Raw genomic sequence first — 57,671 nt, 5'->3', positions numbered from 1 at the left:
GAGCTTCTGCTGACGGTATCAACACAGGTTCTACCAGCAGTGCTTTTGGACCGAAATTTGACGGACAATATTACTTTCAGTATGATCCGGCTGTAGAAGGGCAAAGTCTGGAAAGAAAACTCTGGAGACCTTATAAAGATAATATTAAAAACTTCTGGCAGGTAGGCTCTACTTACTCAAACAGCTTGTCAGTAGAACATTCTAACGAATCTACATCCTTCAGAACTTCACTTTCTTATCTTAAAAATGAGTGGATGATGCCTAATACAGGCTTCGACAGGTTGAATGCTGCTATATCCGTAGATCATAAATTGAGCAACAGGCTGAAAATGGGAACTAAAATCAACTTCAGCCAGACTAAAAGTGATAACCTTCCAGCTACAGGATATAATAACCAGTCGATCTCTTATTTTATGATTTTCCAAAATCCCAATGTAGACCTCGAATGGTATAGACCCATCTGGAAAAAGGGACAGGAGCAGGTTGACCAGATTCACCCTTTTAGCTCATATATAGACAACCCTTATCTGATTGCCTATGAAAATCTAAACAGTACAAACAAAAAGATTATTACAGGAAACGTTAACCTAAACTATCAGCTGGCTAAAAACTTTGATATTGCTTATAAGACGGGATTGGAATGGAGTAATGAGCTCCGTACACAAAGAAGACCCTGGAGCTCTGCCAATTATCTGAAAGGATATTACAGGGAGCAATACATCAGGTATTTGGATCTTAATAATGATATTCTTTTTACCTATAAAAACAAATTCGGAGATTTTGGTGTGACAGCTTCTGCCGGAGGTAACATCAAATATCATGAATATACGATGAATGATTATCGGGCTAATGGACTTAATAAAGCAGGATTGTACCAGCTATCTAATGCAACATCTTTGGAAAACAGACTGCCAAAGCCAAACGATAACCAGGTAAACAGTTTATATGCATTGGCTAATTTCAGTTATAAGGATATGATTTTCCTGGATGTGACCGCTAGAAATGACTGGAGCAGTACCCTTCCTGATCAGAACAGGTCTTATTTTTACCCTTCGTTATCATCGTCTTTTATATTATCGGATATTTTTAAACTGAAATCGGATAATCTAAATTTCTGGAAACTTAGACTGTCATGGTCGAAGGTAGGTAATGATACCTACAATTATATGCTTGAAAAATACTACGAAAATAGTGTATTCACTGGATCTGTAGAGTCTCCCTTATTGTATCCTAACCCTAATCTGAGACCGGAAATGATTACCAATGTAGAAGGAGGGATGGACTTTACGATTTTGAAAAACAGACTGACCTTTAATTTTACAGCATATCAGAATAATTCTAAAGATCAGACCATTATTATTCCTGTACTCTATGAAACCGGATATAATAAAAGAATTATCAACTCCGGAGAGCTCAGAAACAGAGGAATTGAAATGTCATTAAGCACTACTCCCATTAAAAATAAAAACTTCTCCTGGAATGTAAATGCCAACTGGTCAATGAACCGGAATAAGATTCTTTCCCTTCCGGAAGAATTTAATGGAATACCTTACACGATGGCGAGTGTGGGAGGCGTGGTTTATTACAATGCTGTAGTGGGAGGTTCACTTGGAGATATGTATGGTTATGGCCTGATGTATTCTCCGGATGGACAGGTGATTTATGGTACAGATGGATTAACAGCAAAGCCAACCGAAATGAAAAAAATAGGAAATGCCTATCCAAAATGGAGAGCAGGGCTTCAGAATGAGTTTAAATATAAAAATATTACAGTTAGTTTCTCATTTGACGGACAGTACAAAGGGATTGCTTACTCACAGTCGCATCATAAAATGTCTGAACAGGGAAAACTTACCCATACTCTTGTAGGAAGAGATAACCCGGGTGGGCTGATTGTAGGGAACGGAGTAGTTCAAAATCCGGACGGAAGCTTTTCTCCGAATACAAAAGGAGTTCCTGTTTCTTCCTATTATGGAGATTATTACAGAAGAGCCAATGTAGAAACCAATTCATTTGACACTTCGTTCATTAAGCTAAGAGATGCCAGAATCTCGTATTCCTTCCCAAAATCTATTACAGAACCATTAAAAGTTACAGATATCAGCCTAGCTTTATTTGGAAGAAACCTTTGGATGTGGACAAAATTTCCATTATTTGATCCGGAAGCCGCTACCCTTGACGATTCTACCATTACACCGGGAGTTGAAATCGGACAGCTGCCTTCAGCCAGAACAGTTGGAATTCAGTTAAATGTTAAATTCTAAAAATTTTAAAATGAAAAAGATACTCTATATATGCTCATTTCTTAGCCTTGTAGGAAGTGCCGTTTCGTGTGACAGAAGCCTCGATGAAATTAATAAAGATACAAGTAGAATCAACGAACCTGTTGCAAGCGCTTTGCTGGCTCCAATACAATATAATATGGCTTCCATAGGCTATAACAGAGCCAATGATTTTAATTTTGATATCATGCAGGTTTCTCTGGATTTTCCGAATGAAGGAAACTCATTAAGCCGTTATTATATTACAGAAAACACAGGAACGGGATTCTGGAACAATTCATACAGGTGGCTGAAACAGGTTGATGACCTTAAAAAAGCGGCCATTTCTGAAGGAGATAAAAATTACCAGGCTATTTCCATGGTACTCAACGCATGGATTTATTCCAACCTTACCGATACCTATGGTGATATTCCTTTTTCCGAAGCTTCACAATTGGATAATGGGGTTTCTCAGCCTAAATTTGATAAACAGAAAGACATTTATGTCCACCTATTAGATGATCTGAAAGCGGCTAATGCTCTTTTCATTACCACCAAGCCTCTTACCGGAGCAGATCTTTTTTATAAAGCAGATACCGATAATACTGGAATTGCCAATTGGAAAAAATTATGCAACTCGCTTTCTTTAAGGCTCTTGCTAAGAATACTAAGCCGGGAGGGAGAAGTGAATGTTAAAGAAAGAATTCAGGAAATCGTTAACAATCCAACGGTATATCCTGTTTTTCAAAATAATGCAGATGCAACAAAGCTTGATATTTCCGGAATTTCTCCATTAATGCCACCTATTGCAAGACCTCAGGATTTTACAACAGGAAGAGCAGCTTCAGATTTCTTTGTACAGGCTTTACAGAAAAATAATGACCCGCGTATACCGATGTTCTTTACCCAGGCAAAAGATCTGAAAAATAATAATATAGGATATGTGGGTGCTCCTTCCGGATATCCTTTCGGAACAGTTTTTACCTTCCAGCCATCCAATCTTAATCAAAACCTGGCAAAAGCCCCGCTGAAAATTTTTGTTTATCCCTATGCAGAACTCCAGTTTACATTAGCGGAGCTTGCTCTAAAGGGAATCATTCAGGGAAGTGCTAAGACTTTTTACGAAAACGGAGTGAAAGCTTCTATTGAACAGTGGGGAGCTGTAGTACCGGCCAACTATTTTGATAACCAAAATGTAGCCTATGAAGCAGACCTGAAAAAAATTATGCTTCAGAAGTATATTGCTCTATTCTTTGTGGACCAGCAGCAATGGTTTGAAAAAAGAAGAACAGGATTTCCGGTACTTCCCAACAATGGAGGTCTGCTGAATAATGGAGATTTACCCCAAAGATTAATGTATCCGCCCAATCCGAAAATATTGAATCCCACCAACTATCTGGCAGCTGTTCAGCAGATGGGAGGAGATCATATTAATGTGAAAATGTGGTGGAATAAATAAGAAGATTAATAAAGAATAAAGAATAAAAAAGAAATGAGAGCTAAGATGAAATTTTTGATGCCATGTATGCTGATTTCGGCAATGGCGTTTTCCCAGACTTCTGTCTCCGGGTATATATATGAAGACAGCAATAAAAACCAAAAGAAAGAAAGTCGTGAAAAAGGAGTGGAAGGAGTAGCTGTATCCAATGGAGTACAGGTAGCCCTTACGGATAAAAACGGGAGATATAGCTTACCCGTTCAGGAAGGACAGACTATTTTTGTCATTAAGCCTTCAGGATACCAAACTGCTTTAAACAGCAATAATCTGCCTCAGTTTTATTACCATCATAAACCCAAAGGTTCACCGGCTGATTTTAAATACAAAGGAGTAGCTCCTACCGGAGAACTTCCTAAAGAGCTGAACTTTCCACTGTACAGGCAGAATGAAGATAAAAATTTTGATATTCTGGTTTTTGGAGATCCACAGCCTTATACAGAGAAAGAACTCGATTATTTTAAAAGAGGAATTGTAAATGAAGTTAAAAATACCAGAAAAAATGCAGTGCTCGGAATTAGCCTGGGAGATTTGGTTGGAGATAACTTAAGCCTTCAAAAACCTTATGCAGATGTGATGAAAGAAGTAGGATTGCCCTGGTACAATGTCATGGGAAATCATGATATGAATTATGATGCAAAAGAAGACCACTTATCGGATGAAACATTCGAATCCAATTTTGGTCCTGCCAACTATTCATTCAACTATGGTAATGTTCATTTCATTATTTTGGATGATATTCTTTATCCGGACCCAAGGGATGGAAAAGGATATTGGGGAGGCTTCTGTGAAGATCAGCTCCAGTTTATTGAAAATGATTTGAAATGGGTTGATAAGAATAAGCTTGTTGTGGTGTCTTTCCATATTCCGTTGGAGCATAAAAACGAAGATAGTTTTAGAAATGCTGACCGCCAGAAGTTATTTGATTTCTTAAACCCTTTCCAGAATGTATTGCTTTTATCGGCGCACACCCATATTCAGCAACAGATTTTCTATGGCAAAAAAGCAGGCTGGAACGGAATAAAAGAATTACACGAATATAATGTGGGAACCACTTGTGGTGACTGGTATTCGGGTACGGCTGACGAAGCAGGTCTTCCTACATCAACGATGAGAGACGGAACAGCAAAAGGATATTCTTTCATCAGTTTTACAGACAACCAATATAAAGTTAAGTATAAAACGGCTGGAAAACCTGAAGACTATCAGATAAAACTGTACGTTCCAAAGGTCATTCCTTATCCTTCAAAAACCTCTGCAAAAGTGCTGGCAAACTTCTTTATGGGAAGTAAAAAAGATAAAGTAGAGTATAGAATAGACAACGGATCCTGGGAGGCCATGGAGTATGATGAAACGATAGATCCGAATTTTGCTCTTTCAGTTTTTAAATGGGATGCTACAGAGAAAATTCTTCCCGGTAGAAGACCTTCCAACCCTGAAATGTCAAAACATATCTGGGAAGCAGATTTTCCTAAAAAATTAGCCTTGGGGAAACATAAAGTTGAGGTAAGAGCTGTTGATATGTACGGAAATCAATTCTCCGCTTCAGAAGAATTTGAAGTACAGAACTCAATTCAGATTCCTTAAGCTTATTATTTTACTTTTTTTAGATTTTGAAGCCGGTTCATGATAAACCGGCTTTTTTAGTAAGCTGGCACTAAAAAAATCAAATTTTACCATAATCTTTGTCATTCCGGAAGAATCCATCTCTTCATTTCAATATCATTTATTTAGATTCTCCTAATGATAAATCATGTGATTGTTTTGTGGTGAAGACAATAGAAAGCCGTTAAAAAAACATTAAATATATATTCTTCTCATCCCGTAAAAATGTTCTTTTGTAACTTTGTACAACGAAAAGTATTATTACAATGAACATAAACGGAAAAAATGCCATCGTAACCGGTGGTGGAAGAGGATTAGGAAGGGCAGTAGCGTTAGCTTTGGCTCATGAAGGAGTGAACGTTGCCATTACAGGAAGAAACGAAGAGAATTTAAAAAATACAGTTGATGAAATCCAGAAATTGGGAGTAAATGCAGCCTATGCTGTATTTAATATTGACGATGAAGCCTCTGTAAAAGCAGGAATCAGAACTTTAGCTGAAATGCTTGGTGGAGTAGATATCCTGATCAATAACGCAGGGATCGGGGATTTTGGAAGTATTGAAGATATGTCTTCTGAAACCTGGGAACAGGTGATCAAAACCAATCTATTCGGGGTATACTATGCGGCTAAGGCCGTTCACCCGTTTATGAAAGCTAAAGGAGAAGGTGATATTGTAAATGTAGCCTCTACAGCAGGTTTAAAAGGAGGACCTAATATGTCTGCCTATGCAGCTTCCAAAGCAGCGGTAGTTTCTCTATCCCAATCAATGATGGCAGAATGGAGAAAACAGAATATCCGTGTGATTACGTTGACGCCAAGTACCATTGCTTCTGATATGAGTATTCAGGGCGGACTTACAGACGGTAATCCCGAAACGGTATTACAGCCAGAAGATTTTGCAGAATGGGTAAGAGATATTTTAAAAATGAACAGACGCGCATTAATTGCAAATGGTTCTATTTTCTCTACAAATCCATAACAGATTTAAAATTTAAAGCCTCGCGAAACATACTTTACGTAGCTTTTAAATTGTTAAATTCAAAATAAATGCAGGTTTTACTTGTCAGAGTCGGAAGAGTTTTCTTCCGGCTTTTTTATTTTACTATCTTTTTTGCGACTTATTCTAAAGTCTTTAAAAACAGTGTAAAGCTGAAAATTATTCGCTCACAACAGAGGGATATGGGCTATTTTCTCTAACTTTGCATTTTAAATTTTTCCCCCAATATTATTGTGAAATTAATTAACTTATACACGAGTTCTTTCAAAGGACTCTCGCAAGAGAGTTGGATGCTGGCGTTGGTAATGCTAATCAACAGGGCGGGTTCTATGGTACTTCCTTTTTTAGGAGTTTATATGACAGACCATTTACATTTTAGCATTGAAAATTCCGGAATTGTCCTTAGCTTTTTTGGAATAGGTTCAGTGATAGGTTCATGGTTTGGTGGAATGATCACCGATAAAATTGGTGAATACAAGGTGCAGAGCCTAAGTTTACTTTTGAGCGTACCCTTATTTTGTTTAATTCCTCTTTTTACAACAGAAGCAGGACTGGCAGGAATTATTTTGCTGCAGAGTATTGTAAGTGAAACTTTCCGGCCCGCCAACTCGGTGGCTATTACAAAATATGCCAGGCCGGAGAATATCACCAGAGCCTTTTCATTAAACAGGATGGCTGTTAATTTAGGATTTTCTATAGGTCCTGCATTAGGAGGTATTCTATCTGCTATTTCTTATGAATTTTTATTTTTCAGTAATGCTTTGGCCGCTTTACTGGCCGGATTAATGTACATCTGGTTTTTCAGAAAACGTACAAGATTAGCTAAGAAGAAAGCAAGAAATGTAAAAGAAGCTATCGCCATTAAAAAGGAGAATTCTCCCTATAGAGACCGTAAATTTCTGGTATACTGTGTATTCTGTATGCTGTTTTCCATTTGTTTTTTCCAGTTATTCAGTACATTGACTATTTTCTATAAGGATACCGCTCATTTGAGTCAGCAGAATATAGGATTTATTCTGGGTTACAGTGGCTTCCTGATCGTATTGCTTGAAATGGGATTTGTACAGCTGGCTGAGAAATATTTCACCTTAGGCTTTACAATGCTGATAGGAACTTTCTTGTGTGGATTTTCCTATGCTATGCTGGCCTTCGACTACAGTATGGTGGTATTGTTGGTTTCCATGACCTTGCTTTGTGTGGGAGAAATATGGACCCTGCCTTTTATGTCAACCATTACTGCACTGCGCTCGGGAGAAAATAATAAAGGAGCTTATATGGGACTGAACGGAATGTCTTTTTCAATAGCTTTTATTATTACACCTTATATAGGAACATTGATTGCAGATAAACTAGGTTTCAACACCCTGTGGATAGGAACTGGTGTGTTGGCAATACTGATTGCCATAGGCTTTTATTATATAGTTCCATGGATGCTTAAAGATAAAGAAGCCATAAAGGCTGGATCATAATACCAATCAGGGCCGAAAATGTAAAGTTTTCAATAGAATAGGATCAAAAGAGCAGTTTGATAATTTTTACTAACTTTTGATCTTCAATATTCTTAATTTCTGATGCCTAAATACTGTTGCCTGTTTTTTATATTCTGGACTTCTATTTTCTTTTCACAAAAAGAAGATTCAGCAGCATTGATTTCAGAAATAAGAATTGATGCTTATAAAAAACCAGTTCCTTTTATTACTTCTACAAAGTCTGTGGGAGTAATTTCGGGAGATCTTCTCAAACAGAATACCCCGGAGCGGATGCTTGAATCTGTCAACCAGATTGCCGGAGCAAGAATGGAAGAACGCTCTCCGGCGAGCTATAGGATTTCTATTCGCGGAAGTGCCCTAAGGTCACCTTTTGGGGTACGAAACATTAAAGTATACCTCGATGATTTCATTTTATCTGATGCATCCGGAAATACTTATTTTAATCTTATTTCCCCTGAATTGATTCACAAAATGGAAATCTATAAAGGCCCTGAAAGTGGTGATTACGGATCGGTAACAGGCGGTACACTTCTTTTGCAGACAAGAAAGTCTGATCATCTATCTGCTCACTTAGCTATAGGAAGTTATGGATCTTTTAACCAGAGTTTTGATTTTTCTAAGCAGTCTGGTAAACATTTTTTTGAGATTTTTCAAAATTATTACACAACAGAATCTTACAGAGAACAGTCTGCGGTTGAAAGAAAGCAGGTGTATCTGAAAGACAATTTCACGTATTCGGAAAATGCCTCCTTACATACTATGCTTTTATATTCTGATTTAGAGTATCAGACACCGGGAGGGCTTACCTTGGAACAGATGCAGTCTGATAGAAAACAGGCGAGACCAGCTACAGGAGCGCTTCCGGGGGCAAAAGGACAAAATGCGGGGATACGTAACAAAATGATTATTGCAGGTGTCTCCCATGAGTTTAAGAGTCATCCGGATTTTTCACATTTTGTTTTGGTGCAAGGTTCCTATGTTGATTTTAAAAATCCTTTTATCTCTAATTTTGAAAAACGTTTTGAAAATAATTTTGCCTTAAGAACCCACCTGAACTATGAGAAAAAATGGAATCATATGTACCTCGCTTACAGAGTTGGCTTTGAAGGTGGAATTAATGATATCCAGATTAGAAATTATGATAACAACCAAGGAATAAATGGAAAGCCCCAGAATTTTGATCATATTAAAAACCGTTCCGGATTTTATTTTCTTTCTCAAAAGCTGAACATTGATGAAAAGCTTTTTACAGATATTTCCCTAAGCCTGCATTCAAATTCTTATCAGTGGGAGAAGTTATATCCAGGAGTTGAAAATGGAAGTATAAGGTTTAAAAATCAATGGCTTCCTAATGTTGGAATTGCTTATCTCCTGGGAAAAGGATTTGCTGTCAGAGGAAAAGTAGGAAAAGGAAATTCGGCCCCTACCAATGAAGAAATCCGTGCCTCAAACCAGGCATTTAATCTCGATCTTATTCCTGAATATGGCTGGAATAAAGAGATTGGAATAAGAAAGCAATTTGGAAATATGATTTTTGCTGAAGGAAGTTACTTTGATTTCAGGATGAATAATGCAATAGTAAGAAGACAGAATGAAGCAGGGCAGGAATATTTTGTAAATCAGGGAAAGACCATTCAGAAAGGTTTCGAAATCCTTTTAGAATCCAGAAAATTTAATCTGAAAAATAAATTCTTCAATGACTTTAAATTCCGGTTTTCCGGAAGCTTTTATCACTTTAAGTTTGATAATTACAGGCAGAATAATAATGATTTCTCAGGAAATGATTTAACAGGTGTTCCGGAAACGAGCATTAGCAGTCTGTTGAATTTTACTTTTTTCGAAAAATTATCCATCGGCTATTCCCATTTTTATATTTCAAAGACTCCCTTAAATGATGCTAATACAATATGGTCAGAATCCTCTTTTGTAGGCAATATCCTGCTTGGGTTTCCTATGCATATAGAAAAAACAAACCTCAACATATACCTGCAGATCCAAAATCTCTACAATACTGAATATGTTGCAGGATTTGATAGTAATGCTTTCGGAAACAGGTTTTATAATCCGGCAGCAAAAAGAAATTGTACTCTGGGTATAAAAATTGATTTTTGATGATCTGATGACTGCCATCAGCGTTTGGAGACTATATTTTTGACAATCATTTCAGCATGTACCCTTGAATTTTCAATAAACCATAAATGGGTGTCTTTTCCTCCGCAAACCACTCCCGCCAGATACAGATTGGAGATGTTGGTTTCCATGGTCTCCATATTGTATTGGGGATTCAGGCATTCTCCATTCAGCTCTATACCGGAATTCCTTAAAAATTCAAAGTCTGGAAGGTAACCGGTCATAGCCAGAACAAAATCATTTTCAATCTCATGAATCTGATGGTCATGGTCTTTGAAAATAACAGATTGTTCTTTAACTTCAATAATCTCAGCATTGAAATAGGCTTTTATATTGCCTTCTGAAATTCTATTTTCTATATCCGGTTTTACCCAATATTTTACACTTTTTGAAATTTCAGAATGCCGGATGATCATTGTTACTTCGGCTCCTTTTCTGTAGGTTTCAAGAGCTGCATCTACCGCAGAATTACTGCAGCCTATTACCACTACTTTCTGCCTGGCGTAAGGATAGGGCTCGGTATAATAATGTTGAACTTTCGGAAGATTTTCACCGGGAATGTTCATCACATTCGGAATATCATAGAACCCTGTGGCAATCACCACATTTTTAGCAAAGTACTTTCCTTTTGTAGTCTCAATTTCAAAGACATCATCAATTTTGAAAACTTTTAGTACTTTTTCATAAAGATGAATACTCAGATCTCTCTGCCTGGCAATTCCCTGATAATATTCCAACGCTTCCTGTCTGCCGGGTTTTGGAGCAGGGGAGATAAAAGGAGTCCCGTCAATTTCAAGCTTTTCAGCGGTTGAAAAAAAACGCATATACAAAGGATAATGATACAGTGAATTAACAATAGTTCCTTTTTCAATGATCAGGTAACTGAGGTTATTTTTTTGAGCTTCAATAGCACAGTTTAAACCGATAGGGCCCGCTCCGATGATAAGAATATCCAAAATTTCCATAGAACAAAGATACGGCGTAATTGGCAGATTGTATAGAGGTTTTTAGGACAAAAATTTCAGGTGGTGTGAGTTGAGAGTTAAGAGTTGAGAGTTGAGAGTTGAGAATTGAGAGTTGAGAGGTCAGAAGTTATACACTATACATTATACATCCGACATTATACATTGTACCCCTCCTCACGGTAATGGCATCAGTTTTGGTGTTTTTTATCATCACTTAAAATTAAAATATGAAAAAACTACTTATTTCTCTATTAGTACTCACTGTAGTAATCGCCTGTAAGAAAGAAGCGGGAAAACCGGTTCCGAATATTGTTGATTCTGTTGCACAGGCAAAAACAGACAGTATTGGAAAACTTCCTACAAAAGAAGAAAGAGAAGCTTCTTTGAAGAAAGTAAACGATGAGGTTCTGCAGGCCCTAAAAACTAAAGATTATAAAACATTTGCTTCATTAATTCATCCTGAAAAAGGAATTCGCTTTTCAATGTATGCACATGTTGATATGAAAGGGGACAAACATTTCTCCAAAGCTGATTTTGAACAGTTTCAGCCTACAAAAACATTGTTTACCTGGGGAGCACAGGATGGCTCCGGAGATCCATACAAGGCAACGATTAATGACTACCTGGGTAAATGGGTTTTTTCTAAGGATTTTACAGCTTCCCAGTATTCTGTAGATAAATTCATCGGTGGAGGGAACTCTCTGAATAATCTTAAAGAAAGTTATCCTACAGCTAATTTTACAGAAAACTATATCAAAGGAACAGAAAAGAATAGTGAAATGGACTGGAAAACCGTTCGTTTTGTATTTGAAGAGTTTCAGGGAAAATATTATCTGATAGCGGTGATCAATGATCAGTGGACGATATAAGAAAGAGAGAAGCTGGATGCCGGAAGGAAGAAGCTATGGTCTTCCCAATTCCTGCCTCCAGCTTTTTTTATAAAATGTCTGCCAACTGTTGAGTGAGATTTTTTCTTGAAAACTGTTCAATGTGTTGAGTGTTTTTACTAAGATTTCCACTTTTCCAAAGCTTAAATTTTTCCAGGATAAACTGCTTTACTTCTTCGGAACCATGATATCCGAAGTGCTTCCCGGCATGGGTATCTTCTAAAATTTTTTCTACATCGGCTTTATCAGGGCCAAATGACAGAATCTGTTTTCCTGAAGCCAGATATTCAAATATTTTCCCCGGAATAATCCCTTTTGAAGACTCGTTAGGAAAATTGGTGATAAGCAGAAGATCAGAACTCTGCATTTCTTCAACAGCTTTTCCATGGGAAAGATAACCCAGGTTTAAAATATGGTTTTTCAAACTGGAATTTTCAAGAGAAGCTAAGATCTTATCATCAATTCTTCCCACAAATTTCAGTGAAAAATCCTTTGAAAACTCTATGTTTTCTTTCACCAGTTCGTCCAATGCTTGCCAAAGGTTATCAGGATTCCGTAATTGCTCCAAAACGCCGATGTAACTTAGCGTAAATGTTTTGTTCTTTTGCAGTTTAGGATCTTCATGGGCATCAGTCTCGTCAAATCCATTAGTAATACAAACGGCATGAGCTCCTGCTTTCCGAAAGTTTTCAGCATCGGTATAGCTGGTGGCTAGGGTAATATCTGCATTTTTAAATACAGCACTTTCTAACTGACGGTGTTTCTTATCCGAACTTCTGGTTAATTTTAAATGCTTGTAGTAAGAAATCTCCGTCCACGGATCACGAAAATCGGCAATCCATTTTAAATGGGGAAGCTTATTTTTAAGACCTAGCCCAATGAGATGCAATGAATGGGGTGGGCCGGAAGTGACTACAATATCTATTTTATTTTCTTTTAAATACTTTTCTAAAAATTGAATAGAAGGTTTGACCCAAAAAACCCGGGCATCCGGAATAAAGAAATTTCCCCTAACCCAAATGGAAAGCCTGGATTTCCAGCTTTGGTTTTCGCCTACATCAAATTGCCCGGCTTTGAATTTTTTATTGCTTTTATTAAGCTTTTCTGCCAGCTGATAAGGTTCCCAGATCCTTGTTCTGACCATCTCAATATCGTTGGGAACATCCTTCATCAACGTTTCATCTACCAACGGATAATTGGGATTTTCCGGAGTGTAGATCACAGGTTTCCAGCCAAAATCGGGTAGATATTTTGCGAACTTAAGCCACCTTTGAACACCAGGACCTCCCGCAGGAGGCCAGTAATAGGTGATAATCAATATTTTCTTCTGTTCCATTTTGATGTTGAGATTCTTTATAACGGCTTGTTCCATTCAGAATGGTTTGCCACAATATTGAATTAAGCTTGTGGTTCAGTTACTGTTTCCTTTTTCTTATTTTTATTCATCCAGAAAATTCCAAAAGCTGTCAGGGCTATAAATAGTCCGAAACAAATAAGGGAAATCCATTTTCCTTTTTCAATGACTTCAGGTTCAAACACCATTCTGACATGATGGTTTCCTGCAGGAACATGTACGGCACGAAGTAAATAATCTGCTTTGATATAAGGGACTTCTTTTTCATCAACCAGCACTTTCCAGCCATGAGGATAGTAAACTTCAGAGAACACAGCCAATTGCGGTGTTCTGGATTGAGATTTAAACTCCAGTTCATTAGGCTGGTATTTTGTAAGATTGATAAATGCTGTAGAATCTGCCTGAACAGGTTTATTGTCGAAATAAGATTTGTCTGAAGTGGCAATAACAGCTGTTTTTTTATTGTCAATATCCCCAATAGATTTGATTTCTTCATTGGGTGTATCTGCAAATTTCAGGTCACTTACAAACCATGCATTTCCGTTGGCATTTGGATTAGGCACAGCCTGAGGTTCTGCGGGGCCTCCAAAAATCATATACTTAGCATTAAGCATATTCAGAATTTTAGGAGTCTTTACACTGTCTATATTTGACAGGTATTCATTAAGAATGTCATCATACCTTCTTAACTTTACTGCATGATAACCACCAATAGATGCTTTAAAATAAGAAGTATTTGTCTCACTTGTTACGCCTAAAGTCTGGTTATAAATTCTATAATGGCTCTTATCTTTTTCAGCAATTGTTTCCAGTGTTTTGTTGACATTCACATTATCAAGAATAGAGGATAAGCTCGGGTTTGCCTGAACTTTTTCAGCCAGTAAATCTGAAGTTTCTGTCTGGAAAGGATTTTCAGCAAAGACTTTGTCTACATAATTTTCATCATTCAGATAACGCTTATTCACAGTCCATAAGTCGAATAAACTTACTAAACCAATCACTACCAAAGCAATATTCTGATTCAGCTTTTTCTTTAAACTGAAAAATAAAACAGCTGCTGTAATGGCTACATAAATAAAGGCTTTAACAGCATCTGTTCTGAACAGTTTATATCTTTCATCCACAAGATAATCAAGTAGGAAAGGAGGGAAATAGGTTCTTTCACCTTCTGTAGCGAAACCTAACAATGATTTTCCGAAGACCAAAAGAATCAATACGAATCCTAATGTTCCCCCACTTACATAAAGAAGTGTTTTTTGTTTGTATTCTTCAGTAAGCTCTTCATCGGTAAAGAATCTGTACAGCCCAAGGATGGCTATCAGTGGGAATAACAATTCTACAACAACAAGGATTGAAGAAGGTGCTCTGAATTTATTGTAAAACGGAACATAGTCAATAAAGAAATCGGATAATGGCATAAAGTTACTTCCCCATGCCAGTAAAACAGTAAGTATCGAAGCTCCTAAAATCCAGTAACGGTATTTTTTTCGGGCAATGAAAAATCCTAAAAGAGCAAGAAAACATACAATAGCTCCCTGGTATGCCGGTCCTGAAGTTCCCGGTTGGTCACCCCAGTATGTCATTCCACTGAAACCTTTCGATATTCTGTCCATTTCAGCTTGTGAGCTTACATTTTCCTGAACAAGCTCCTGAACTTTGCTCATCATTTCCTTAGCTTCCGGCTCCTGGCTTCCGCCACCCATCAGCCTTGGAATGAAAAGATTTAACGTTTCCAGTTTACCGTAGCTCCACATCAGCATGCTTTCCTTATCCATTCCGGATTTTCCTGAAGTATGGCTGTCATTCGTTAAAATCTGCTTTCCACGAACCGTTTCTTTTACATATTCAGAATTGGCAAGGATTCTTTGAGAATTCATTCCAACTCCAATGATACATGATACCGCAATAATTCCCGAAGAAATAAGAAAATGCTTCATCTGTGTTTTCTTCAGGATCACTCTGATCAGTTCAGAAAGGAATAAAAATCCTAACGCAATGAACAGGTAGTATGTCATCTGTGGGTGGTTCGCTGCAATCTGAAGCCCCATAAAAAGGGTTGTAACAATGAATCCCCAGATGTATTGTTTCCGGATATAAACCAATAGAATTCCGGCTAAAAGTGGCGCGAAATATTCAATGGTATTTACTTTACCATTATGCCCCGCAGCAATGATAATATAAAAATAGGTAGAAAGGCCAAAGAAAGTAGCCCCTAGCAGAGCATATTTCCAGTTTCTGACCACTACCATTCCCAGAAGGAAAAAGCCTGCAAAAAGCAGAAACAGATAATTAACCGGCCTTGGCAGGAAATTCAGATTGCTGTCAATTTTCTTGATAATATCACCTTTAAACTGGCTGCCCATCTGATAAGTGGGCATTCCTCCAAACATGGAGTCACTCCAGTAGGTTTCATTTCCTGTATTGGCTCTATAGTCGAGCAGTTCTTTTGCTCCCCCTCTGTACTGTACAATGTCATGCTGGAAAAGCTGTTTTCCCGTAAAGACAGGGGTGGAATATAAAAATGCTAAAACTATAAATACAACTAATGAAATAGCAATATAAATTGAGCTTTTATTTTTCGCCATGCTGGTTATTATCTTTTTTTCTTGGAATTTTTATCTTTTATCATTATTCTGTTTCACCTCTTCATAGTCTACGGTTTCCGCATCCCACTTAAGGTTTTGCTTATTCTCTTTATTCGAGCCATGGATATCCTGCTGCCTGTTATTCTGATTACTGTTATTGTTGAACCTATAACCGTAAAACGTCTTAAAAAATATCCTTTTCAGAATATTCCAGACAAAGAAAATAATGATAGCAGAGAGTACCAGCTCAAGAATGTACTTCATAATACAATATATTTAAGATTCTAAAGTTCAAAGTTGTTTGTCGATACTTATTTTAATAATCAAAATAAAACTCTCAAATTCTCAGACTCTTCAACCTCAAACTCTTTTACTTTAATTATTTTGCTGAAGGATTTACCATGACAGAAGATTTTGAAACACTTTTCATAGACTGAGACTGTTTTCCGTCTGTAATAGATTCTATCTGTGTAGTTTCCACATTGATATTCTGGTTGGTAATCCACCCTGTATTTTCATCAAATTTAATAGTACCGGTCTGTACCAGTTCACTGCTTAAGCTATGAGTAATAGGCCCCTGAGCTTTCTTTTCTGTTTTCTTAGGAATCCCTCCGGTAACACCAATTTCAGCGCTTCCGTTTCCTAAGCTTTTTAAAACATAGTTTGAAGTTACTTTAACTGTTCCGCTTGCATCAGCATTTTCAGAAGTGGTCCATTTTTCACCGATCTTCACTCCTTTTTTAGGAATAATCGTCAGGTTTTTATTGAACTGATCTTTCAGTACTTTTTCATTGAAAGTTTCTTTAAGACTTGCTACAACGCTTGCTTTCTGATTCGCATCTTTGATAAGAGTTCCTACAGAAGCAGATACTTTGTTGTACACAGCATCAAAGCCTGTAATGGATATCACATTACCTTTTGTATCCATTTTCATAGCAAGCTTGTTTCCGGTAAGCGCCCTGTTGATATTCCAGATCATCTTAAGATCATCTTCTTTAGGAATAGGGAGCTTGGTATCTACAACAATAGTTTTTCCCTGTGCAGACTGAGAACTTCTTTTAGCTACAAGGTTAAGGGTCATATCATACACATTTCCTTTGATATCATTGACTGTAAAATTCATTTCATCCGTAGATTCACTGGTCGCTGTAATAGATTTTCCAGTAGGATCTGTCATGGTCTTTACATCCCTCTGATACGTTGTAAGAGGATATGTTTTTCCTTTTTCAAGCTTAAAAGTTTGCTTAATGATCCCTGCAGAATCTCTGATCGCCGGGTTCTCCGCTACTTTAGCTACAGAATCAGCAGGAACTTCTACAGTAACGGTTTTTCCCGTTTTAGGATCTACTTTCGTTACAGTAGCTGTTTCTTTTTTACACGATACAAGAGCTATAGATGAGATAAGCGCTAATGCTGCTATATTTTTCATTTTCTGATTTTTTAATGTTGTGTTATAGAACTGAATTATTTCAAAATTTTCTGTCTTACCGCTTCATACAGAATAGCACCACATGCGACAGAAACATTTAGAGATTGTGTTTTTCCTTCAATAGGAAGTTTTATTTTTTCATCCGAATGATGAAGTACTTCTTTAGAAATTCCGGTTTCCTCATTTCCCATTACAATAGCACAAGGTTCTGAGAAGTTGACATCATAAATTAACTTTTGTGCTTTTTCACTGGCAGCAAATACCGTGATTCCGCTTTGCTGTAAAAAGTCTACAGCATGGGCCAGATTGTTTTCTTTACAGATTTTAATGTTATAAATGGCTCCTGCAGAAGTTTTTATCGCATCAGAATTGATTGGAGCACCTCCTTTTTCCGGAATAATGATCGCATCGATACCCACACATTCTGCAGTTCTGCAGATGGCCCCGAAGTTTCTTACATCGGTAAGTCTGTCCAGGATCAATAAGAAAGGTGTTTTTCCTTCTTCAAATAATTGAGGAACAATATCTTCTACTTTATAAAACGGAACATCCGAAATAAAAGCAACCACACCCTGGTGGTTTTTTCTCGTAAAGCGGTTCAGTTTTTCAACCGGAACATAATTGGGACGGATTTTATTTTTTGCTAAAGCAGCTTTCAATTCAGCATAAATAGGACCCTGAAGTGCATTTTGCACAAAGATCTTGTCAATGGTTTTTCCTGCTTCAATAGCTTCTATTACAGGACGAAGTCCGAAAATAAAATCGTCTTTTTTGTTGTCGTTTGTCAAAATTTATTTTTTCTATTGTTAAATCTAATCAAGGTAGGGAGGCTCTTCTACAGTTTTGTAGTCAAACAACATCCGGGATTACATGAATTTTATTTTCCTCCGGATGAATTCCCTGATTTTTACTCATTAACCCTTCTGAAGGCTCATCAGTTTTATTTTTTTGCCAAAAATAAGAACTATGGTAGCTCTTATTCAGCAGAGGGTAATTGTTTAATATTTTTCACCCAAAATAGCTCTTTTCTGAGCCATTGCATATCCGTAATGTAAGCTTTCATGCATGTTATTAAAGATAATGGCATCCTGAATACTTTTTAAATCCATTCCGAAACTGGTTGTATAGGGCGTGTAATCTGAAAAGAAATCACTGTCATAATCTTTCATTAAGATCTTTGACGTTTCAGTAAGCAGGAACTCCAAATCTTCCACTTCTGATTTCTGGACATTAAGATTAGGTAAAGTCCCTTTTTTATAAGTTTCAATCCAGTATTTATCAATACGGAAAGGGTTTCCACTCAGATAATAGTGCAGCAGCTGCTGGGTGGCAACTGTGTGTACAATATTCCAGTATATATTGTTGTTGAAGCCATCCGGAATCAGCAGAAGATCTTCATGGGAAGTGTTCTGCAGGATGTCCAGAAGGTTTCTTCTTACCTGTCTGTGTGCTTGAAAATGATAGTTCATTTTGCCGTTTTTTTAATCTCCAAAAATAGTTTAATAAACTGGAAATGACAATTTTTTGAATGGGGATTAGAGTTAAAGTTTTTTAACTATTCAAAAAGACACAGTCTATGATCCTGTTTTTTAAGGTGATATTTTGCAGAAAGACGTGGTTTTTTGGAAGCTTAATTCTTTTCTTGCTTATCCTTATCCGGAAATAAGCCTCCAAAATAAAACTTTTTAGAAAAGATTAATAAAATTCAACAAAAACGTTATGTTTGATCTCCCATTCGGGGCTGTGCGTGGAATCTATACCATATATTATTGAGACGGCCTGATGTGGAATTTCTGTTAGTCTGGCAAAGAACAGTTGATTTCCTAAGGTCAGTTTAAATTTCATTTCATATTTTTTTAAACTTTTAAGCCTCCTGTGATTGATTTCTGATATATTTAAATGACTCTAAATATAAAAACCCTCCAGGTAAAAAGTATTCACCTGGAGGGTTTTGCTGTTTTTCAAATCTTTATGACTTGAAAAATTGTTTACCTCTTATTTCTTGATGATTTTATGTTTGAAGGTAGTTCCGTCTTTTAAAACAATATTTAAAATATAAGTGCCCTTGCTCTGTGTTGAGATATCGATCTTATCATCTCCGTAGTTTTCAGATAATTTTCTTCCATTGATATTGAAAAGACTTATAGAGGATATCCCTGTTTCTGATTTTATATTCACAAAATCGGAAGTAGGATTAGGGTATATGCCGACATCGGTTATTTTAACATTTTCTGCTGCTTTCAGAGTTGTATTACTTTTGCCCTGCATATAAACAGATAAATTTACTTCGCCTTCCTGATTAAAAACAGCTGTTGGTATGGTATGTTTCAATGTGTGATTTCCAGCGGCCAGACTGGATAATGTAAACTCTCTGGTAGGAACGGAACTGCCCGGACACCAATTATTCCAGGAAGTCCACCATGAGGTTGTCTGTGGAGTAGAATGATAGATTTGATTGGCTTGTGTATTGTATACCCTGTAAGGCTCGCAGGAGGTTCCCCCGGGAGTGTAGGTAAGCACCTGCACATCGTCTATGTAGGTGTAGTTCTGTCTTCTGTTGTATTCTTCAGGATTTCCATGGGGAGTAGATATTACAAAAAAACGGGCATTGGTAACAGGGGTAGGAAGGTTGAAGCTGACAATTCTGACCGTTTCACCCGCAACATCAGTGCTGTTGTAGTTATTGAGCCTGTTATAGGTTAATATAGGAACCAGGGTATTGTAATCTGTAGCTGTTCCGGTGTTTGTTGAAGTAAAAGTCAGAGTTCCTGAAAAAACATCATTTCTGCCGGCACATCCGGCAACTTCATTATTGGCAGCATAAGGAACGCCAAATACATCCAGTTCCATATAGATATCATACATATTACGCAATTCAGTACTATGAAATATACTATATAAATTACTTACATCATACGTGTAAGGAACCTGTGTAGGAGTACGGTTTTTGTTCATAAAAGGAGTAATATACCGGCCTACTTCAATTCTTTTTACGTTAGCATCATTGATGGTATAAGTAGGTTGGTTTTTGGGTACTAACGCTAAAAAAACCTCTCCCAAACGGTCATAATTGTCACACAAAGCACCTATAGTTACCTTCATTGAAATGGTTGCCTTAAAAGAATCGAGCTCTGTATCTGTAAGCTTTCTTGCGTACCTGGCATTATTTAACCTGATCAGTCCGGAGGGAACAGGAGTGGATACTGTAGCAGCATACCCATCATAGTAAACTGCCTGTGAAATCACATTGGTTGTCGTCTGTGATTTTAAAAAGCCTGCGAAAAGGAGGCTTAAAAGAAATATTTTTTTGTACATAATCATTGATATTTAATGTAAATATAATAAAATATGTATTTATTTTTACTTTTTATTGATTATTTATGTGTTAAATGTGCTTATTTTTTATTAATTATTTAAAAATTAAATCAATATTATGTATTTTTATCAAAAGTATTAACCGGATGGTTTCATATGATTTAATATTTTCTTTACGTTGGGTTTTGATAAGAATAGGAGGTTTGCAAAAGAAAAAGGGATGATTTGCGTGTCATATTATTGATCGTAAAGGGAATCAATTTTTAAACCCGAACTCCTGCTGAAAAACATTCAGCAGGAGTTCGGGTTGTTCAGATCTCTGCAATTTGAAAGAATATTTTAATTTTCTCTATTTCTTGATAATCTTGTGTTTAAAAGATGTTCCGTTTTTCAGTACAATATTCAAAAAGTAAACTCCTGTGCTATAGCCGGAAAGATCTACCTTGTTTTCCCGGTACGTTTCAGATAATTTTCTTCCTTCTATACTGAAGACTGAGATAGAAGCGACAGCAGTCTCTGATTTGATGGTTACAAAATCAGAAGTGGGATTGGGGTATATACTGACATCTATTGTTTTAATGTCCTTAACGTTTAACGTAGCATTGCTCTTACCCTGCATATAAACAGACAGGTATACATCTCCCTGCTGCTGATTGAAAACAGCCGTAGGGATGGTATGTTTAAGGGTGTGATTTCCTGCGGTCATATTAGCTAAGCTGAATCCACGTATAGGAACGGCGTTGCCCGGACACCAGTTATTCCAGGAAGTCCATTCTGCAAGTGTTTTTGGAGTAGCACCATAGATTCCGTTACCTTGAGTGTTGTATACTCTGTAGGGTTCACACGAAATTCCTCCGGGGGTATAGGTGAGTACCTGTACATCGTCTACATAGGTGTAATTTTGTCTTCTTATATATTCTTCACCGCCGCTGTTGGCACCATGTGGGGTAGAGATCACAAAGAAACGGGCGTTGGTAACCGGATCAGGTAAGTTAAAATTTACAATTCTAACCGTTTCACCGGCAGTATCTGTACTGTTGTAATTATTAAGTCTGTTATAGCTCAGGATAGGAGCAATGGTGTTGTAATCCGTCGCAGTAGCCCCTGTATCGGTTGAAAAGAAAGTAAGAGTTCCTGTAAATACATCATTCCTGCCGGAGCATCCCGGAACCTCATTGTTTGCTGCATAAGGCACACCAAAAACATCCAGTTCCATGTATATATCATAGGTGCTGCGTAGGGTGGCGTCATGAAATATACTGTACAGATTGCTTACATCGTAAGTGTAGGGAACTTCCAGAGGGGAGCGGTTTTTATTCATAAAAGGGGTGATGTATCTCCCTGCTTCAATCCTTTTTACATTAGCATCGTTTATCGTGTAAGTAGCTTGGTTTTTGGGTACTAATGCTAAAAAGACCTCACCCAGACGGTCATAGTTATCACATAATGCGCCTATGGAGACTCTCATCGCAATCTTTGCTTTAAAAGAGTCCATTTCGGCATCTGTAAGCTTTCTTGTATATCTGGCATTATTCAGTCTGATCAACCCGTTGGGAACAGGAGCGGATACTGTAGCGGCGTAGCCGTCATAAAACACTGCCTGAGAAATCACATTGGTTACTGTAGTGGTTTGTGATTTAAAAAAACTTGCAAACAAAAGACTGACAAAAAATAGCTTTTTATACATGTGATTGGTATTTGTTACAAATGTATTAAAATATGTACTTAAAAATACATTTGGTTAGATCGATTTTTAAATTAAATAGCTTTTTGTTGTTAATAGTGTAAAAAATAAGTGATAAAAGGTGTTTTCAATGAAAGGTGTAAATGAATTTTATTAAATAATTATATTTATCATTAATGTTGAAATTTTATTATTAAATTAGCATCGTATTCAATGGTAATTTTATTAATGATGAAGAAAAATTTACTTTTATTTTTATTATTGACAGTCTTGATTTTTAAAGCTCAGATCAATTTAAATATCGGAAGCATCAATGTGGGCACAGCGCCTGTCAGCAGTTTTTTTTCCTATTCTTATGTGCAGCAGATTTATCCTAAACAGGAATTGAATGCGACTGCTGCAGGAACTATTACAGGAGTTACATTCTATGTGGATCCGTCTGCCGGTATTTCTGACTCTTCGAATTGGACGGTTTATCTTGGGCATACCCAGAAAACGGCATTTGCTTCCGGCGCAGACTGGATTCCCTCCTCACAACTTACTCAGGTATTTGCAGGTATGGTAACAAAGAATAATGATAAAGTGGAGGTGGTCTTTACTGTACCATTTGCCTATAATAATACAGATAATTTAGTGGTGGCAGCAAGAGAAAATGCGCCAAGCATTGATATTAATAATTTTGATGAAGTTTTCCGTGTGTATCCATATATTCCAAATTCTACCCTTTATTACAAAGGAGACCAGGCAGTTATTGATCCTGCATCTCCACCCGGTGGAATAAGAGCGGATTATAAATCAGCAATAACAATTGCCGGGCTGACGGCTAAGTCTACTCCTGCTTGTCCTTTTATACTTTATCCTGCAAACAATGCTCAGTTTATTTCTTTATCTCCTACTGTTAGCTGGCAGCCGGTGATTGGAGCTACGTCTTACAAAGTTTCCTTAGGGACGAGTCCCGGAGGTACAGATATTATTAACCAGCAGGTTGTGACTGCTGCTAACTTTAATCTTTCACCATCAATTGTTCTTACGAGAGATACCAGTTATTATTTAAAAGTAACAGCTGTTTCGGCCAATGGTGAATCTTCCGGCTGTACAGATAATGTTTTTAAAACCATTCCTCCAATACCGGTAAATGATGCCTGTTCCGGAGCTTTGCTGGCATCTGCTTTTCCTTATTCCTATACACAGAGTGATGGAATGTCCTCTACCAATAATGCCGGATTTGTAATGGCATGCCCGAATGATGGAATGAATGATGGACTGTGGTTCAAATTTATGGGAGACGGCGGCCAATTTACCATTAAAGTGGCTCCTGCAACCATTTCTTTCGATCCCAAAATAGGAGTATATAAAGGATCGTGTAACAGCCTGGCTTGTGTGGGTACAAAAGATAACGGCGGTGGCGGTAGTTCGGAAACTATTACCATTACTACCAGCGCAGGAACAGAATATTATATCAATGTGGGATCTTACGAGGATGCGGAAGATAGGCCGGAAGATGTGTTTACCATTACCATCACAAAGCTTTGATATGCTGAGAAATTGGTAGCAGATTTGTAATTTAATATAATAAAAATGTTGTGGTAAAAATGCTACAACATTTTTTATAGGAAGCTGGTGAAAATGCTGTATTCCTAGTAGGAAAATCAAAGATACACCCGGTGGAGCTTCCGTGTGAATCGGCAGTATGTGTAAGAAACTCAGTTCGTATTACCCTGAATCCCTTATCCATCCCGGAATATTTAACAAACTTTAACTCAATAATGGCATTGATTGTGTTGATTAATGCAAGTATTTATCAGAAATTTACCACCTATTTTAAATCAAGCTATGTCAGATACATTTCAAGCAGAAGATATCCGTCAGTTGACGGAAAAAGTAAAAGAAAAAAACTATTTATTTTCTCTTCTGAGACAGGAAATCAACAAAGTTATTATTGGGCAGGAATACATGATAGACCGCCTTTTGGTAGGGCTTTTGGGAAATGGTCACGTGCTTCTTGAAGGAGTTCCGGGACTGGCCAAAACTTTAGCGATAAAAACATTGGCGGATGCTGTTCATGGCGAATTCTCAAGGATTCAGTTTACACCCGATCTGCTTCCCGCAGATGTGGTGGGAACAATGATCTTTAATATCAAAGACAATGATTTTTCTATAAAAAAAGGTCCTGTATTCGCTAATTTTGTACTAGCGGATGAGATCAACCGTGCGCCGGCCAAAGTACAGTCTGCCCTGCTGGAAGTGATGCAGGAAAAACAGGTAACTATTGGTGATGAAACAATGAAGCTTCCCAAGCCGTTTTTAGTACTGGCTACTCAAAACCCTATTGATCAGGAAGGAACTTACCTGTTGCCGGAAGCACAGAGTGACCGTTTTATGCTGAAGTGTACCATAGATTATCCATCTTTTGAAGATGAAAGAAAAGTAATGAGAATGGTTTCCACTTCACATCAGCCTACTGTGAATCCGGTCATTTCTCTTCAGGATATCGTAGATGCCAAAGAATTGATCAACCAGATTTATCTGGATGAGAAAATTGAAAAATATATCCTGGATATGGTGTTTGCAACCCGATATCCGGAAAATTACGGACTTTCCGAACTTAAAAATTATATCAGCTTCGGAGCTTCTCCAAGAGCATCTATTAACCTTGCGATTGCTTCAAGAGCTTATGCGTTCTTAAAAGGAAGGGCTTTTGTTATTCCTGAAGATGTAAAAGCATTGGCCAAAGATGTGCTGAGACACAGAATGGGCTTAACTTTTGAAGCGGAGGCAGAAGAAATTTCAACAGAAGAGATCATCAACAGAATTTTAGCAAAAATCCAGGCGCCATAATGAGTGATGTTGTAATCAGAAAAGCCGTTCAGGAAGATTGTGCTTCAATGCTTGACTTAATTAAGGAACTGGCAGAATACGAAAAAGCACTACATGAAGTAACGGTAACGCTTGATCAGTTTACTGAAGATGGCTTTGGACCGTCTCCGGTCTGGGGTGCCTTTGTCGCTGAAATGAACGGTAAAATTGTAGGAATTTCGTTGTATTACGACAGATATTCAACCTGGAAAGGAAGGAGGCTGTATCTTGAAGATTTGGTAGTAACCGAAAGAATGAGAGGAATACAGATTGGGAAAAAATTATTTGATGCAACACTGGAACATGGAAAATTAAATGATTACAGCGGAATGGTATTCCAGGTCCTAAGCTGGAATGAGCCAGCCATCAATTTCTACAAAAAATACAGTCCGAAATTTGATGATGAATGGCTGAATGTGTCCATTGAATTGAAAGATTAGAAGATAAAAATGGGAAAAGAATAGTGTAAATATGCTATACAAATCCCTGTAAATTATTAAACCTTACATCAGCGTATGCAGATAAAAGATATTGTAAAAAAAGTAAAGCAGATAGAAATCCGTACCAGAAAAAAGACGGAGGCTGCTTTGATGGGGCAATATCACAGTGCCTTTAAAGGGCAGGGGATGACTTTTTCGGAAGTCCGTCCCTATCAGTTTGGAGATGAAATAAGAAGAATCGACTGGAATAAAACAGCACGTTTCCGTGAACCGTTTGTAAAAGTAATGGAGGAGGAAAGAGAGCTTACGATGATGATTCTCGTAGATATTTCCGCTTCAATGGATTATGGAACAAAGACTCAGCTGAAAAGGGAATATGTTGCCGAAATCGCAGCCAGCTTAGGGTTTTCAGCTGCAGGAAATAACGATAAAGTGGGACTGATCCTGTTTGCTGACAAAGTATATAAAGTAATTCCACCACAGAAGGGGAGAAAACATATTCTTTCTATTATCAGCAATATCCTGACGGCCGATTATGTTGCTGCTGAGTCTAAAATAGACAAAGCACTGGAATATATGATGGGAATTTTTAAAAGAAAATCTCTGGTATTCTTGTTTTCAGATTTTGAGGATGAATATGATTCTAAAATGCTGAGAGTAGCCTCAAAAAAACATCAGCTGCTGGGAATGAGGATCTATGATGAAAAGGATAATGAAATTCCTGATGTAGGATATACACTGTTACATGATGTAGAAACAGAAAAACAAATATGGGCCAATACTTCCAGCGCCAGATGGCGATATACTTTTGCGGAAGCTCAAAAACAGAAGTTAAGAGCCCTGGAAGAGGATTTTTCTAACAGCTCGGCCAGCTTTATGAATATCAATACAGGTTCAGATTATTCAAAATTACTGTATAGCTATTTCCAGAAAAAATAGTACGGTAACCGATAGATAGAATTAGAAATAAAACACTAGGCACCAGCCTGAATTTATTATTTGAAAATTGAAAAAAATACTATTAATATTATCTTTTTTTATCTGTGTCAATACTTTTTCACAGATATTGTCTTCCAATATAGAGAAGAAAACTATTGCGTTAGGTGAAGTCAATCATTTTGTTATTAAAATTGACAATATTCACGACCAGCAGGTGATCTCTGCAGCCAAAAATGAGTTGCTGCCTTTTCATTTTGAAGAAACAAAAGACAGTATCGGACAAAATGCCAATTTATATGAGAGGAAAATAGAGTTTGCTGTTTTTGAAGAAGGGAAATTTACGATTCCTGAGCTGGAATTTAAAGTGGGTGATAAAATACTGAAAACTATTCCTTATGAGATCGATGTCATTAATACCGCTCAAAAAGCTGATCAGATTAATGATATCATGAAGAATAAAGAAGTTAAACTTGATGCAAAAGATTATTGGGAGCTCTATAAATTCTATATTCTGGCAGCTTTAGCAGCTATTGCTTTGATTGTGGCTATTATCATGATTGTAAAATGGGGAAGAAAATCCAAGAGTTCACCGGCTGTAGCTACCAACCAAACATTAAAAGAACTGGATTCTCTTAAAAAGAAGAAATATATTGAAGGAGGTAATTTCCGTTCATTCTACGTAGAACTGATCGATATTTCCAGAACCTTTATAGCCAAACAGTATCACCTTCCTGCAGAGGTACTTCTTACCGATGACCTTATTGAGGTCATAAAAAAGAACAATACCATTTCTCAGGATAACGAAAAGATAATAGAAGATGTTTTCTTAAGGGGAGACCTTGTGAAATTTGCGAAAACCTTTCCTGATAAAGAAACCATGGAAAATGATTTTGCCAATATCAGGGATTTTGTAAAAAGATCATCGAAAGATTTAGAATTTGAAAACTTAAGAAAGGATGTTTAATTTTGAGTTTTACAGTCCGTGGTTCTTATTGCTTTTTCTACTGTTTATTCCTCTTTTTATTAAAGATGCCGGAAGACAGAAAAGGAAAGGGATAAAAGTCCCTACCGTTAAAAATATGGATTCCAGCGGTGGTATTCAGGCTGTTCTTTTTGTCTTGAAAATATCGAAGTACATCATTCTTGCTGCACTGATTATTGCTATGGCGAGACCCAGAACCTTTACGGTCTCCCAGGATAGAGATGATACAAAAGGAGTAGATATTATGCTGTCTATAGATGTTTCTCTCAGTATGCTGGCGAAGGATTTAAGCCCGGACCGTATTACAGCACTGAAGGATATTGCCGTAAAATTTGTTCAGAAACGTCCCAATGACCGGATAGGAGTTGTAGCTTACGCTGCAGAGGCTTTTACAAAAGTACCTGTCACTTCAGATCATCAGGTTGTCATTGATGAGATTAAAAATCTTAATTCAGCAGGGCTGGAGCCGGGAACGGCTATTGGCGAAGGTCTTTCTGTAGCCGTCAACCATTTGATTAAAAGCAAAGCGAAAAGTAAAGTAATTATCCTGATGACAGATGGGGTCAGTAATATTCAGAATGCTATTCCGCCACAGATTGCTGCCGAACTGGCTAAAAGTAACCATATAAAGGTGTATTCCATAGGAATCGGGACCAATGGATATGCACTGATGCCTACATCGCAGGATATCTTTGGGGATCTTGTATTTACTGAGACGGAAGTTGCCATTGATGAAAATACTTTGAGAGAAGTAGCTCAGAATACAGGAGGGAAATATTTCAGGGCTACGTCAAACAGCAGTCTTGAAGAAGTATATGATGAGATCAATCAATTGGAGAAATCTGATGTAAAGGTTTCCAAGCTCTACAATTACGAAGAATATTTTAAGATCTTTCTGTGGATTGCGTTGGGAATGCTGGTATTGGATGCATTGTTGAGATGGGTGTTTTATAAAATTTTAAGCTGATGAGTTGGTCTTTAGGAAATTATTGGTATTTATTTTTGCTGTTGCTTCTGCCGCTGTTAGCTATCTTTTTGATCCGTTTTTTGAGATGGAAAAATAAAAAGAGAGAAATTTTTGCAGACAGCCAGTTTCATGATCATTTATTTGAAAAACAATCGGGATTTATAAAAATTTTTCCTGCCTTATATTTATTAGGAACTCTATTTTTGATATTTTCAATCATTGATCTTCTTAATGGCTCAGAGGAAGTGAAAAGCAGCCAGAAATTGAACAATGTGATTTTTATGCTTGATGTTTCGAATTCAATGAATGCCGAAGATATAGACCCAAGCCGTCTTGCTGAAGCTAAAAATCTGATGCTGGGTACTATGCAGAAGATGAAAAATGACAAAGTTGGTATTGTGATTTTTGCGGGACAGGCTATGTCTATCATGCCTCTGACTACAGATTATAATTCTGCCGAAACCTATATCAGCGGAATTGAAACCAACTCCATGCAGATCCAGGGAACCGATTTTTTGAACGGAATGCAGGCTGCTGTAGATAAGTTTAAAAATGTAAGCAAAGGCTCCAGAAAGGTTATATTGCTCAGTGATGGTGAAGATAATGAAGGGAATGACAATGCTGCCATTAGGTTAGCCAATAAAGAGGGGATAAGTATTACTTCTGTAGGCGTTGGAACCGACGAGGGAGCGCCGGTTCCTGAATATGTTTATGGGCAGTTAATGGGATATAAAACAGATGTGAACGGAGGAACTGTCATTTCAAAAAGACAGACAGACGCCCTAAAAAAGATGGCTGAATCTACCGGAGGAAGTTATATAGACGGAAATAACATCAATGAAGCGCCAAACAGAATTATTGATGCCGTCAATAAAAAATCTTCAGGATCCGAAACCATAGTGAAGTCACAGAATGCCAACCATTACTATCAGTATTTTCTGGGAGTATCCATCTTATTTTTCCTTTTAATTTTTCTTTTTAATCCTAAAAAAGATTTCAATGTCTAATCTTCTTAGAAGAGAACCTCATTTTAAAGGCCACTTTAACCGAATTTTAACAAATAAACTCCTGTTTCTTAACATTTAAAGGAATAATTTTGCAAAGGATGAATACTAAAATCTTACTTTTATCGTTTATAATTGCTTTTTCCTTCTCAGGCATTCTGTTTGGGCAGGAAAACTACAGGACTTTGGTTCATGAAGGGAACCAAAAATTTGACGGTAAAGACTATGATGGAGCATCTTCAAAATATATGGAGGCCGCAAAATCCAATGACAAAGATTTTACGGCGCATTACAATTTGGGGAATGCCTTATATAAAAGTAAGAAGTATGAAGAAGCAAAGGAAGAGTTTGAAAAAGCACAGCAGTTTTCACAGACACTTCCGGATAAAGCGGCGGCACTTCATAATTTAGGCAATAGCTATATGCAGATGAACCAGCCGGAAAAGGCTGCAGATTATTATAAAAAAGCTCTTAAGCAAAATCCGTATAGTGAGGCCACCAGGAAGAATTATGAAATTGCCAAGTTAAAGGAAAAAGAAAAACAACAGAAAAACCAGCAGAACAACTCAGGAAAAGGTGGTGGTGGTAATGATCAGAACAAAGGTGATGATCAGAAAGGCGATAAAAAAGATCAGAAGCAGGATCAGGGAAGTGGTCAGCAAAACAAAGGTAAAAGTGACCAGGGCAATGATCCTCAGCAAAAACAGGACAATGAAGGTAAAATGCCAAAAGACCTTGAAAATGCAATTCTAGATAAAATTAACGAAAAAGAAAAAGAAACCGCCAGAAGAATTTTAAATAAGAATTCTTATTCGATGCCTGAAAGCAACGAGAAAGATTGGTGATGCAGCATAAATTGATTTACATATTGCTTATTCTGGCATCCGTAATTACTTACGGACAGGTAAATCTTAGCCTTGATGCTGATAAAGCTGAATATGCCGGTAAGGATATTGTTAATCTTACAATCATTTTAGAACTCAACGGAAGTGATCTTGTACAGCAAACAGGGTTTCAGCTTCCGGATCTTTCGAAATTCAATATTATCGGAAGCGGATCGGTTACCAATACAGTGATTGATCCTGCTACCAATACTCTGATTACCCAGAAAGTATCCAGAATAGCCCTTGAACCTAAGAAAAAGGGAAAAATAAAAATCGGATCGGTACTGGTTACTGTCAATAATAAAATCTATAAAACAGAACCTTTTGATGTCAACGTCAAAGAATTTGTAGAAAAGAAATCTTTAGCCGGGAATACTTCCAATGACGTCTATCTGAATATGGAGATAGAAGACAGAGAAGTATACCAGGATCAGCCTACCATTGCTGTTCTGAAGGTGTATTCCCGAAATATGGATAACCTTAGAAAAGTAAAAAATATCCATCTTCCACAGCAGGATAATATCAATGTGCACCCTATTAATTTTAACAGGTCTGAAATAGATCCGACGAATTCCGGAAATATGGCTTCCCAGATTCTGGCAATGTTTATGGTATTTCCAAATGAAGCAGGGTATGTAGAAGTTCCGGGGGTGTCAGCCTCTGTGAATTCTCATTCCAATAAAAATAAAATTCTTTCCAATAAGATAAGACTTACTGTAAAAAAGCTTCCGGAAGGAGCTCCTGACTGTTTTAAAAATGCAGTGGGAAACTTCAATGTAAGTGTTTACAATGCCTCTAAAGAGAAGCCTGAGGCTAAAAAGCCAATGAATATTGTGGTAAAGGTTTCAGGAGAGGGAAATTTACCGGATATGGTACTTCCAAAAATTGCAGCGTCTCCGGATTATGAAATTTTTGCCCCTAAAATCACCTCTAAAGTATCCCCAGGAACAACGGGGATGAAAGGAGTAATTTTGGCTAACTATGTTATTATTCCTAAAAAATCGGGAGCAATTTCTATAAAAACAGAACAGTTTGCTTTTTTTAATCCTGAGAACAAGGAGTATATTGATCTTGGGCAGGAAACATTGGCCTTGAATGCATTTTCTCATGAGCAGGTTCTTGAAGCCCGTTCTACGGTAGAGAAAGTAAATGAATATACCAATAATCTGCTTGAAACGGTAAACACTCCGGTTTTAAAGACCACTTCATTTAAAGTAAAAGAAAAAAGTAAATTCCACTGGAATATTCTCTTCACCAATATTGTGATCCTTTTGGGGTTATTTGTTGCTTACCTGTTATTTAAGACTTGGCAAAAAAAACGTACATTAGTTAGGGAAAATGCACCGTCTAAATCATTAGGATCAGTGGCCGAAACAGAAAGGGAAATCAAGGAATTGCTGAAAACGGATATTAATGACTATTTCAGCTACCTTGAAAATCTTAAAGATAACGGAGAATACGAAAAGTTCTTTGAAACAATGGAAGAATTGGATGAGGAAGTAAGAGCTCAGTATTTTCAGGGCTCTGTCAGCGAGTTTAAGACTTTTCTTGAAAATCACAAAGGTTCTTCTTTTGCAGAAGACTACGGAAAACTTCAGCAGAAAATTCAAATTGAAAAATATTCTCCTGTGAAATCTGTAGAAGGACTTGAGGAACTTTTGAAAGCAATTGTTAATTTATATTCACAAATTAGCAAATAGTTAATTTATTTTCATATTTTTGCGAAATTTTTAATTACAAAGAGATGGAAATTTTTGATGGTTTCTCTATTAAAGAGGTCGTTACAAGCTTTATGGTTCTTTTCGCCGTTATTGACATTATCGGTTCAGTTCCTATTATAGTAAGCCTTCAACAGAAGTTCGGGCAAATTGAAGCTGGAAAAGCTGCAATTACTGCCGGCCTTATTATGATTGTTTTTCTATTCGTAGGAAATAAGATCCTTAAACTGATTGGAGTAGACGTGAATTCCTTCGCCATTGCCGGAGCTTTTGTGATTTTTGTCATAGCCCTGGAAATGATTTTAGGAATTGAAATCAATAAAACCACCGAAGCAAAAGCGGCATCCATTGTTCCCATTGCATTTCCGCTGGTTGCAGGTGCCGGAACACTGACTACCGCGCTATCTCTCAGAGCTGAATTCCATGATATTAATATTATTTTAGGAATTATTCTTAATACAATTTTCGTATATTTGGTGCTTAAATCAGCGAAATGGCTGGAAAGGAAAATAGGGGATGCTACATTGATGATCCTTCAGAAAGTTTTCGGAATTATCCTGCTGGCAATTTCAATTAAATTATTCACCGCAAATTTTGCCCAGTTGGTGCTGAATTATGTTAATTTTTAGAAATTATGAAGAAGTTTTATAAAGTATTTTTAGTACTATTTATTGTATTCATTGCCATTAATCTTTACGCTATAGATTGGCAGTCAGATGTTTTATCAGAAGAGAGTGATAACCTGAAGTTTGTATTTTCTGCGGCAGCAGCTTTTATTGGGCTTATTTTGCTTTTCGTTATGGATACGTGGAGCAGAATCGGAGTAAAGAAATAACTCAGAATAACTTATATTTAAATAAACAAAACCTCTTTCAATCTGAAGGAGGTTTCTTATTTCTATTTAAATTCTTTATGTTTTTTACGAAGTTGCCAGATTTTTAAGAATGGCTTCAGACTTCAGTTCTGTTTCAGTCCATTCTTTTTCCGGGTTGCTCTGAGCGGTAATTCCGCCACCCACAAAGACATGTACAGAGTCTTGATAAAGTCTTGCACATCGCAGATTTACAAAAAACTGTATACTTTCTTCAGTTTCAATTTTAATGTAACCGGCATATAATTCACGGGGAAACTTTTCATACCTCTGAATATTTTCAATGCAGAAGTCTTTAGGAATTCCACATACTGCCGGAGTAGGATGAAGATCCCGGATAAGGGTATCAAGGTCCTCAGGCTTTATATAAGTCCGGAAATCTGTACGAAGGTGTTTGATGTTGCCGGAAATATGATCGTAAGTTTCTGACTGCTGTACATTGCCGGAATAATTTGTAAGGATATCCTGAATATAGGTGGTAACGGGTTTTTGTTCTTCAATCTCCTTTTCGGCCCATTCTTCTGAAACCGGTAGCGTACCCGCCAGTGCCATGGTTTCAAATTCATAGGTTTCCTTATTGAATTTCCCTAAAACTTCAGAAAAAGCACCCATCCAGGCATCCTGTCCATCATTAAATAAATACCTGAATGCATTCGGATAAGAGGTGCACAGGTTTTTAAAGCTTTCTGTGAGATCAATCTGATCAAAGTTCCTGAATATTTTTCTTCTTGAATAAACCAGTTTAGGAAGTTGGTTTTTTTTTATCACCTCAATCACATTGTGAAGACTATGGATATATTCTTCCTTCGTTTCTTCTTCAAAATGGGTTTGATCCTGTAATAAGGGATTGTTTATAATATCGGTTGCAATCTGCTGCTCTTCAGCCTCAGTAATTTCACCTTTAAAAATTACCTGTTGCAGTTTGTCAAAAGAATAAAAATTTATGGAATTTATATTCTGATTTTTATCTGTGGAATATAATTGTTCGTCAAAAGGAAATTTGAAATAAATCATTAGCTGTGGATGGATTTTGAAAATCACCGCCCGGAAATACTATAGGAAATTCCCACGTTGATTTTCCTTTCTGCAAAGGTATTATTAGTCTTAAAAATGTCAAAATTAAAAGAGCTGTTTTTTTAAAGAAATATTCTTTACTTTATATTCCGGTACTCTGAAAAGTTTGCAGTAAGTATATAAAAAAGACTCAAAAAAATTGAGTCTTCTATTTTTTTATTGATATTCCTTTAATCTATTTCAGGATAATAGCATTCGTCATCGTCGTATGGTTGATGAGTACTCCTTTTTCATCCCTGATCTCAATTTCTGAAACATGCATGGTTTTTCCTTTTCTGATAAAGCGGGCAGTAGCGGTTACAAGCCCATCTTTCTTACTTCTCAGATGATTGGAATTGATATTGGTTCCCACACCATAGTATTTGTTCCCGTCTATGAAAATATTAGACAGGCTTGACCCTAAGGTTTCAGCCAATACACAGCTGGCTCCTCCATGCAGGATTCCAAAAGGCTGGTGGGTTCTTGGAAGCACAGGCATTGTGGCCGTAAGGGTTTCATTTTCGACATCAATGTCGATGAATTTTATTTCCAGTGTTTTTGCCAGGGTTTCGTTTCCCCAGTTATTCAAAAACGCCAATATTTCTTCTTTATTCTGACCTTTCATTGTATGTTGATAATTTGCTGTTGATGATACTTATTCCCCCATAATATTAGGATTCCAGTTAGCCGGAATTTTAGGACCAATATCATTTTTAATGTAATAATCCTGAATTTCCTGCATAATCTCTGAAAAAGGAGCAGATGCAAGCCTTTCATAAGGAATGGTATAGCCCAGGTAAACAATATTTCTTTTGAAATCTCCCGCTGCCAGTACAATAGGAACTTTTGCTGCCAATGCCATGTGATAGAAACCTTTTCTCCATTTCGGAACCCAGCTTCTTGTTCCTTCCGGGGTAATAACCAGGCTGAAATCTTCTTTTGCAAATTGATTCGCTACAAAGTTGACCAGATCATTTTTTTGAGTTCTGTCTATACCGATACCTCCAAGTCCTCTTACAAGGCTTCCATACCATGCCTTGGTGTGGGCATCTTTAATAATGATCTTTAATGGCTTCCCTAAAGACCAGTAGGCAAGATTTCCTAAAATGTATTCCATATTATGGGTATGTGGTGCCACTACAAGGATACATCTGTTCAGGCTGTTTACATCGCCCTGCAGAACGACTTTCCAGCCCAATAATTTTAGCATTAGTCTGCCTATCAGTTTTTTCATAGATTCTTGGATTAAAACAAAAAAGTATAACCAAACTTTGGTTATACTTTACAAATATATTGAAATATTATCGCTCTTAAAACAAACCGTTGATTAAATCTACGATTTTCATAACAAATTCCAGGGCAAATTGTATCATGATAGGGGTGTGTTTTTTGTTGGTTGGTTATTATATTTTAATACTACGAAAGTAAAGCTTTTTTTTCACATAGGAAACTAAATAATATGATATTTTTTCTTTTCTGAGAGAAGAAGAGTGTGAATTTCAAACGGTTGCTATCCACTCACACCTTCTCGCACTCTCTGAAGTTAATTATTTAGTTTGTATGGAAATTTCGTTTTTTCCGTCTTTGATCTTGATGTCTACATCTTTGTTCAGTTTTTTGATGTCGGACGTTACAGAATCAATTACTTTTTCAGCCTGGTAGTTTGGAACTTTTTTACCATTAATGATCACACTGTCTTTATCATTAGGATCATAGTTTATTGTAGAACCGTTTACTGTAATCTTATTTTTTTCGATTCTTATACCATGCTGGTTCTCATCTCTGTCCTGATCATCATCATTGATGCCGTCACCATCCAGATCCCCATCGAAGTTGATGCTGTCTTTTTTTAATGGAATAACAATTGCTTTTTGAGGAACTACCAGTTCATAATTTACTCTGTAGTCTCTGAATCTGTGTTCATATGGATATTTAACGTAGTTTGGAAGTATTACTTTGTTATCAACAACCTCTACCGGTACCGTTAACTGAATAGGGAAGTTATAGCCGTTTCCTTCTTTTTTAATGATCAGATAAGGGGTCTTAATATCCGGTTTTCTCGTTACGTCTACAGAAATATAATCTTCTTCATAAACGAATCTCTTATCAGAATAAATATCATCATCATAAGCTTTGAAGTTTTGAGGGATGCTTACCTGTTTTACATCTAGATAGATGGTGTCAGAATTGGTATTGATAGCCACATTTTCTGTGTCTTCTTTGCTTCCTCTGTAGATAAGGTTTTTCTTTGCCATACTTAATCCAAAGTAAGTTCCTAATCCGATTAACAGAAGAAATAATCCACCTATTACCCATCCGATATTTCTCAGCTTAGTTTTTGGAGAGAATATTTTAATGCTTAATAAGCTAAAGATAATAGCCGGGATTAAGCTTCCGATAACCATTATAGCTGCCAATACCTTATCAAGGCCGTTATCATCCATATAGAATCTGATTTGATTGGCACCAGGGAAATCTGTATCCATTCCAAAAAGGCCAAAGACTACAAATACTCCAATAATACTTCCTACAGCCATCAGCACAAAGATTCCGCCCACTATATATTTAAAAATATTCCAGACTCCGCTTCCTGCGTTGTTGATATAAGGTTTGTTTTCGTTATATATTTCTCCGACTCTCTGAGTAGATTCATTAGCAAACTGTACTAATTTATTAGACTCATTCTTAAGATTGTCGAAGTTCATAGGCTTTCCCTGCATTTTCAGGAAATCTGCTGCTGTTTCAGCTTTTGGAAGAACGATCCAAAGGATAACATATAAAAGTCCGATCAATGAGGAAGAAATAGCTGCGGTAAAAATTCCTAAGACGAAAATTCCTAACCAGATGGCTCTCATAGCCGTAATATCCATTCCTACATATTGTGCTAAACCTGCACAAACTCCTGCAACCTTTTGCTTCTCAGGATCACGGAACAATTGCTTTTTATCTGTATAATTGGAACCTGAGTAGTTATTTTTATTTGTTGTTTTTTCAGAAAAATAAGCCTCTTCCTGTTCTTCTATTTTTTCCGGAGTTCCGATCTGTGCGATTACTTTTTCTACATCAATATCATTAATCACTTCACGTTTTCCCAGAGAATCTCTGAAGATCTCTACCATTCTTATTTCTATGTCGTGCATTACCTCATCTACTTCAGAAGCATCCAGTGAGCTTCTAAGAGCGTTCAGGTAATCGCTGAGCTTTATATATGCGTGTTCTTCTATGGTAAAAGAAAAACCTGCGAGTCCTATTGAGAGTGTCTTGTTCATAGCTTTGTTTTTAATGTTGTTGAGTGATTTGGCTTACTGACGCTGTCAGTTCATTCCAGGTGTTTTGAAGTTCATTCAGGAAAAGCTTTCCTTTTTCAGTGATCTGATAATATTTTCTGGGTGGCCCTCCTGTAGATTCTTCCCATCTGTAAGAGAGAAACTCTCCATTTTTAAGCCTTGTCAGAAGTGGGTAGAGGGTTCCTTCCACAACATCCAGTTTTCCTTTTTTCAGTTCATCTATCAGATCAGAAACATACATTTCGCGATGATTGATGAGACTTAGAATACAGAATTCCAGAATTCCTTTTCGCATTTGCGCTTTGGTATTTTCGGTATTCATCTTTGATAAGTTTTTGTTAATTGGTTATATTTTAGAATATTGCTCCTAGCTAGATGAGCTTATTCCGATTTTACATTACAAAGATATGTAATTAAAATGGTAATATGCAATACAAAGTAGTGGAATTTTTAAAATAAAATAATTAAATAATTGATAATCAGCATTATAATTTTCAATTATTAATTTATTAAAATCGAAATGAGACCAGAATAGTCCCAAAAACGGTAAATAAATGAAGATAGGCTGAAAAGAAATGGAGGTGTTCTATAGCAAGTCTTGAATAAAATTCATTCTTTATCTACGGCAAAGAGATTTTGAAATCGGCGTTATGATTTGTATTTTTGTTGTAATAATTAATAAAAAACACCTAAATCCATTTGCTATTACTATGAAAATTTTGAATTATTACAGAAGTTTATCTGCATGTATTCTGCTAGGCCCTTTATGTTTTGGACAATATCAGTTTGAAGTTAAAGAAGTATCAAAGAACTATAATAATGCTATTATTACTATTGAAAATTGCTTTGATGAGCAGTGTAAAGACAGGGGAACAATAGAACTGTATGACAATAAGAACACCAAAGTTCAGACTTTTACTTCCGAAGATCTGGTATTTTATTTAAACAAAGGTCAAAAATTGGTACCCGGAAAAATGATTCAGCTGACCCATGAGGAAAGTCCTTTTATTATTGATGATTTTAACTTTGACGGAACGGAAGATATAGCTATTAGAAACGGAAATAAAGGAAATTACAGCAGTGCATCCTATGATGTCTATGTATTTAACAGTACCAGAATGGCATTTGTGAAAAGTGAGGAGCTTACGGAAATTGGCTCCAATTATTTTGGATTATTCGGTGTAGATGCCAAGCGTAAGCGCCTTGTTGCCACAGGAAAATCCGGATGTTGCATGATTTTTACTACAGAATATCAAGTAATTCCTAACAAAGGATTAGAAAAGGTATTGGAGAGGGAAGAAGATATGACCAATGAAGACCGTGTAAAAGTGATTACCAGGGAAAAAATAAATAACAAATGGGTTACCAGAACCAAGGTATATCCGGCAGGGCAATATAATAGATAAATAATACAATGAAAATTCAGAAAGAAATCGATTTTATCCTGGCAGTAGATGCTTTGAAAAACGTACAAAGAAGAAATTATAATGCAGATGATTCAAGAAGGGAAAATACTGCAGAACACTCGTGGCAGATTGTTATTCTTGCACAGATTTTATATCCTTATGCAAAAAACCGTGCTGATATTGACTTGCTGAGAGTTATCAGAATGCTTTCCATTCACGACTTGGTTGAAATTGAGGCTGGCGATACTTTTCTTTTTGATGAAAAAGCGATGGTTGGCAAGTTTGAAAGGGAAAAAGTTTCTGCTCAAAAGATCTTTGGAATTTTAGACGAGCCGTTACGTTCGGAGTTTTTCAATTTATGGCTGGAATTTGAAGAAGAAATAACGCCAGATGCTATTTTTGCGTGTGCTATTGACAGAATTATTCCTTTTATCCTCAATTCACATACCTCAGGAAAAAGCTGGACAGAAGCCGGAGTTACGGAAAAACAAATTAGAAGCATGCTTGAAAATGCCATCTGCAGAGCTTCTGATGAGATGGGGGAAGCTTTTGAATTATTGCTGACCAGAAGTCTGGAAACAGGAAAAGTGATCAAATAAAAGCTTAATTCTTACTATAAATAGTTTCGGGCGGCCTTTGGCCGCCCGAAACTTTATAATTATAGGATTTGGATTGGCTTTTTGAATTCATCAATGGCAACAAAAGTAAAGTCGCCAATGATTGCTTTTTCTCTTTCGTAAGAATACATCTGTTCCGTGTAGATCTCTACATTGACCTTCATACTGGTTTTTCCAACGTAGGCAACCTTTCCGATCAGCTCAACGATAGTTCCGGCAGGAATAGGTTTTTTAAAGTCAATTTTATCACTGCTTACAGTGACCACTCTTTTTCTTGCAAATCGGGTAGCAGTAATGAAAGCTACTTCATCCATCAGCTGCATAGCCGTACCACCAAAAAGGGTATCATAATGATTTGTTGTGTTAGGGAAAACCGCTTTAAATATTCTGGTTTCGGATGCTTCAATTCTTTCTTCTGTAGTCATATTTCATTATTAATTAAAGCGAAATGAAATACTATTAAAACAACAGAATAATAACAGGAATCCAAGAAATCCCTGAAAAAATCCATCAGATCAATAAACTTCATATCGCGAAAGTTTTTTGTTTAAGAAAAAGGCAGGTCTCCTGACTTGTAACATCTTTTATCCCCTTCCCATGCCCCGCACAGTGGATCTTAATAAAAGACTTCAGTTACTTACAGTTGCGCGACAGTTCGTGATTTTCACACGATTCCCTTTTTAATCTGCTGTTAGGCAGAACCTATTTCCATGATGAATAAGCGTTAAACTTTTTCGGGGCAAAAATAATGAATTTATTCCGGATTATGGTAAATAATCTGACTGATCACTCTTCCTTTTTTAATGGTCCAAAGACTTGTATATCTGTATTCTCCTGAACCATTGATCATATAAAGAAAGATATTGTCGTTATCTAAAGAGGTTACCGCCACATTATTGAAATCCATGGTGGGCTGAAACATGTTTTTGATAGCTTCCCTTACAAAAACAGAACCTCTTCCAGGCTGCTGAACCCTGATTGATTTAATTTCGGTCATGCCTTCAGGGAGATCATTGCCTATTCCCCATGGCTTTATTTTATCGATAGTAAGGAGTTTTCCATCAGCATCTTTCTCCTTTTTACGGTATCCGGCATTGGATGGGTAAATATCAATAACTACTTTACTCCTTTGAGCTGTGGGGATTTTAGGGTCAGAATTATCGGTGAAAATAAGCGACTTTCCATTCTTGGATTTGGAAGGTGTATACTGGGGAAGCTGGTCAATATAAGCAATACGATCTTTATTTACCATTCCTTCCTTATCAAGAGTTTCATACCTTACAAAAGGCTTTTCCTCGTCCTGTTTTTCAGGATATTTGATCCAGATCCATTCCGTTTCTCCCGGCGCCGGCTTTACATAAACAAAAACATCCCCTTTACGCATACGGATTTTATCTACAATTTTTCTGTAATTATCCTTATGTACACGTACATTGGCATATCCTTCTTCAGCTTTTACCACTCCAAAAGGAACTTTATTCTGGCCTTTAACCAATGCTAAAGAGAAAATACTAAATGCAGATAGATAGAATGCTTTGCCTACTGAAATCATTATAACAAATTTTTGATCCCCAAATATATAAATTAAATGCTTTTCGGAAGATAATTATACTGTTGCAGTTCTTTTAAATCTTGTATTTTCTTTAAATGGCCGTCTGAAATATCTAATTTTTCTTGCCACAGGAAAGAGGAATCAAATGTTGAGTCTTATATTTTTAGATAAAAATGAATGCTGAGGAAAATAAATAGAAGATATTCCTTATGATATAAAGTACAAAAAGAAAGAGAGCACCTTAAGATGCTCTCCATTAGCTATTTTAGATTAATTTTCAAATTAACCCATTCTCCAATTGATTAAATTCTTTCAAGTTCCTCCGCATCAATAGTCGTTTTGAAAGTTCCGTAATTGACAATTACTTTGTTTCGGGATATTTTTTCAATGGTCCCTACACTGGTGCTTCCTGTGATGCGGACACGTTGTCCCACCTTCATCCAAACAGCACGGTCACTTTTACGTTTTTCCTCCAGTTTTTCATTGGTTTCAGCAATCTTTTCAATCACATCTTCCTTTTTAAGCTGTTGGGTAATCTTCCTCTTAACCACCTGAAGACGTTTTGATTCGTCTTTGTCAGCGCCTATCTTTCTAAACTTTTCCTGTTCCAGAAGCTTTACAAAATCCTTTACAACATCTTTCCTTGATTTTCCTTTTGTATAGCTGTCTATGAACGCCTCAATTTTGTTTCCAAACTGAAGTTTACGGTGTTCCTCTTCATAGAGTTTCTGGAAATTAAAGAGCTTTTGCTGAAGCTGTTCATTCAGTTTCTGAAGATTATCACGCTTATCTTCTACAGATTCTTTTCTTTCGGCAAGGTCAGATTTCAGCTTTTCAACCTCAAACTTTTCCTGCTGCAGCTTCACAATGGTCTTATCAAGATTCACAATATCATGTTCCACTTTTTTCTTTGCAGAATGAATAATGAATCTTGGAATTCTATTCTTCTCAGCAACTTCGAATGTGAATGAACTTCCCGCCTGTCCCACTTCCAATTTATACATGGGTTCAAGGGTTTCTTCATTAAACAGCATAGCTGCATTTTCAGCATTGGGAAGTTGTTCTATCACCAGCTTAATGTTGGTATAGTGTGTGGTAATGATTGCAAAACTTTTCTTGTCGTAGAAATACTCCATAAAACTTTCTGCCAAAGCACCTCCCAGTTCCGGATCAGAACCTGTTCCGAACTCATCAATCAGTAAAAGAGTATTCGCATCAGCCTCACGGATGATCCCGGACATTTTTTTCAATCTTGATGAATAGGTGGACAGATGATTTTCAATAGATTGGTTATCGCCGATATCAGTCATCATTTTCTCAAAGAAAAACATTTCAGACTTCGGATGAACAGGAACCAGAATACCACTCTGAATCATCAGCTGTAATAATCCAACTGTTTTCAGCGTAATTGATTTTCCACCGGCATTCGGGCCGGAAATACAGATAATTCTGTTGTGTTCCGTTAAAGCCAGGGTTTGAGGATAGATTGTTTTGTTTTCTACCTTATTTCTTAACCATAATAACGGATGGAAGGCATCCCTCAGCTTTAAGGTTTTATGGCGGTTAATTTTTGGTAATACCCCGTTAATTAAATCTGCAAACTTAGCTTTAGCTCTTGTAAGGTCAAGATCAAAAATATAGATCTGATATCTCCACAGCTGAGGCTGAAACTCTGCCAGCTCACCAGTAAGTTTTCTCAGAACCCTGTCTATTTCTTTTTTCTCTTCCTCTTCACTTTCACGAAGCTTGAAGTAATGCTTTACAACACTGTCCGGCTGGATATAAGTAATGGAACCTGTTTTTGAAATCCCTAATGTTCTGCCCGGAACCCTTTTTTTGAAACCCGATTTTACGGCAAGAACCCTTTGGTCATCAATAATAGTCTCCCTGATATCATCCAAAAAATCACTTTGTCCATAGGTGGTAAGCGCACGGTTGAAATTTTCCTGAATGGCTTTTTTAGCATGCTGGATCTCTGTTCTCAATTCTTTTAAAGCGGAAGAAGCCTCACTTTTTACTTCGCCAAAACGGTTGAAAACTTTATCTACCTTCTCAATAATCTCTTTCTTAAACTCCAGTACAGAAACATCTTCTATAAGGGTAGGGAAGGTTTCCGGCATGGTAGGGAAGAACTTCTGAAGCCTTCCTATTTGTTCTGTGATGGTTTTGATTTTAATGAAAGCACTGTTTTCAAGACGGTAATTTTCAATCAGCATTAATTTCAGCTCATTTTCAATATCTTCATACTCATCAAACGGAATTGCATTTGAACTTTCAAAACTCGACAGATACTCTGATGTTTTTTTCAATGAAAGCTCTGCCTCGTCTATTTCCATCGGACGAAGTTGAAGAATTTTCTCTCGTGTTTTCGGAGAATACGCAAGGGGGGAAATTTCCGCGAGTAATTGCGGAAACTCTAATTCGTCTAAATCTTCTTTATCTATATACACACTGCAAATTTAGTGAGAAAATGTGAATGTAATACGGTGGTAATTTGAAAATGAGCTAATTTGAGAGATTGACAATAAAGAATGAGAAAGGTTTTTCTGATAAAAGTTTTTAATTGATGATGAGTTTAATACATTTGAAGGATGAAACTGGAAACCGAACGATTCATTTTAAAGGAAATCAATGAAAACCATGTAGAAGATATTTTACGGATCCGGAGTAATGAGCTGATTAATCAATATGTTAAAAGGAATTCACCCAAGACCAACTATGACGCTTTAGAATTTATTTTAAGCATCAGGAAAAGAACTCAGAATAAAGAGATCATTTTCTGGGGAATTTCTTATAAAAACCAAAAGAACCTTATTGGAACTATCTGCCTGTGGAAATTCTCAGAAGACCGGAAAACTGCGGAAGTAGGATATGAGCTGCTTCCCGATTATCATAAAAAAGGAATTATGAGTGAAGCATTGAAATCCGTTTTAAATTTTGGATTTAATGACTTAAATTTACAGGAAATTTTAGCTTTCACCAGTAACCAGAATGAAAATTCCAAGGGATTACTTTTAAAGCATAATTTTGTTTTAGAAGAAAACAAAACAGACGAAAAGAATCCTGAAAATGTTATTTTTAGTCTGAAAAAAGCCCTTTAGTTTACCAAAAGACAGTGTTTTTTGATAAAGCAAGAATAGTAAATAATCAAATGAACTCATTATCAAATTGAATTATGACCTGGACAGAAATTTTAGCCCCGATAAAGAATACAGAATACTTTAAAACCCTATGGGAAAAAGTGAAAAATGAATATGCAACTACTAAAGTTTTCCCTCCTAAAGATCAAATTTTCAGAGCGTTAGAATTAACACCGTTTGAAGATATTGAAGTGGTGATCATTGGACAGGATCCTTATCATAATGACCATCAGGCTAATGGGTTGTGTTTTTCTGTTTCCGAACAGGTAACCGCTCCGCCTTCCCTTAAAAATATTTTTATCGAATTAAAAGATGATCTTGGAGTAGTAAGAACTTCTAAAGAATTGGATGACTGGGCAAAACAGGGGGTACTGCTGCTGAATGCAACATTGACCGTTCGTGCCCATACTCCCAATTCTCATAAAGATCTCGGTTGGGAAAAGTTCACTAATTTTATCATAAAAGAAATTTCAGATAAAAAAGAGAATGTAGTTTTTGTACTGTGGGGTGCTTTTGCACAGAAAAAAGCCGAACTTATAGATCCGGCTAAGCATTTTATTCTGAAATCGGCACACCCATCACCATTTTCTGTATACAGAGGTTTTTTTGGAAGCAAGCCTTTCTCAAAAATTAATGAATATCTTGTTTCCAAAGGCAAAAAGCCTATTTCGTGGTAGTCCCTGATGGGCTTTCAGTCGTTTTTATGGTAATCCCGATTTTGTATTTTCCAATCGAAGCTTTTAACCCATCATTTGCCGCTTTAGGATAGGGGGTAACTTCCTGTAATGTAATAGTATATCCGTTGAAATCTGCCGATTGATGATAGTTTCTTGCAGGATGATCCATACTGGCAAGGTTTAACAATACAGGCCTTGTTGTGGTACCCATTACTTCTACTTGGGCAAGAGCGACCCCGGCCCAGATGCAGTTCACGCCTTCAGGACAGCGGCTGTCTTCTGAAATACCTTTAAAGGTCACATTCATCTCATATTCTTTAAGGAATTTATTTTCCCCTTCATTGAAGTAGATAATATCTCCTTTTTGATCTGAAGTTTTGGTGCTGGAACTCATTTCAGAAGTTTTTGTTTCTGTTTTTGTTTTCTTTTGGGCATCGCATCCTGTTAATGCGAGTATTCCAAGACTGAAGATAAGGACTTTATGGAACATAGTTTCTTTTTTTTATTTAAATAATAGTAAGCATATTGAGTAATACCACCAAAAACATTGCCACACCTACTACAAAACTGAAACCCGTTCCGTAAATGAACCCGATAAAGGCTCCTTTGGTGGATTGCAGGGCTTTGTTCATGTCTTTACTGTCATGAAGTAATTCTCCAATAAATACTCCGGCAAACATCCCGATCAGAAAGCCTAACGGAATAGGGATGAAGATTCCTACAATGGTCCCGATGACAGAACCAATGCTTCCCCAGCGTGTTCCTCCGTATTTTCTGTTGGTTTTTGCAGGAATTACATAGCTCAATACCACTGATGCGGCAGTAAGAATTCCAAATGCCCAGATATAAATCATCGAAAGATCTGCATCAGTCCCGAATTTATAAATCAAAAGTCCGCAGATACTTAATAGCAGTCCTGGAAGAACCGGAAGAAAAGTTCCTAGAATTCCGACAAACAGCAAAACAAGGCAGAGAATATTAATAATTGTGGTATCCATTCTTAAAAAAATATAGATGCAAGATAAAAAAAGTGGCCTTATAAAAAGCCACCTTTATATTTTAATTGAAAATTTTATTACAGTGTCCCGTCCTAAAATAAGATGACATATTCCAGGATAAGACCTGCTTTCCCCATACTTCCTGTTGTATTTATTTTGATGAGCTTAGTTTTACCAATTGTGATAAATAATTGATAGTAAAACATTAAAAGTGTAATTGTTCTTAGTATTGTCATTTAAATAATATTATGTATAGTCTATTTTCCTTTTATCATTAAGGATTCTGTAGAGTTATTATTGATGGAGCTTTTTTACCGGATATTTGCTGAAGAATATTTTTTGGGATGAAAATTGATGATGAATAGTAAAAATCGTCATTCTTATTTTATAAATTTGCTGTCAATGAAAGATGACCTACAAGAAACCAAAAACTATTTGCAGGAATTAAGCGAACAGTTGTATAATTATATCACCCAGATTTCTCCCACCGGGTTGGACTGGATTGTTCATATCATCGTAAAACTGGCATTGCTTTGTGCTGTATTTTTGATTGTAGACTTTGTTTTTAAATTTGTCATCAATTTTATCTTCCGTTTATTTCATGACCAGGTAAAATTTCCGATTCTAAAATCTATATATCAGTCTAAAATTACCAATTCAGTAGCTCACTTTGCTGCACTGATTATCGTAGGAGCATTGCAGGGCTCTATATTTCCTGAAGGTGTTCTTCCAAAAACAACAATTTTTATTATAAGAAGTGTTAATTTGGGGCTGGTAATGATACTTGCCGGAATGCTTTACAGATCGCTCACTGCATTCCGGAATTATTTTGCAATCAAGCAGGATTTTTATAAAATAATGGCCTTGAATGCCCTTTCTGAAACCGTGAAGATCCTTGGGATTTTTATATTTACAGTAGTAGGGATCTGTGTGGTTTTTGGAATAAAAGGAACTACCATTGTTGGAAGTTTGGGGGCAATTACAGCTGTTTTGGTACTTGTTTTCAGAGATACCATTCTGGGATTTGTAACGGGACTTCACGTAGCGACTTCCAAAAATTTAAAAGTGGGTGACTGGGTAAGTATCCCAAAATACAATATGGAAGGAAATATTACTGAAATAAGCCTTTTAACAACAAAAATCACCAATTTTGATAAAACGGTTTCTACCATTCCTACCTATGATCTGTTGACCACAGAAATCAAGAACCTTCAGGTAATGTCTGAGTCCAATACAAGAAGAATAAAGAAATCCATTTACTTTAATATCAATTCTTTTAAGTTTCTGACAGAGGAGGATATTGAAAGACTGAAAGAAGTGAACCTTATTTCAGGGTATCTTAAAGAAAAAAGTGCTGAGATCAAAAAGGAAAATTCAAGCCTTGAACATCAGGATAAAGTAGTGAACGGAAGACAGCTTACCAATATCGGGGTTTTCAGATATTATGCCCAAAAATATATAGAAAACGAACCTGATGTGGATAAAGACGGAACGAGAATGGTTCGTCAGCTGGATATAACTCCACAGGGGCTTCCTCTTGAGGTTTATTGCTTTGCCAACGATTCCAAATGGGAACGTTTTGAACAGATTCAGGCTGATATTTTTGACCACTTGCTGGTTGCTTCAAAAGAATTTGACCTCGAGGTAATGCAGGTAAGTAAAGTATAACAATGAGAAACTGGAAAGTAGAGACCAATTAGTCTTTAGAATCTTAATAAAAAATAACATTAAGAGCTAGAATCAGAGGTTAATAGTACAATAATATTAGTCTGACATCTGAAGTCTAGCGTCTAACATCTTACATAAAAATGACAAAATTAAGCGTAAACATTAATAAAATTGCGACGTTAAGAAATGCAAGGGGTGGTGAAACACCTAGTGTTACTGAAGCTGCTGTAAAAATTCAGGAATTTGGGGGACAGGGTATTACAATCCATCCAAGACCGGATGAAAGGCATATTACAAGAAAAGATGTCTATGATTTGAAACCACTGGTTATCACCGAGTTTAATATTGAAGGAAACCCACATCAGGATTTCATTGATATGGTATTGAAAGTAAAACCGGAACAGGTAACATTGGTTCCCGATGCTGATGATGCTATTACTTCTAATGCAGGATGGGATACAAAAAAACACCTCGATTTTCTTACAGAGATCATTGCAGAATTTAAAAATGCAGGAATCCGTACCTCTGTTTTTCTGGATCCATTACCTGAATTGGTAGAATATGCCGCAAAAACAGGAGCAGACAGAATTGAACTGTATACTGAAGCCTACGCTAAAAATTATGTAACCAATAAAGAGCAGGCCATCAAACCTTATTATGATACAGCGGTTGCAGCTACAGAATTTGGACTGGGAATTAATGCAGGACATGACCTAAGCCTGGATAATCTGAAATATTTTGCAGATCATATCCCGAACCTGCTGGAAGTTTCCATCGGGCATGCTTTAGTTTCTGAAGCACTTTATATGGGATTGGAAAATACAGTTCAGGCTTATTTAAAGAGGCTGGCTAAGTGGTAAAAATAGATACAAGATGCTAGATGTGAGATTTTAGACCAAAGTATTGTGTCTGAGCTGCTCATCTGGAATCTGATATCTGAAATCTATTATCTTAATAAATATGGAAATCTTAAACTCAAAAATATTCGGCGAAAGCTTAACAACTACGCCGCTCCTGGTATTTCACGGATTGTTTGGAATGCTTGACAACTGGGGAAGCTTTGGAAAAGACCTTGGTGAATATCTTCCGGTACATCTGATTGATCTTAGAAATCACGGACGAAGCTTTCATTCGGAAAGTATGTCCCATGATGATCTGGCAGACGACATTGCCCGTTATATGGATCATTATGGAATTCAGAAAGCTCATGTCTTAGGACATTCTTTAGGTGGGAAGGCTGTCATGCAGTTTGCTTTAAAATACCCTGAAAGAGTAGGAAAGCTTATTGTGGTAGATATTTCTCCGAAAGCTTATCCTCCGCACCATCAGGGCATCATAAAAGCACTGGAAACGGTAGACTTCAATACAGTAGGTTCAAGAAATGATGTTGAAACAGTCCTTAGTCAATATATTCCCGAAAAGTCTACTATTCAGTTTTTAACTAAAAACCTGTATTGGGATGATAATAAGAAGCTAAACTGGAGATTCAACCTGAAGACTTTGTCTGAAAAATATAACGAATTTGTCTCTAATGCAGTTAAATTTGGGGTTTTTGAAGGAGATACTTTATTTATTGCCGGTGATAAATCCAATTATATTCTGCCACAGGATGAATATGGTATTAAACAGCAGTTTCCTAAGGCGACTGTTGTTACCGTAAAAAATGCAGGACATTGGGTGCAGGCAGAAAATCCTGTGGATTTTGCAAAAGTTGTCAAACAATTTCTTGCTTTGAGTTAAAACTATACATCATTTTTGTTATATATGTTAAAATTTTATTAAAATAATTAATTATTTCTCCATGAGTTGAATTTTTTGTACTTTGGTTTATCAAAAAAATAAAATTTTTAACTTATGGAAAACAAAAATTCAAAGAAGAAGCCATTTTTCGCATCTTTCTTAGAAAAACAGCTTAAAGATCCTGAAACAGTGAAAGGAGGTGCTATTACTTCAGTAAGTCTGGATAATGTTACTTCGGTTATCAAGGATTCTCTTACTTCAGCACTTGAAGATAACGTTTCTCTTCCGGGGCATGATAACGTAACAATGAAATATCCATCCGATAGCGATGAGTCGGGAGATGAATTATAATTCAAATCCAAATTATCATTATATCAATTCCCAAAAATAAAATTATAACTTATGGAAAACAAAAATTCAAAAAAGAAACCGTTTTTCGCATCATTTCTAGAAAAACAACTTAAAGAACCTGAAAAAGTAAAAGGAGGATTAGAAATTACAATTCCTGAAAGGGATGTGATTACAAAACCGATTATCGACACTGTAACATCTGCGCTGAAGGATATGGAACACACGATGAAGTACCCTTCTGATGGTGATGATGATTCTTTAGAAGTATAAGTAATAGAACAGAACAAAACTATAGTAAGGGGAAACTTAAAACATTAAGTTTCCCTTTTTAATAAAAACCGGCTCATGATTCTCTGTATTACACACTCACAGGATTTCTATAATATCGATCTCTTTTTTGAATATCTTAACTCCAAACATATTCCATATTTCAGACTGAATTCTGACAAAATGAACCATTTTCAGAAAATCAGTATCAATGAAGATTCATTCGAACTGACGGATGAATTGGGAAATACTCTTCACTCGCATGATGTTAAAGGGGTTTGGCATAGGAAAGCCTGGAAAATAAGCGTTCCGGAGGAGCTGGATGAAGACTATGAGAAAATTTTCCTGAAAGAATACGGAAGCCTCCGAAATAATCTGATAACAATTTTAGAAAATATTCCGTGGATCAACCCTTCTGAAAAAGAAAGGAAAATTGATGGAAATAAAATGTTTCAGCTTAAAATCGCTCAAAAGAATAATCTGACCATTCCCAAAACGATATTTTCCAACGACGAAGGAAAGATCACTGCTTTTTTTCATAAGTATTGTAATGGAAAAGCGATTGCCAAACTTCACAGTGTGGCCGTTAAAGCAATGAGTGGTGAAAGCCAGATTTCTACTACTATTATTGAAGAAGATACTCTGGTCAATATTTCGGATATTGCGTATTGTCCCATGATTTTTCAGCCTTATATCGATAAAGAATATGAGCTGAGAATAATATATGTGGACGGAGAATTTTTTACAGGTAAAATTAATAACAGTGAGAATGTTGATTGGCGTGTCGCTCATGAAAGTTATTTTTGGTCCACCTATGAATTACCGGAAGATATCAAAAAAAATATAAGTTCAATGATGAAAGAAATGGGGCTTTATATGGGAGCTATTGATATGATAAAAGGGAGAGATGGGAGCTACTACTTTCTGGAAGTGAATCCACAGGGAGAATGGGGAATGTTGCAGAAAGAACTGAACTTTCCTATAGCACAGAGAATTGCCGACAATCTTATAAAAAGAATCAGTTTCCATGGATAAAATTTTAATTATAACACATACTGCAGATAACTTTTCAATTGAAAAAGTAACAGAATATATCGGAAAAAATGGCTGTGAGGTCATCCGTTTTGATGTAGACTTATATCCTTTACAAAATAAACTGTCAACTGTTTTTCAGGATGGAAAATGGGTAAGTATTCTTGAAACCCAGGAGGTAAAATACCGCTTAGATGATATTTCCGCCATCTGGTACAGAAGGGCTTACAATATGGGAAAAGGCTTGAGAGACGAGCTGGAAGCTAAATTTTACGGAGCTGCAATGGGAGAGATCCGCAATACCATTTTTGGTTTTATTGAATCTGTAGATGTCTATTCATTGGGGAAACCAAGTGTCTACCGAAGACTTGACAGTAAAGAAGAACAGTTGAAAGTGGCAGATAAGATAGGGCTTAAAATTCCTGAAACCTGCCTTACCAATAACCCTGAAGAAGCCAGAAAGTTTATTCTTAAACATCAGAATGTAGTGGCCAAAATGCAGACCGGATTTGCTATTTATGAAGATGGTGTGGAGAATGTGGTTTTTACAAATGTTGTCAGTGAAGACAGGCTGGAAGAGCTGGATTCACTTTTGTATTGCCCAATGCAGTTTCAGAAGATGATTGAGAAGAAAAAAGAACTCAGGGTTACTATCGTAGGAAGAGATGTATATGCTTTTGAGGTAGATTCCCAACAGTTTGAAGATTCAAAAGTAGACTGGAGGAAAGATGGTGTGAATCTGATCGATAAATGGGTAAGAACGGAACTTCCGGGAGATGTGGAAGAAAAATTATTAGAACTCCTGGATGTATACAACGTTGATTATGGAGCAATAGACATTATTGTTTCCCCTGAAGACGAATACTTCTTTATTGAAATCAATGCTGCAGGAGAGTTTTTCTGGCTGGATAATCTTACAGAAGAAAACCTTATCTCTAAAAGTATTGCAGATGTCCTCTGCGACAAAGCTCCAAGAAGAAATAATATGGTTACAGCATAAAAAAATAAAAGGATTTTTCTCCAATAACTGTCATTCCTTAGGAATCTAAGCTATCCAATTTTAAAATAGCATATCCGGATTTCTGAGGAATGACAATTTATTTCCGGAGCTTTTACAGACCCTGGCTTGGAGAATGATTCCGCATTATTTGGCCATTTTATGATCTACAGGATGATAATATTGGTTAAATTAAGTTGAATTATGCTTTAAAAATCGCAAATTTGCAGAAGCAGTTTTTCAAAACATTTTTGCAGAAGAATGAAGAATTGCCGGATAGAAAATATTGTCATATTTTAGTCAGCAATCAAGTAACATAATTAATGGTTTTTGTAACGGGTGCTACCGGAATTCTGGGAAGAATACTTGTGTTGGAACTTCTTAAAAGAGGTAAAAACGTAAGAGCTTCCAAAAGACCGGGCAGCAATTTAAACGAAGTAAGGCATTCATATCGCTTTTATACTGAGAATCCTGATGATTTTTTTAATAAGATCGAATGGATAGATGTAGATTTTAATGATCTCAATACTCTTCAGGCCGCTTTAAAAGGAGTAGAAGAAGTGTATCATTGTGCCGCTAAAGTAAGCTTTCATCCCAAAGATGAAAAAGAAATGTACCATACCAATATAAAAGGGACAGAAAACCTGTTGTTTGCCTGTGAAGGATCTGATGTGAAAAAATTTCTGCACGTAAGCTCTGTTGCTGTTTTGGATAATTTTAATGAAAAGGGGGAGCTGGATGAAGATTCTGATTTTAATCCGAAAATTGAACATTCTGCTTATGCTATTTCCAAACATCTATCTGAAATGGAAGCCTGGAGAGCTTCTGCAGAAGGACTCAATGTAGCTATCCTCAATCCGGGAATGATCATTGGAAGCGGAAACTGGAACCAAAGCAGTGGAGAGCTTTTTTCTACCTTTGCTGATAATGGTTTTACCTTTGCAGGAGGTTCCGCTTATGTAGATGTAAGAGATGTGGCAAATATTGCTATAGAATTGCTTGAGAATAATATTTTTGGAGAACGGTTTATCATTGTTTCTGAGAATAAAAGATTTACAGATCTTGCGAAACAAATCAGAACAAGGCTAGGTCTTAAAGATGCTAAAGTACTTCAGGAATCGCTATTGAATCTTGGAAGAATAGCTAATATACTTCTCGGATGGCTGATTCCCAAGCTGAAGATGGTGACCAAATCAAATATTGAAGCGATATCCTCGTTCAACACTATTTCCAATCAAAAAATAAAAGATAAACTGAAGTATCAGTTTATTCCTGTACAAGAAAGTATAGACTTTCACCTGAACAATTATATTAACGACAAAAAGCTGAAGAAATGAATCTGGCAGAGGCAATTATCCTTAAAAATGTAGAAAAACATCCTATAAAAGCTGCTATAGGCTTTAAAAAGAAAGATGAGGCCTGGAAAGAGCTGAGCTGGCAGAAATTCAGTGAAATTATTTTTAAAACAGCCAATGCTCTGAAAGAAGCAGGAGTTCAGGAAGACGATAAAGTGGCTATTTATTCAGACAATTCTTCTGAATGGATGATCTGCGATTTGGCAGCAATGTCTATCGGAGCGATTACCGTTCCTGTTTATTCTACAAATAATGCCGAACAGGCTGAGTATATCATCAATGATTCCGGTGCTAAGGTTGTCTTAGTTGGAGATCAGGCTCAGTATGATGCTTGTCTGGAGATTTTACATAAAGAAGGAAATAACCTTGATACCATTATTATTTCTAAGAAATCTGTATGGATCAAGAAAGAATTTAACAGCTTCTACCTTGAGGATTTTATAGCAAAAGCTTCTTCAACACTGGAAATCTGTAAAAGAGAATATGAAGATACAGCAACGCTGATCTATACTTCCGGAACAACCGGAACACCAAAAGGAGTAATGCTTACCCACGGAAATTTTATTAAAGCCTTTGACTCGCACTTTGAGTTTTTTAAGTTTAAAAACTTTGAAGAAGAACTTTCATTGGCATTTTTACCTTTAAGTCATGTTTTTGAAAGAAGCTGGAGCTTACTTTGCCTCTATGGAGGAGCAAGGGTCTACTTCCTTGAAGATCCGAAAAACGTAGCAAAAGCAATGGAAGAGGTAAAGCCTACCACCATGTGTGCGGTGCCGAGATTTTTCCAGAAAGTATATGCCGGAGTATTGGAAAAAGCCGAGGAAGGTTCATCATTTAAGAAAAAAATCTTTGACTGGGCTTTAAAAACAGGGTGGGAAACTGCAGAGTTTAGAAGAAATGAAAAGCCTGTTCCTTTTGGATTGAAATGTAAAGAATCTATTGCAGATATGCTGGTTTTCAGTAAAATAAAGGAGAAAATGGGAGGCCGGTTATGGTTCCTGCCTTGTGGAGGTGCTTCTTTATCCCCTGAAGTAACCAAATTCTTTGAATCTGTAGGAATCCATGTGACAGTAGGGTATGGGTTGACAGAAACTACAGCTACTTTAACACTTTTTCCTTTGACTCATTTCGAGCATGGTACCAGTGGAAAGCCGCTGCCGGGGGTAGAACTTAGGATTGGAGAAAGTGATGAGATCCAGGCTAAAGGAAACGGAATTATGAAAGGATATTACAACAGACCTGAAGAAACTCAGAAAGTTTTTACCAGTGATGGATGGTTCAAAACGGGTGATGCAGGGAAAATTGATGAAAAAGGAAACCTGATCATTACAGACCGAATCAAAGATCTGATGAAAACATCCAACGGAAAATATATTGCTCCACAACAAATTGAAAACCTTCTGACCAATAATAACTTTATACAGCAGATCATGCTGGTTGCAGAGGGAAGACAATTTGTTTCTGCATTAATTGTTCCGAATTTTGAATTCCTGCAGGACTTTATCAAGAATAATACTATTCCGTTTACAAGCTGGGAAGATATAGTAACCAACGAAAAGGTGATCAACTTTTATAAAGATAAAGTGAAAGAATTGCAAAGCCATCTTGCCGATTATGAGAAAGTGAAAAAATTTACCTTAATGCCGGCAGAATTTGACATCAATACTGGAGAAATTACTCCTACACTGAAAGTCAAAAGAAATGTAGTACTTAAAAAATATGCGGATATTATTGAGAAAATGTACTAATTGTAAAATTTTATAAACATATTATTTTTCAAAAATCCCTGGTTTTTACGAATATCTTGATTGATATAAGAATTCTCCTCTTCTGGAGGAGTAGCAAATCAAAGATTAGTCGGGGTGATTAAAAAAATTCTTACCACTTAAAATAAACGATGACAACACAAGAATTTATAGGAAATCCAAACTTTACGATTCATACTCAGACCGTTTCAGAAAGCTGTCCGTCTAATATTGCCTTGATTAAATATTGGGGGAAATATGAGAATCAGATTCCTGCTAATCCGAGTATCAGTTATACTTTAAATCACTGTAAAACTAATACTTCAATGGAGTTTGTGGCTGATGAGCCTTTTTCTGTTCATACTTTTCTGGCAGGAAATGAGGAAGTACAATTTGCCGAAAAAATTGAAAAATATTTCAAAAATATTGAACAGTATTTACCTTGGATCTTAAAAGGAAAATATATTATCAGAACAGAAAATACATTCCCGCACAGTTCAGGAATAGCGAGTTCAGCTTCAGGATTTGGAGCTATTGCTAAATGCCTGATGACAATGGATGAAATGTTTACAGGAAAAACTTCTGAAGAAGGATCCTTAAGAAAGGCTTCATTCTTAGCCAGGTTAGGAAGCGGAAGCGCATGCAGAAGCCTATATAACGGATTGGTGGTTTGGGGAGAAACAGATGAGGTTGAGAATAGTTCTGATCTATTTGCTGTACCTTATCCGGATCATGAGATTCACGATACTTTCAAAAGCTTTAATGACTGGGTTTTATTAATCCATGAGGGGCAGAAAAGTGTTTCTTCTACAGTGGGACACGGTTTAATGAAGACCAATCCATATGCAGAAAGAAGATTTCAGGAAGCAAGAGAAAATTTTGTTCCGATGAAAGAGATCCTGAAAAGTGGAAACATGGACCAGTTTATTAAATTGGTTGAACATGAAGCGCTTACTCTTCATGCGATGATGATGATGAGTGATCCTGCTTTTATTCTGATGAGAACCGGAACACTGGAAGTGATCAATAAGATTTGGGATTTTAGAAAAGAAACCGGATTATCTTTATTCTTTACACTGGATGCCGGAGCTAATGTCCACCTTTTATTCCCAAATAACGGAACTGAAGAAAAAATAAAAACATTCATTGAAGAAGAACTGCTGCAGCATACCCAGAAGAATGGAGTAGTGAAGGATGTGATGAGGTTTTAGAAAACAGATAATATTCAATAAAAGTGGGCTTTAGCTCACTTTTTTTATTGCCCAAACTTATTGATATTCCTATCAGTGCTTTTGTCATTCCATAGAATCTAAACAATGTAAATAAATATCGCAGTCAATACGATACTCTTTTTATACTTTAACATTAAGAAGCTGGGATTCCTGCAGAATGACAAACTGAATGCTTTATTTTATGTAAATGATGAAAAAATAAGTTTTTATCAGATGTAATTATAGATATTTCTATCAGTGCTTTTGTCATTCCGTAGGAATCTAAACAATGTAATAAACATCGCCGTCAATACGATACTCTTTTTATACTTTAACATTAAGAGACCGGGATTCTTGCGCAATGACAAACTGAATGCTTTATTTTTATGTAAATGATGAAAATAGGTTTTTTATCAGATTATAATTATAGATATTTTTATGAGTGCTTTGTCATCCCGTAGAATCTAAACAATATAAATAAACATCGCCGTCAATACAGTACTCTTTTTATACTCTAAGATTAAGAACTGGGATTCCTGCGGAATGACAAAGATTATGTTTAAATTTCTATAACCTGAATTCATTACTTGAAAACATAGCTTAAAACCAATGTTCAAACAGGTAATTCAAAAACTCTAAATTCGGGTTTACTTCTCTTATTAATTCCAGTTTTTTTATTCTTGACCAACTTTTAATCTCTTTTTCTCGTTCAATTGCATGGTGAATCCAGTTGTATTTTTCATAATAAATCAAAAACTCAACATTATATCTTGCTGTAAAACTGCTTGGGGTTTTCTTTATTTTATGTTGATATAATCTTTTATGAAGGTTACCTGTAACTCCTGTATAGAGAACAGATCTGTTTTTATTGGTGAGAATATAGATGTAAAATGTATATATTCCTTTTGAAAATTCTATCATTTGTGTATTTGTTTTGTTGTTGTAATATGATTCTATAGGATCATCTTACAACGGTTTATAAATATAATAAACAATACTGTATTCTTTTATACTTTAACATTAAGAAGCTGGGATTCCTGCGGAATGACAAATTGAGTGCTTTATTTTTATGTAAATGATGAAAAAATAAGTTTTTATCAGATTGTAATTATAGGTATTTTTATCAGTGGTTTGTCATCCCGTAGGAATCTAAACAATGGAAATAAACATCGCCGTCATACGATACTCTTTCTATACTTTAAAATTAAAATACTGGGATTCCTGCGGAATGACAAACTGAATGTTTTATTTTTATGCAAATGATGAAAAGATAAGTTTCAATCAGATTATAATTATATATTTATCAGTGCTTTTGTCATTCCGTAGAAATCTAAACAATGGAATAAACATTGCCGTCAATACGATACTTTTTTATACTCTAAAATTAAGAGACTGGGATTCTTGCGCAATGACAAACTGAATGCTTTATTTTTATGTAAATGATGAAAATAGGTTTTTTATCAGATTATAATTATAGATATTTTTATGAGTGCTTTGTCATCCCGTAGAATCTAAACAATATAAATAAACATCGCCGTCAATACGATACTCTTTTTATACTTTAACATTAAGAAGCTGGGATTCCTGCGGAATGATCTGTGTTAAAAAACAAATTATTTAACAAAAATCTTCTCTGTATTTCTCTTTTTTCTTTCCGATGGCAAAGGCTTGTTTTAAAAGTTTGTTGGCAAGAGCAATCTTTGCCACTCTTTCTGC

Annotated in this window: 53 protein-coding genes and 1 riboswitch (1 of these 54 running past the window's edge); of the genes, 32 read left to right on the top strand and 21 right to left on the bottom strand. The window is 36.4% G+C overall.

The features are described from left to right. The 6 genes from LQV47_RS20740 to LQV47_RS20715 all read left to right on the top strand — a co-directional run. Positions 1-2,264, top strand: the 3' portion of a protein-coding gene (locus LQV47_RS20740) for a SusC/RagA family TonB-linked outer membrane protein (protein WP_230041031.1). The gene continues 709 nt to the left of window position 1, outside the view; 2,264 of the gene's 2,973 nt are visible here — the last part of the coding sequence; its start codon lies off the left edge, out of view; the stop codon is at positions 2,262-2,264. A gap of 10 nt (positions 2,265-2,274) precedes the next feature. Then, entirely contained in the window at positions 2,275-3,720 is a 1,446-nt protein-coding gene (locus LQV47_RS20735; protein WP_230041030.1) for a SusD/RagB family nutrient-binding outer membrane lipoprotein, read from the top strand. Positions 3,721-3,777: 57 nt separating this feature from the next. Continuing rightward, a complete protein-coding gene (locus LQV47_RS20730) occupies positions 3,778-5,343 on the top strand; it encodes a calcineurin-like phosphoesterase C-terminal domain-containing protein (RefSeq protein ID WP_230041053.1) in 1,566 nt (521 codons plus the stop codon). A gap of 284 nt (positions 5,344-5,627) precedes the next feature. Further along, positions 5,628-6,341, top strand: a complete 714-nt coding sequence (locus tag LQV47_RS20725; RefSeq protein ID WP_230041029.1) for a 3-ketoacyl-ACP reductase — start codon at positions 5,628-5,630, stop codon at positions 6,339-6,341. A 308-nt stretch (positions 6,342-6,649) separates the two neighbouring features. Next, a complete protein-coding gene (locus tag LQV47_RS20720; RefSeq protein ID WP_230041052.1) occupies positions 6,650-7,828 on the top strand; it encodes an MFS transporter in 1,179 nt (392 codons plus the stop codon). 102 nt (positions 7,829-7,930) lie between these two features. Then, positions 7,931-9,961 (top strand): TonB-dependent receptor, encoded by a 2,031-nt coding sequence (locus tag LQV47_RS20715; RefSeq protein ID WP_230041028.1) that lies wholly within the window; start codon positions 7,931-7,933, stop codon positions 9,959-9,961. A gap of 17 nt (positions 9,962-9,978) precedes the next feature. Here the strand turns inward: LQV47_RS20715 and LQV47_RS20710 are convergent, their stop codons facing one another. Further along, on the bottom strand, positions 9,979-10,944 hold the full coding sequence (locus tag LQV47_RS20710; RefSeq protein WP_230041027.1) for a YpdA family putative bacillithiol disulfide reductase: 966 nt from the start codon (positions 10,942-10,944) through the stop codon (positions 9,979-9,981). Between the two features lie 227 nt (positions 10,945-11,171). On the opposite strand from LQV47_RS20710, the gene LQV47_RS20705 reads away from it, so the two are divergent. Next, positions 11,172-11,813 (top strand): hypothetical protein, encoded by a 642-nt coding sequence (locus LQV47_RS20705; RefSeq protein ID WP_230041026.1) that lies wholly within the window; start codon positions 11,172-11,174, stop codon positions 11,811-11,813. 67 nt (positions 11,814-11,880) lie between these two features. Here the strand turns inward: LQV47_RS20705 and LQV47_RS20700 are convergent, their stop codons facing one another. The 9 genes from LQV47_RS20700 to LQV47_RS20660 form a co-directional block, all read right to left on the bottom strand. Beyond that, on the bottom strand, positions 11,881-13,167 hold the full coding sequence (locus LQV47_RS20700; protein ID WP_230041051.1) for a glycosyl transferase family 1: 1,287 nt from the start codon (positions 13,165-13,167) through the stop codon (positions 11,881-11,883). 62 nt (positions 13,168-13,229) lie between these two features. After that, positions 13,230-15,770, bottom strand: a complete 2,541-nt coding sequence (locus LQV47_RS20695; RefSeq protein ID WP_230041025.1) for a YfhO family protein — start codon at positions 15,768-15,770, stop codon at positions 13,230-13,232. A 30-nt stretch (positions 15,771-15,800) separates the two neighbouring features. After that, the gene (locus LQV47_RS20690) at positions 15,801-16,034 is read right to left on the bottom strand and encodes a hypothetical protein (protein ID WP_047487258.1); all 234 of its coding nucleotides are present in this window, start codon (positions 16,032-16,034) and stop codon (positions 15,801-15,803) included. A 115-nt stretch (positions 16,035-16,149) separates the two neighbouring features. Further along, a complete protein-coding gene (locus LQV47_RS20685; protein WP_230041024.1) occupies positions 16,150-17,199 on the bottom strand; it encodes a DUF6263 family protein in 1,050 nt (349 codons plus the stop codon). Positions 17,200-17,234: 35 nt separating this feature from the next. Continuing rightward, positions 17,235-17,990, bottom strand: coding sequence for a 23S rRNA (guanosine(2251)-2'-O)-methyltransferase RlmB (gene rlmB / locus LQV47_RS20680; protein ID WP_230041050.1), 756 nt, complete (start codon positions 17,988-17,990; stop codon positions 17,235-17,237). Positions 17,991-18,197: 207 nt separating this feature from the next. Next, on the bottom strand, positions 18,198-18,668 hold the full coding sequence (locus tag LQV47_RS20675; RefSeq protein WP_230041023.1) for a DinB family protein: 471 nt from the start codon (positions 18,666-18,668) through the stop codon (positions 18,198-18,200). A gap of 226 nt (positions 18,669-18,894) precedes the next feature. Beyond that, positions 18,895-19,044, bottom strand: coding sequence for a hypothetical protein (locus LQV47_RS20670; RefSeq protein WP_230041022.1), 150 nt, complete (start codon positions 19,042-19,044; stop codon positions 18,895-18,897). A gap of 150 nt (positions 19,045-19,194) precedes the next feature. Next, positions 19,195-20,514 (bottom strand): peptide-N-glycosidase F-related protein, encoded by a 1,320-nt coding sequence (locus LQV47_RS20665; protein ID WP_230041021.1) that lies wholly within the window; start codon positions 20,512-20,514, stop codon positions 19,195-19,197. Between the two features lie 349 nt (positions 20,515-20,863). Beyond that, positions 20,864-22,201, bottom strand: a complete 1,338-nt coding sequence (locus LQV47_RS20660) for a peptide-N-glycosidase F-related protein (protein ID WP_230041020.1) — start codon at positions 22,199-22,201, stop codon at positions 20,864-20,866. A 210-nt stretch (positions 22,202-22,411) separates the two neighbouring features. Between LQV47_RS20660 and LQV47_RS20655 the strand changes: the two genes are divergently transcribed. The 11 genes from LQV47_RS20655 to LQV47_RS20605 all read left to right on the top strand — a co-directional run bounded on the left by LQV47_RS20655 (position 22,412) and on the right by LQV47_RS20605 (position 32,823). Beyond that, on the top strand, positions 22,412-23,731 hold the full coding sequence (locus LQV47_RS20655) for a hypothetical protein (protein ID WP_230041019.1): 1,320 nt from the start codon (positions 22,412-22,414) through the stop codon (positions 23,729-23,731). 300 nt (positions 23,732-24,031) lie between these two features. Next, the gene (locus LQV47_RS20650; protein WP_230041018.1) at positions 24,032-25,036 is read left to right on the top strand and encodes a MoxR family ATPase; all 1,005 of its coding nucleotides are present in this window, start codon (positions 24,032-24,034) and stop codon (positions 25,034-25,036) included. Continuing rightward, positions 25,036-25,494 carry a GNAT family N-acetyltransferase gene (locus LQV47_RS20645; protein ID WP_230041017.1) on the top strand — a complete coding sequence of 153 codons (459 nt, stop codon included), beginning with the start codon at positions 25,036-25,038 and terminating at the stop codon, positions 25,492-25,494. Before LQV47_RS20650 ends, LQV47_RS20645 begins: the two co-directional genes overlap by 1 nt. Positions 25,495-25,569: 75 nt before the next feature. Further along, positions 25,570-26,433 (top strand): DUF58 domain-containing protein, encoded by an 864-nt coding sequence (locus LQV47_RS20640; RefSeq protein ID WP_230041016.1) that lies wholly within the window; start codon positions 25,570-25,572, stop codon positions 26,431-26,433. Between the two features lie 67 nt (positions 26,434-26,500). After that, entirely contained in the window at positions 26,501-27,397 is an 897-nt protein-coding gene (locus LQV47_RS20635) for a BatD family protein (protein ID WP_230041015.1), read from the top strand. Next, positions 27,390-28,382 carry a VWA domain-containing protein gene (locus LQV47_RS20630; protein ID WP_230041014.1) on the top strand — a complete coding sequence of 331 codons (993 nt, stop codon included), beginning with the start codon at positions 27,390-27,392 and terminating at the stop codon, positions 28,380-28,382. Before LQV47_RS20635 ends, LQV47_RS20630 begins: the two co-directional genes overlap by 8 nt. Next, entirely contained in the window at positions 28,382-29,389 is a 1,008-nt protein-coding gene (locus LQV47_RS20625; protein ID WP_230041013.1) for a VWA domain-containing protein, read from the top strand. The genes LQV47_RS20630 and LQV47_RS20625 overlap by 1 nt, the downstream gene beginning before the upstream one ends. A 98-nt stretch (positions 29,390-29,487) precedes the next feature. After that, positions 29,488-30,231, top strand: a complete 744-nt coding sequence (locus LQV47_RS20620; protein WP_230041012.1) for a tetratricopeptide repeat protein — start codon at positions 29,488-29,490, stop codon at positions 30,229-30,231. Next, entirely contained in the window at positions 30,231-31,970 is a 1,740-nt protein-coding gene (locus tag LQV47_RS20615) for a BatD family protein (protein WP_230041011.1), read from the top strand. The genes LQV47_RS20620 and LQV47_RS20615 overlap by 1 nt, the downstream gene beginning before the upstream one ends. A 44-nt stretch (positions 31,971-32,014) precedes the next feature. Further along, positions 32,015-32,617 carry a MarC family protein gene (locus LQV47_RS20610; protein ID WP_230041010.1) on the top strand — a complete coding sequence of 201 codons (603 nt, stop codon included), beginning with the start codon at positions 32,015-32,017 and terminating at the stop codon, positions 32,615-32,617. 5 nt (positions 32,618-32,622) lie between these two features. Next, positions 32,623-32,823 carry a hypothetical protein gene (locus LQV47_RS20605; RefSeq protein WP_047487286.1) on the top strand — a complete coding sequence of 67 codons (201 nt, stop codon included), beginning with the start codon at positions 32,623-32,625 and terminating at the stop codon, positions 32,821-32,823. 84 nt (positions 32,824-32,907) lie between these two features. Here the strand turns inward: LQV47_RS20605 and LQV47_RS20600 are convergent, their stop codons facing one another. From LQV47_RS20600 to LQV47_RS20580, 5 genes are all read right to left on the bottom strand, one after another. Beyond that, a complete protein-coding gene (locus LQV47_RS20600) occupies positions 32,908-33,873 on the bottom strand; it encodes a chorismate-binding protein (RefSeq protein WP_230041009.1) in 966 nt (321 codons plus the stop codon). A gap of 235 nt (positions 33,874-34,108) precedes the next feature. Further along, positions 34,109-34,537 (bottom strand): PaaI family thioesterase, encoded by a 429-nt coding sequence (locus tag LQV47_RS20595; RefSeq protein WP_230041008.1) that lies wholly within the window; start codon positions 34,535-34,537, stop codon positions 34,109-34,111. A 30-nt stretch (positions 34,538-34,567) separates the two neighbouring features. After that, entirely contained in the window at positions 34,568-35,146 is a 579-nt protein-coding gene (locus tag LQV47_RS20590; RefSeq protein WP_230041007.1) for a 1-acyl-sn-glycerol-3-phosphate acyltransferase, read from the bottom strand. A 313-nt stretch (positions 35,147-35,459) separates the two neighbouring features. Beyond that, a complete protein-coding gene (locus LQV47_RS20585) occupies positions 35,460-37,181 on the bottom strand; it encodes a PspC domain-containing protein (RefSeq protein WP_230041006.1) in 1,722 nt (573 codons plus the stop codon). Between the two features lie 10 nt (positions 37,182-37,191). Beyond that, on the bottom strand, positions 37,192-37,521 hold the full coding sequence (locus LQV47_RS20580; RefSeq protein WP_047487297.1) for a PadR family transcriptional regulator: 330 nt from the start codon (positions 37,519-37,521) through the stop codon (positions 37,192-37,194). Between the two features lie 388 nt (positions 37,522-37,909). On the opposite strand from LQV47_RS20580, the gene LQV47_RS20575 reads away from it, so the two are divergent. After that, positions 37,910-38,605 (top strand): hypothetical protein, encoded by a 696-nt coding sequence (locus LQV47_RS20575; protein ID WP_230041005.1) that lies wholly within the window; start codon positions 37,910-37,912, stop codon positions 38,603-38,605. Between the two features lie 8 nt (positions 38,606-38,613). Then, positions 38,614-39,204 carry an HD domain-containing protein gene (locus LQV47_RS20570; RefSeq protein WP_230041004.1) on the top strand — a complete coding sequence of 197 codons (591 nt, stop codon included), beginning with the start codon at positions 38,614-38,616 and terminating at the stop codon, positions 39,202-39,204. 59 nt (positions 39,205-39,263) lie between these two features. Here LQV47_RS20570 and LQV47_RS20565 read toward each other — a convergent pair whose 3' ends face one another. From LQV47_RS20565 to LQV47_RS20555, 3 genes are all read right to left on the bottom strand, one after another. After that, entirely contained in the window at positions 39,264-39,647 is a 384-nt protein-coding gene (locus LQV47_RS20565; RefSeq protein ID WP_047487307.1) for an acyl-CoA thioesterase, read from the bottom strand. 114 nt (positions 39,648-39,761) lie between these two features. After that, positions 39,762-39,943: riboswitch (cobalamin riboswitch) on the bottom strand. Positions 39,944-39,976: 33 nt separating this feature from the next. Next, positions 39,977-40,774 (bottom strand): hypothetical protein, encoded by a 798-nt coding sequence (locus LQV47_RS20560; RefSeq protein WP_230041003.1) that lies wholly within the window; start codon positions 40,772-40,774, stop codon positions 39,977-39,979. 302 nt (positions 40,775-41,076) lie between these two features. Then, on the bottom strand, positions 41,077-43,224 hold the full coding sequence (locus tag LQV47_RS20555; RefSeq protein WP_230041002.1) for a DNA mismatch repair protein MutS: 2,148 nt from the start codon (positions 43,222-43,224) through the stop codon (positions 41,077-41,079). 141 nt (positions 43,225-43,365) lie between these two features. Here LQV47_RS20555 and LQV47_RS20550 point away from each other — a divergent pair, with 141 nt between their 5' ends. Both LQV47_RS20550 and LQV47_RS20545 read left to right on the top strand, forming a co-directional pair. Further along, positions 43,366-43,875: a GNAT family N-acetyltransferase gene (locus LQV47_RS20550; RefSeq protein WP_230041001.1), complete on the top strand. Its 510-nt coding sequence runs from the start codon at positions 43,366-43,368 to the stop codon at positions 43,873-43,875. Between the two features lie 74 nt (positions 43,876-43,949). Next, a complete protein-coding gene (locus LQV47_RS20545; protein WP_230041000.1) occupies positions 43,950-44,591 on the top strand; it encodes a uracil-DNA glycosylase in 642 nt (213 codons plus the stop codon). Here LQV47_RS20545 and LQV47_RS20540 read toward each other — a convergent pair. Beyond that, positions 44,578-45,081: a hypothetical protein gene (locus LQV47_RS20540; protein WP_230040999.1), complete on the bottom strand. Its 504-nt coding sequence runs from the start codon at positions 45,079-45,081 to the stop codon at positions 44,578-44,580. The two genes, LQV47_RS20545 and LQV47_RS20540, sit on opposite strands and share 14 nt — an antisense overlap. A 16-nt stretch (positions 45,082-45,097) precedes the next feature. Continuing rightward, the gene (locus LQV47_RS20535; RefSeq protein ID WP_230040998.1) at positions 45,098-45,589 is read right to left on the bottom strand and encodes a DUF456 domain-containing protein; all 492 of its coding nucleotides are present in this window, start codon (positions 45,587-45,589) and stop codon (positions 45,098-45,100) included. A gap of 402 nt (positions 45,590-45,991) precedes the next feature. On the opposite strand from LQV47_RS20535, the gene LQV47_RS20530 reads away from it, so the two are divergent. The 10 genes from LQV47_RS20530 (at position 45,992) to LQV47_RS20485 (ending at position 55,955) form a co-directional block, all read left to right on the top strand. After that, positions 45,992-47,257: a mechanosensitive ion channel domain-containing protein gene (locus LQV47_RS20530; RefSeq protein ID WP_230040997.1), complete on the top strand. Its 1,266-nt coding sequence runs from the start codon at positions 45,992-45,994 to the stop codon at positions 47,255-47,257. Positions 47,258-47,397: 140 nt separating this feature from the next. Further along, a complete protein-coding gene (locus LQV47_RS20525) occupies positions 47,398-48,117 on the top strand; it encodes a pyridoxine 5'-phosphate synthase (protein WP_230040995.1) in 720 nt (239 codons plus the stop codon). A 100-nt stretch (positions 48,118-48,217) separates the two neighbouring features. Next, positions 48,218-48,997, top strand: coding sequence for an alpha/beta fold hydrolase (locus LQV47_RS20520; protein ID WP_230040994.1), 780 nt, complete (start codon positions 48,218-48,220; stop codon positions 48,995-48,997). Positions 48,998-49,111: 114 nt separating this feature from the next. Then, positions 49,112-49,348: a microviridin/marinostatin family tricyclic proteinase inhibitor gene (locus LQV47_RS20515; protein ID WP_230040993.1), complete on the top strand. Its 237-nt coding sequence runs from the start codon at positions 49,112-49,114 to the stop codon at positions 49,346-49,348. A 51-nt stretch (positions 49,349-49,399) separates the two neighbouring features. Next, on the top strand, positions 49,400-49,618 hold the full coding sequence (locus LQV47_RS20510) for a microviridin/marinostatin family tricyclic proteinase inhibitor (protein WP_230040992.1): 219 nt from the start codon (positions 49,400-49,402) through the stop codon (positions 49,616-49,618). A gap of 75 nt (positions 49,619-49,693) precedes the next feature. Continuing rightward, the gene (locus LQV47_RS20505) at positions 49,694-50,650 is read left to right on the top strand and encodes an MvdC/MvdD family ATP grasp protein (RefSeq protein ID WP_230040991.1); all 957 of its coding nucleotides are present in this window, start codon (positions 49,694-49,696) and stop codon (positions 50,648-50,650) included. Continuing rightward, the gene (locus tag LQV47_RS20500) at positions 50,643-51,647 is read left to right on the top strand and encodes an MvdD family ATP-grasp ribosomal peptide maturase (protein WP_230040990.1); all 1,005 of its coding nucleotides are present in this window, start codon (positions 50,643-50,645) and stop codon (positions 51,645-51,647) included. Before LQV47_RS20505 ends, LQV47_RS20500 begins: the two co-directional genes overlap by 8 nt. Before the next feature lie 320 nt (positions 51,648-51,967). Continuing rightward, positions 51,968-52,981: an NAD-dependent epimerase/dehydratase family protein gene (locus LQV47_RS20495; RefSeq protein ID WP_230040989.1), complete on the top strand. Its 1,014-nt coding sequence runs from the start codon at positions 51,968-51,970 to the stop codon at positions 52,979-52,981. Beyond that, complete coding sequence (locus tag LQV47_RS20490) at positions 52,978-54,747, top strand: long-chain fatty acid--CoA ligase (protein WP_230040988.1); 1,770 nt, start codon at positions 52,978-52,980, stop codon at positions 54,745-54,747. Before LQV47_RS20495 ends, LQV47_RS20490 begins: the two co-directional genes overlap by 4 nt. Before the next feature lie 149 nt (positions 54,748-54,896). After that, positions 54,897-55,955: a diphosphomevalonate decarboxylase gene (locus tag LQV47_RS20485; RefSeq protein ID WP_230040987.1), complete on the top strand. Its 1,059-nt coding sequence runs from the start codon at positions 54,897-54,899 to the stop codon at positions 55,953-55,955. A gap of 600 nt (positions 55,956-56,555) precedes the next feature. Here LQV47_RS20485 and LQV47_RS20480 read toward each other — a convergent pair. Next, the gene (locus LQV47_RS20480; protein ID WP_230040986.1) at positions 56,556-56,876 is read right to left on the bottom strand and encodes a GIY-YIG nuclease family protein; all 321 of its coding nucleotides are present in this window, start codon (positions 56,874-56,876) and stop codon (positions 56,556-56,558) included. Positions 56,877-57,671 lie beyond the last annotated feature (795 nt).

Source organism: Chryseobacterium sp. Bi04, assembly GCF_918698085.1.
GTDB lineage: Bacteria > Bacteroidota > Bacteroidia > Flavobacteriales > Weeksellaceae > Chryseobacterium.
Note: the sequence above shows the minus strand (reverse complement) of the source record. Positions and strands in the feature narration are given on the sequence as shown.

What these genes read in the sequence shown, in the direction of transcription:
- LQV47_RS20735 (WP_230041030.1), top strand. Translation starts at nt 2,275, where the DNA reads ATGAAAAAGATACTCTATATATGCTCATTTCTTAGCCTTGTAGGAAGT.
- LQV47_RS20730 (WP_230041053.1), top strand. Translation starts at nt 3,778, where the DNA reads ATGCCATGTATGCTGATTTCGGCAATGGCGTTTTCCCAGACTTCTGTC.
- LQV47_RS20725 (WP_230041029.1), top strand. Translation starts at nt 5,628, where the DNA reads ATGAACATAAACGGAAAAAATGCCATCGTAACCGGTGGTGGAAGAGGA.
- LQV47_RS20720 (WP_230041052.1), top strand. Translation starts at nt 6,650, where the DNA reads ATGCTGGCGTTGGTAATGCTAATCAACAGGGCGGGTTCTATGGTACTT.
- LQV47_RS20715 (WP_230041028.1), top strand. Translation starts at nt 7,931, where the DNA reads ATGCCTAAATACTGTTGCCTGTTTTTTATATTCTGGACTTCTATTTTC.
- LQV47_RS20710 (WP_230041027.1), bottom strand. Translation starts at nt 10,944, where the DNA reads ATGGAAATTTTGGATATTCTTATCATCGGAGCGGGCCCTATCGGTTTA.
- LQV47_RS20705 (WP_230041026.1), top strand. Translation starts at nt 11,172, where the DNA reads ATGAAAAAACTACTTATTTCTCTATTAGTACTCACTGTAGTAATCGCC.
- LQV47_RS20700 (WP_230041051.1), bottom strand. Translation starts at nt 13,167, where the DNA reads ATGGAACAGAAGAAAATATTGATTATCACCTATTACTGGCCTCCTGCG.
- LQV47_RS20695 (WP_230041025.1), bottom strand. Translation starts at nt 15,770, where the DNA reads ATGGCGAAAAATAAAAGCTCAATTTATATTGCTATTTCATTAGTTGTA.
- LQV47_RS20690 (WP_047487258.1), bottom strand. Translation starts at nt 16,034, where the DNA reads ATGAAGTACATTCTTGAGCTGGTACTCTCTGCTATCATTATTTTCTTT.
- LQV47_RS20685 (WP_230041024.1), bottom strand. Translation starts at nt 17,199, where the DNA reads ATGAAAAATATAGCAGCATTAGCGCTTATCTCATCTATAGCTCTTGTA.
- LQV47_RS20675 (WP_230041023.1), bottom strand. Translation starts at nt 18,668, where the DNA reads ATGAACTATCATTTTCAAGCACACAGACAGGTAAGAAGAAACCTTCTG.
- LQV47_RS20670 (WP_230041022.1), bottom strand. Translation starts at nt 19,044, where the DNA reads ATGAAATTTAAACTGACCTTAGGAAATCAACTGTTCTTTGCCAGACTA.
- LQV47_RS20665 (WP_230041021.1), bottom strand. Translation starts at nt 20,514, where the DNA reads ATGTACAAAAAAATATTTCTTTTAAGCCTCCTTTTCGCAGGCTTTTTA.
- LQV47_RS20660 (WP_230041020.1), bottom strand. Translation starts at nt 22,201, where the DNA reads ATGTATAAAAAGCTATTTTTTGTCAGTCTTTTGTTTGCAAGTTTTTTT.
- LQV47_RS20655 (WP_230041019.1), top strand. Translation starts at nt 22,412, where the DNA reads ATGGTAATTTTATTAATGATGAAGAAAAATTTACTTTTATTTTTATTA.
- LQV47_RS20650 (WP_230041018.1), top strand. Translation starts at nt 24,032, where the DNA reads ATGTCAGATACATTTCAAGCAGAAGATATCCGTCAGTTGACGGAAAAA.
- LQV47_RS20645 (WP_230041017.1), top strand. Translation starts at nt 25,036, where the DNA reads ATGAGTGATGTTGTAATCAGAAAAGCCGTTCAGGAAGATTGTGCTTCA.
- LQV47_RS20640 (WP_230041016.1), top strand. Translation starts at nt 25,570, where the DNA reads ATGCAGATAAAAGATATTGTAAAAAAAGTAAAGCAGATAGAAATCCGT.
- LQV47_RS20630 (WP_230041014.1), top strand. Translation starts at nt 27,390, where the DNA reads ATGTTTAATTTTGAGTTTTACAGTCCGTGGTTCTTATTGCTTTTTCTA.
- LQV47_RS20625 (WP_230041013.1), top strand. Translation starts at nt 28,382, where the DNA reads ATGAGTTGGTCTTTAGGAAATTATTGGTATTTATTTTTGCTGTTGCTT.
- LQV47_RS20620 (WP_230041012.1), top strand. Translation starts at nt 29,488, where the DNA reads ATGAATACTAAAATCTTACTTTTATCGTTTATAATTGCTTTTTCCTTC.
- LQV47_RS20615 (WP_230041011.1), top strand. Translation starts at nt 30,231, where the DNA reads ATGCAGCATAAATTGATTTACATATTGCTTATTCTGGCATCCGTAATT.
- LQV47_RS20610 (WP_230041010.1), top strand. Translation starts at nt 32,015, where the DNA reads ATGGAAATTTTTGATGGTTTCTCTATTAAAGAGGTCGTTACAAGCTTT.
- LQV47_RS20605 (WP_047487286.1), top strand. Translation starts at nt 32,623, where the DNA reads ATGAAGAAGTTTTATAAAGTATTTTTAGTACTATTTATTGTATTCATT.
- LQV47_RS20600 (WP_230041009.1), bottom strand. Translation starts at nt 33,873, where the DNA reads ATGATTTATTTCAAATTTCCTTTTGACGAACAATTATATTCCACAGAT.
- LQV47_RS20595 (WP_230041008.1), bottom strand. Translation starts at nt 34,537, where the DNA reads ATGAAAGGTCAGAATAAAGAAGAAATATTGGCGTTTTTGAATAACTGG.
- LQV47_RS20590 (WP_230041007.1), bottom strand. Translation starts at nt 35,146, where the DNA reads ATGAAAAAACTGATAGGCAGACTAATGCTAAAATTATTGGGCTGGAAA.
- LQV47_RS20585 (WP_230041006.1), bottom strand. Translation starts at nt 37,181, where the DNA reads ATGAACAAGACACTCTCAATAGGACTCGCAGGTTTTTCTTTTACCATA.
- LQV47_RS20580 (WP_047487297.1), bottom strand. Translation starts at nt 37,521, where the DNA reads ATGAATACCGAAAATACCAAAGCGCAAATGCGAAAAGGAATTCTGGAA.
- LQV47_RS20575 (WP_230041005.1), top strand. Translation starts at nt 37,910, where the DNA reads ATGAAAATTTTGAATTATTACAGAAGTTTATCTGCATGTATTCTGCTA.
- LQV47_RS20570 (WP_230041004.1), top strand. Translation starts at nt 38,614, where the DNA reads ATGAAAATTCAGAAAGAAATCGATTTTATCCTGGCAGTAGATGCTTTG.
- LQV47_RS20565 (WP_047487307.1), bottom strand. Translation starts at nt 39,647, where the DNA reads ATGACTACAGAAGAAAGAATTGAAGCATCCGAAACCAGAATATTTAAA.
- LQV47_RS20560 (WP_230041003.1), bottom strand. Translation starts at nt 40,774, where the DNA reads ATGATTTCAGTAGGCAAAGCATTCTATCTATCTGCATTTAGTATTTTC.
- LQV47_RS20550 (WP_230041001.1), top strand. Translation starts at nt 43,366, where the DNA reads ATGAAACTGGAAACCGAACGATTCATTTTAAAGGAAATCAATGAAAAC.
- LQV47_RS20545 (WP_230041000.1), top strand. Translation starts at nt 43,950, where the DNA reads ATGACCTGGACAGAAATTTTAGCCCCGATAAAGAATACAGAATACTTT.
- LQV47_RS20540 (WP_230040999.1), bottom strand. Translation starts at nt 45,081, where the DNA reads ATGTTCCATAAAGTCCTTATCTTCAGTCTTGGAATACTCGCATTAACA.
- LQV47_RS20535 (WP_230040998.1), bottom strand. Translation starts at nt 45,589, where the DNA reads ATGGATACCACAATTATTAATATTCTCTGCCTTGTTTTGCTGTTTGTC.
- LQV47_RS20530 (WP_230040997.1), top strand. Translation starts at nt 45,992, where the DNA reads ATGAAAGATGACCTACAAGAAACCAAAAACTATTTGCAGGAATTAAGC.
- LQV47_RS20525 (WP_230040995.1), top strand. Translation starts at nt 47,398, where the DNA reads ATGACAAAATTAAGCGTAAACATTAATAAAATTGCGACGTTAAGAAAT.
- LQV47_RS20520 (WP_230040994.1), top strand. Translation starts at nt 48,218, where the DNA reads ATGGAAATCTTAAACTCAAAAATATTCGGCGAAAGCTTAACAACTACG.
- LQV47_RS20515 (WP_230040993.1), top strand. Translation starts at nt 49,112, where the DNA reads ATGGAAAACAAAAATTCAAAGAAGAAGCCATTTTTCGCATCTTTCTTA.
- LQV47_RS20510 (WP_230040992.1), top strand. Translation starts at nt 49,400, where the DNA reads ATGGAAAACAAAAATTCAAAAAAGAAACCGTTTTTCGCATCATTTCTA.
- LQV47_RS20505 (WP_230040991.1), top strand. Translation starts at nt 49,694, where the DNA reads ATGATTCTCTGTATTACACACTCACAGGATTTCTATAATATCGATCTC.
- LQV47_RS20500 (WP_230040990.1), top strand. Translation starts at nt 50,643, where the DNA reads ATGGATAAAATTTTAATTATAACACATACTGCAGATAACTTTTCAATT.
- LQV47_RS20495 (WP_230040989.1), top strand. Translation starts at nt 51,968, where the DNA reads ATGGTTTTTGTAACGGGTGCTACCGGAATTCTGGGAAGAATACTTGTG.
- LQV47_RS20490 (WP_230040988.1), top strand. Translation starts at nt 52,978, where the DNA reads ATGAATCTGGCAGAGGCAATTATCCTTAAAAATGTAGAAAAACATCCT.
- LQV47_RS20485 (WP_230040987.1), top strand. Translation starts at nt 54,897, where the DNA reads ATGACAACACAAGAATTTATAGGAAATCCAAACTTTACGATTCATACT.
- LQV47_RS20480 (WP_230040986.1), bottom strand. Translation starts at nt 56,876, where the DNA reads ATGATAGAATTTTCAAAAGGAATATATACATTTTACATCTATATTCTC.